Source organism: Neisseria sp. P0006.S004 (assembly GCF_051963015.1).
In the GTDB taxonomy this organism is placed as follows: Bacteria; Pseudomonadota; Gammaproteobacteria; order Burkholderiales; family Neisseriaceae; genus Neisseria.
The window spans coordinates 286,544-340,069 of sequence record NZ_JBQCUS010000001.1; the positions used below are offsets into that span (position 1 = coordinate 286,544).

Here is a 53,526-nt window from a genome sequence, read left to right on the forward strand (position 1 = left end):
TAATACATCGGGCATACCCGATACCCCGTCCGCCGTCGCGCCTATGGGCGAGAGGGTGCGGTAGTCGCGGCCTAAGAATTGGCGTAGGTCGTTTTTCTGCGCCACGGTGTTGCCGGAAAACTCGGTTTTGACTTCGATTCCCCAGTTTTTGCCTTCGGGGATGATGTCGGCGGGTTCGATGGTGCGGATGGACATCGCACCGCCGACGCCCGATTTCACGCCGCGCGTCATGGCGGGGCTTTTTTCCACCGCGATGCTGCGGAACAGGGCGGGGTCGAGGTAGTTGCGGTCGCCCACGCCGTAGTTGTTGAGCCAGACATCGACCGTTTGCTCCGTGCCGTCCAGTGTTACGGGGATACGGCCCTTGCCGGTGATGCCGCGTATGTTGGGCGTAATCGCGCCGCCGGCGGTGCGGGTATTCATGTTGTACACGCCGTTTAAGCCTTTGAGTACGTCGCCGGCGGATTGGACGCGGTAGCGTTCGAGGTATTCTTTGCCAACATAGGCGTTGGAGACGTTTTTGTAATACACATCGTCCGCGCCTTTTTGGTCGTTGGTACGTTTGCCACTGACAACAACGGTATCCAATTCTTGGTATTGTTCTGGTTGAGCTGAGGTTTCGATGACATTAGCAACGGTTAATGTACTGAATGCGCTGGCAAGGCTGAGAATGATTATTTTGGGTTTGGGAGTAAAAGCAGACATAGTTTCTCTTTGTTAAGAATTTAATATAAGAGGTTAAAATACTCTTTTATATAAAAAATATAAAATTTTTAAATATTATTAATATTTATCTAATAATTGATTATGCTTATCATTATTGAAGTAATCTAATAAATAGTCGTTTTTATCATAATTTTGTTTGGATCATATTCAGATAAATAGAGATATGAAAAGGCCGTCTGAAAACTTTCAGACGGCCTTTTGTTTCATTTGCTTTGAGAGTTAATCAAGCAAGATTATTTTTCTGCTTCTTCAAAGCCGACGACTTCGAGACCGAAGCCGGTGAGGCCGGTAAAGGATGACGGCTGGCCGAGGACGCGCAATTTTTTGACGTTGAGGCCGGCGAGGATTTGTGCGCCTATGCCGTAGCTTTTGCTGTCCCATTTGTAGGCTTGGTTTGCGCCTTTAGGCAGGGTGCGGTCGAGTAGTGTGGCGCCGTCTTCGGTACGGTGCAGGAGGATGACTACGCCGCTTTCGGCTTGTTGGATGCGCTCAAGGGCTTTGGGTAATGACCATGAATGGCGTGGGTTGGCTTGGATGAAGTCCATGACGCTGAAGGGCTCGTGGACGCGGACGAGGGTTTCTTCGTCGGCGGAAGGTGTGCCTTTGACGAGGGCGAGGTGGGTTTCGCCGGAGAGTTTGTCGACGTAAACGTGTTGTTGGAACTCGCCCCACGGGGTTTGTACGGGTGCGTTACCCATGTCTTCAAGCAGGCTTTCGGTACGGCTACGGTATTCGATGAGGTCGGTAATGGTGCCGATTTTGAGGTTGTGTTCTTCGGCAAATTTCATCAGTTCGGGCATACGCGCCATGGTGCCGTCGTCGTTGATGATTTCGCAGATGACGGCGGCGGGAATCAGACCGTTCATTTGTGCCAGATCGACGCCGGCTTCTGTGTGTCCTGCGCGGACGAGTACGCCGCCCTTTTGGGCGCGCAGTGGGAAGATGTGGCCGGGTTGGACGATGTCTTCAGGTTTGGCGGATGGGGAAACGGCAGTTTGAATGGTCAGGGCGCGGTCGGCGGCGGAAATGCCGGTGGTAATGCCGTGGGCGGCTTCGATGGAGACGGTAAAGTTGGTGCCGTATTGTGCGCCATTTTTTTGGGTCATCATGGGCAGGCCGAGTTTTTCGACCATTTCGCCGTCCATCGGCAGGCAGACCAGGCCACGTGCGTTTTTGATCATGAAGTTGATGGCTTCGGGGGTAACGAATTGGGCGGCCATCAGCAAGTCGCCTTCGTTTTCGCGGTCTTCGGCATCGGTGATGATGACCATTTTGCCGGCTTTGATGTCTGCTAGGATTTCGGGGATGGTGGAGATGTGGGACATGGTATTTCTTTCTTGGCTGATGGTGGGAGCGTGGCGGTCTTGGTGGTCTTGATCCAGCCACATGTCAGGCATATTGGCTGCCTGCTCGATTTTTCGGGCTTTTTTCTCGCCGAAAGATTTGTTTTTCAGCAGGGCGGACAGCTCGCCTTGGTTGATGGCGATGGCTTGGGCAAACTTGGTCTGCTGGCCGTTGTGGTGTTGTGTTATCCATTGCCGCAGGTTGTGGCGGCGCAGGTCGGTGGTATTCATGATGAGATGAAATTGAATTGTGTGTAATGGATTGTAGTCTTGTCTTTACCAAAAGGCAAACTTTGTTTGTTGAGATTTTTTATTACTTTTTGGTAATGAAATTTATTGTTTCAGACGGCCTGTGTATGGCTTGAAATTGACGGTTTTGGGAGAATATGGGGAATGTTTTGATGATTATTTTAACGGGGGATGTTTGAAATGAAAATGTTTGGGCGCGGATTGGTCGTGCTGGTGTTGTGTGCGTTGACGGCTGCAGGCGGCTGGTTTTATGCCCTGCATGGTCAGAACGAAGAACATCAGGTTTTGTCCCGTGAGGGGGTTTTGATGCAGATTAAGCAGATGAACCGCTTGGAAAGTACGGCATTTTATATCGATACGATTATCCGTACGGAGAAAAAAGGGGATTGGCGCAGGCTGTGGCAGGATTCGCAAAGCGGTATTTTTATTGTGCGCGGTAAGGTGTTGGCTGGTTTGGATTTGGACAAGTTAGGCGCGGACAATGTCAATATTGTGGACGACAAGGTAATTATCAGCCTGCCGGCGGTGGAAATCTTGAGCGTGGATTTGGAAAATATCGAAGTGTACGATATTCAGACCGGCTCGTTTAATTTGCTGCCTATGGATAAGTCGGTATTCAAGACGGTGCAGGAAGAAGCGAAACGACAGGTATTGCAAAGCGCGTGCAAGGCTGAGATTTTGGAACATGCCAACCGTCAGGCGCAAATGCAGTTGGAAAACCTGTTTGCATTGACACAGACAAAAGTATCGGTTTATCCGGCTGCGGTAGGGAAGTGCGGTTAAATAGATTGCTTGAAAAGATAAGGCCGTCTGAAAAATTTTCAGACGGCCTTTGTTTCATTAAGCCATTATCCGCGTCGTAAAACGGCGGTATTGATGTATTTTTGAATACCGGTGGCAATGGCTTGGGCGCATTGTTGGCGGAATGATTCGCTGCCGAGCAGCCGCTCTTCGGTAGGGTTGGAGAGGAAGGCGGTTTCCACCAAAATAGACGGAACATCCGGCGCGCGGAGGACGGCAAAGTTGGCCTCGTCAACGCGGCCTTTGTGTAATTGGTTGAGTTTGCCCAATTCGGTCAAGACGGAATGGCCGAGCTTGCGGCTGTCGCGCAGGGTTGCGGTTTGGGTCATGTCCAAAATCGTGTTGTCGACGTTGCGGTTACCGCTGGATTGTACACCGCCGATGGCGTCGGCGTTGTTTTGGGTTTGAGCAAGGAATTTTGCCGCCGAGCTGGTCGCGCCTTTGGTATTGAGCATATATACGCCGGTACCGCGAGCGGACGGGCTGGTAAAGGCATCGGCGTGGATGGATACGAATACGTCGGCATTGCGCGCACGGCCTTTGGCAACGCGTACGCCCAATGGGATAAAGATGTCTTCGTTGCGCGTCATGAATACGTTGTAACCCAAGGCTTCGAGGCGTTTTTTGGTTTCGCGTGCAATGGAGAGTACAACGTTTTTTTCTTTGAGACCGCTCGGGCCGATTGCGCCGGGGTCTTCGCCACCGTGACCGGGGTCGATCATAATCACGGGACGCCGGTTGCCACCGCTGCCGCGGTTGCTTTTAGGGGCAGGGGTATCGTATGCGATATTGGTATTCGGACGTTGTTTGGGAACATTGCCGTTGAGCAAGGCCATCATCGGGTCGTTGGCATCTGCGCCATGTGGATAGAGGTCGATAACCAAGCGGTTTCTGAAGTTGCCGACGGGGGCGAGCGCAAAGACTTGCGGATGGGTACTTTGTTTGAGGTCGATAACGATACGCACGGTGCTGGGCGTATTTTGACCGGCGCGAATGCTGCGGATAAAAGGGTCGTTAGACAGCACTTTGCTGGAAATGCCTTGCAGGACGCTGTTGATTTCCGCACCTTGAATATCCACGACCAACCGGCTAGGGTTGTCCAACATAAAATGTTGGTATTTCATCGAGTGGTTGCTCTCAAGGGTAACGCGTGTGTAGGCGTTCGCCGGCCAAATGCGGACGGCAAGGAATTGCGCAGGAGAGGCCGGTTTGGCCAATGTGGCACCAACGGGCGTGAGGGTGAGAAATAGTCCTGTGCCTTGACGGAGAATGTGTCTTCTAGTTAATTTGACCATGATTCTAAACTTTTTCGGCCTTGGTTTGTGTGGGCGGAAAAGGTGCAGGTTCTGCCCTTATCGGTGTACGTCAATGTAATGGTAATGTCTGCCGGAGGCGTGAATTCCCCACCTTGTTGCGGCCATTCGATGAGGCAGATGCTGTCGGGCGCAAACAATTCGTCCAAACCGGCATCTTCCCATTCCTCGGGCATGGTAAAGCGGTAGAGGTCGAAATGGTGGAGGGTGAATGTATCCAGCGGATAAGATTCGACAATGGTGTAAGTCGGGCTTTTGACTGCGCTCGTATGCCCCAGTCCGCGCAAAATCCCGCGTGTCAGCGTGGTTTTGCCTGCACCCAGTCCGCCTTCAAGATAGATGGTCAGCGGAGCGGAAAGCTGCTTGCTCCATTCTTCACCCAGTTGCAGGGTCGCTTCTTCATCGGGCAGAAAACGGGTGTAAAGTCCGTTTGAGTGCATGGAATAGGCCTTGTCGTTCAAAAGGCTTAATTATGATGGAATTGGCGGCGTTTGCAAACCTGATAAACGATAAAGTTAGATAAAGATAGTGTTGAGGCCGTCTGAAAACGGAATTCAGACGGCCTTTAATGTTAGAATGAAAATATCCCTCACAAAATTGCGAGACAGCTTATGCCTTTATCCATAGACGAACAATTATTGCCGCACCGCAATGCCATTGACAGCATCGATGCGGAAATCCTCCGTTTGCTCAACGAGCGCGCCAGTCATGCGCATGCTATCGGCGAATTGAAAGGGACAGGCGCGGTGTACCGTCCTGAGCGGGAAGTGGCCGTTTTGCGCCGGATTCAGGATTTGAACCGAGGCCCTTTGCCGGATGAATCGGTCACCCGGCTGTTTCGCGAGATTATGAGCGAATGTTTGGCAGTGGAGCGTCCGTTGACGATTGCCTATTTAGGCCCGAAGGGAACATTTACCCAGCAAGCCGCCATCAAACATTTCGGCCACGCCGCACATACCATGGCGTGTACCACCATCGACAACTGCTTCAAACAAGTCGAAACGCGCCAAGCCGATTATTTGGTGGCGCCGGTAGAAAATTCGACAGAAGGCTCGGTGGGGCGCACTTTGGACTTGCTGGCCGTAACTGCGTTGAAAGCCTGTGGCGAAGTGGTTGTCCGTATTCATCACAATCTGCTGCGTAAAGACAGCCACGAAATCGGCGGCATTACCAAAGTTTTCGCCCATGCCCAAGCCTTGGCGCAATGCAACGACTGGCTCGGCCGCAACCTGCCCAATGCCGAACGTATCGCCGTAGCCAGCAATGCAGAAGCAGCGCGTTTGGTTGCCGAATCAGATAGCCCGAATGTGGCCGCCATTGCTGGACGTATCGCCGCGGAAATTTATCAGTTGAGCTTTGCCGCCGAGTGTATCGAAGACGAACCGAACAACACCACGCGCTTCTTGGTGATGGGCCATCAAGAAACCGGCCGCAGCGGCAACGACAAAACTTCTTTGGTCGTCTCTGCACCCAACCGTGCCGGTGCTGTTACTTCTTTGTTGCAACCTTTCACCGAATTAGGCATTTCCATGACCAAATTTGAAAGCCGCCCAAGCAAATCGGTTTTGTGGGAATACCTGTTCTTCATCGATATCGAAGGCCACCAAAGCGATGAAAATGTCCAAAAAGCCTTGCAGCTTTTGGGCGAACGCGCTTCCTTCGTGAAAGTTGTCGGTTCTTATCCGACCGTTGTTTTGTAAGGATTATTGGGCATCAAAGGCCGTCTGAAAAGTTTTCAGACGGCCTAAATCATGTTCTCAATAGTTGCCATTTATGCAACATTATTGGAAGATTGATGTCAGTAAGTTTGCATGATTGGAAATGAACACTCTATAATCCGAACGTTTTTAATATTTTCATGCAAAGAAAGGAGCAAGCCATGACACGCAATACTTCAATCCGCTCAATCACATTCTTTGCAGCCCAAGCGTCGGTCTGACTTTCAGATAACGCTTTTCGCATTCCATGTCGCCCGCTTTGGGCTGCTTTCCCTACGATTATCGGCTAGAAACCAGGCCGTCTGAACATTTCACAGACGGTGGATATTTATTGTCATCTGTTGTCGGTTTCTATCCGTTTTAAAGAAAGCATAAACACATGGGCAATTATCCCCATCATATTCAAATTATTGCCGATTCAAATATATGGATTGAAGGCAACGCTGTCGCTCAGCTCGAAACCACCGCCCGATTACCGCATATGTTACGCGTTGCCGGAATGCCGGATTTACACGCAGGGCGCGGTTATCCGGTTGGCGCGGCATTTTTCAGCGACCGTCATTTTTATCCTGCCTTGATTGGGAACGACATCGGTTGCGGCATGGCGTTTTGGCAGACCAATTTACGCGCAGCCAAATTTAAACCGGCCAAACTCGCCAAACAGCTGGGTAATATCGATACGCCGCTAGACAAAGACGAACAGGTCGATTTATTAGGCGACACTGTCGATATGTTCCCATTTTCAGACGGCCTTGCCGTAGGTACGATTGGCGGCGGCAATCATTTTGCTGAGTTGCAAACCGTTGATACCGTTTATCACGCCGATCTGCTTCCGCCCGATTTTGATGAAAACCATCTGCAACTGTTAGTACATAGCGGTTCGCGCGGATTGGGGCAGCAGATTTTGCAACGCCATATTGCCGCCTTTGGGCATCAAGGTTTGGCAGAAGGGGGCGAAGCGGCGGCAGCCTATCTTGCCGAACACCAAACAGCCCTTGAATTTGCCAGCCTTAACCGCCGTTTGATTGCGGCCAGAATGCTCGACCGTTGGCGCGCAGAAGGGACATGTCTGCTTGATGTCCATCATAATTTTTTGGAACAAACCGAGATTGACGGCACAACCGGTTGGCTGCACCGAAAAGGCGCAACGCCTACCGATAAAGGCTTGGTCATGATACCCGGTTCGCGTGGCGATTACAGCTATCTGGTCCGACCTGCCGAAGATTGCCAAATTTCGTTGAATACATTGGCTCACGGCGCAGGTCGGAAATGGCAGCGCGGCGAATGCAAAGGCAGGCTGTCGCACAAATATACTGCTGACAGCCTGCGCCAGACCGAATTCGGCAGCGTAGTCGTCTGTCAGGATAAAGCCCTGATTTTTGAAGAAGCGCCGCAGGCTTATAAAAGCATCGACAGCGTTATTGCCGCCATGAAAAACGCCGGTTTGATTGAATTGGTCGCGCGGTTCAAGCCTGTTTTGACTTATAAAACCGGCGGCGAGTGTGGAGCGTAAAGATGAAACAGAATACACCAGCGGTTTATCTGCAAATTTCCACCGCGCAAGGGCCGGCAGAGTGCCGTATATTTGCCCGTTTCGTCTTGGTCAAATTGCTTGCCGAAGCGCAAGCAAAAGGCATTGATGCCGAACTTGTTACCGAAACTGCCGATAAGCACGGTATTTTGTCGGCAACGTTCAAGTTGGAAGGGCAAAAAGCCGAAAGCCTAGCGCAAACTTGGCAGGGGACGCTCCAATGGATATGCCCCAGCCCCGTCCGCCTGAAACATCCGCGCAAAAATTGGTATATAGGCGTTTTCCGCTTGCCCGATATGCCGCAGATGTATGAAATGCCGTCTGAAAACGGAATCGAGTTTCAAACCTGCCGTTCTGGCGGTAAAGGCGGGCAACACGTCAATAAAACCGAAAGTGCCGTCCGCGCTACCCATAGAGAAAGCGGCATTTCCGTGCGGGTCGAGAGCGAACGCAGCCAGCATGCCAATAAAAAATTGGCGGTCATGTTATTGGCACAAAAGCTGGCGGAGCATCATGCCGGACAAGCTGGAAGTTTTGCACAGGAGCAGCACGCGCAACTCTATCAAGTTGAGCGCGGCAATCCGAAGAGGACGTTTGTCGGAGCGACGTTTAAGGAGAAATAATTTATCTGCCGGATAAACAGGTATAGTGAAAAGATAAATAAAAGGCCGTCTGAAAACGTTCAGACGGCCTTTTATCGTTTTATCTAGCGTTCGCTCAACGCTTGTTTCATACGCGTGATCGGTTTGATCAGGTATTGGAAGATGGTTTTTTCGCCGGTTTTGATGTCCACCGTTGCAACCATGCCCGGAATAATCGGCATAGGTTTGCCGTTTTTGTCTTTCAGGGAGTTGTTTTCGGTTTGGACGAGAACGCGGTAATAGACTTGGTTCGGGTCGAGTTTCAAGTCGTTGGCACGGTTTTGCATGGAATTGCTGACGGTATCGGCACCAACGAGGGTAACCTTGCCTTCCAAACCGCCGTAGATGGAGTAGTCGTATGCGCTGACTTTAACCAATGCAGGTTGGCCTGCGCGGATAAAGGCGATGTCTTGCGGACGGATATAGGCTTCGACCAGCAGTTTGTCGTCAACCGGGACGATTTGCATGATGTCTTCGCCTGCGTTCACAACGCCGCCGATGGTGGTGACTTTTATGCCTTTGACGATACCGCGCATAGGGGCGCGGATTTGCGAGCGTTCAACCGGGTCGGCACGCATGGCAACATTTTCTTTGGATTGCGCCAGCTCGGATTCGGCTTGCAAAAGTTCGTTGTTGGCATCGGCTTTGTAGCGGTTGCGGCGTTCGGAGATTTGGGTGGCCAAGTCGGCAGACTCACGGCGCATTCTTAAGAGTTCGACTTCGGAAACCACGCCTTCGGCAACCATGGGGGCGGTAATGGCGATTTCGCGGTCAAGCGCGGCCTTGCTTTGGGAAAGGCCACTAACGGCATCGGTCATGGCTTGACGGCGTGCTTTGTAGGCGGCAATTTCGCGACGGCGGAGCTCAGGACCCACGCTGTCAGGGAAGGAGAGCTTGGTGCCGTAGGCCTCGGCTTTAAGGCGGGCAACAGTAGCTTCGAGGTTTTCGACTTTGGCTTCGCTTTCGCGCAAAACGGCGGAGCTGCGCGTGTCGTCGAGTTTCATCAGAATCTGATCTTTCTCGACCATATCGCCTTCTTTAACCATGATTTCGGTTACGATGCCGGGATCCAGGCTTTGGATTACTTGCTCACGGCTGCTGGGAATGATATTGCCGTTACCGCGGGTCACTTCTTCGACAGGGCTGTTGTATGCCCAGACGACGAAGACAATCAGGAAAAGGAAGAATAGGATGATGACCCAAAATTGACCGCTGTGTTTTTCTTTTTGAAGGGCGGCATTGAGGTCGTTGATGAGGTGTAGGTCTTTGGATTTGACGTTGTTTTCGCGGCTCATAATCGTGTATCTTTATTGTGTTTGGTGGATTTTAACCATTAGGGCAGGCCGTCTGAAAGGGTAAGTAGGTTTCAGACGGCCTTTTGCTTTATTGTGCTGCCGATTGAGGGGCGGCGGCAGCTTGTTGTTGCTGCTGTTTGACTGCGGCAGCTTGTTGCTGTTGTTTGACGTTGGCTGCTTTGGCCTGTTCGTTTTGCATGAGTTTTTGCAATACCAAGTCACGTGGGCCGTCCATCACGACTTTACCATTGTCCATCACAATGATGCGGTTGACGATTTGCAGCACTTGCGGACGGTGGGTCACCAAAAGCATGGTGCGGTTGCGGCCCCATTGGGCAATGGCATTGAGTGCCATGCGTTCGGTAGCCTGGTCCAGGCTGGTGGTCGGCTCATCCAGTAAGACGACTTTTGGGTTGCGCAAGGTCATGCGTGCCAGGGCGATGATTTGTTTTTGACCACCTGACAAGCCCAAACCGTCTTCACCCAAAGGCATATCCAAACCGCGCGGATGGTTGCGGATGATTTTGTCGAGGCCGAAACGGTTGAGCGCAGTCAGTAAGTCTTGGTCGGTAGAGTAGCTGCCGGTACGCGCCAAATCCATGTTTTCGCGCAATGTGCCGAGAAACAAGCGTGGCGATTGACTCAACAGCAGGACTTGATCGCGCAGGAAGTTGGGGTCAAGCTGGCGCATATCGACGCCGTCAAGGGTAACGTTGCCTTTTTCGGTATCGTACAGACCGCTGGCCAGTTTGAGCATGGTGCTTTTACCGCTGCCGATACGGCCCAAAATACCGACTTTTTCGCCCGGTTTGATGGTCAGGCGCAAATCTTCGACGGCGCTGTTGTTGTCGGCTTGATATTTGAACGATACGTTTTCAAAGGTAATGCTGCCTTGAACATTGTCCAACGTAATGTATTTGCGTTCCGGATTGCGCTCGATAGGGCGGGTAACGATGTCGTTTACGCCTTTGAGGGCAAGTTTGGCCTGCTGGAAGCGGGTGGCCAAACCGGCAATTTGTGCCAATGGCGCCAAGGCGCGGCCGGACAGAATCACGGAGGCAATCAATGCACCCATGGTGATGCGTTCCGCATGGTTGTCGGCATGAATCAAATAGGTACCGACAACGACCAAAAAGACGGTATTGAGCTGCTGCATGGCAACGGCGAAGTTGACCATGAAGTTGCTGGTGTCTTTAACCTTGATGGAAGAAGCGGAAGTTTTGGCAGTGTATTCGTCCCAGCGTTGTTGAGCCCAAGATGTGGCGTTGTTGGTTTTCAGGGTTTCGATGCCTTCGATGGCTTCAACGGCAAGGCCAGAGCGTTGCGAACCTTCTTTCATTGATTCGTTGATGTGGCGAGAGAGCGGGCGTTGTACGACAAAACCGACAATCACGACAATCGGAATGATGGTCAGGGGAACGAGTGCCAGTTTGCCGCCAACCATGGAAATCACGAAGATAAACAGCAACAGGAAAGGCAAGTCGACAATAGTCAACAAGCTGGCACTAGTCATAAACTCGCGCACGGCTTCAAATTCGCGCAGGTTGCTGGCGTATGAACCGGAGGAAGCAGGACGGTCTGCCAAACGCAATGCCATCACGCGGCGGAACAAGGCGGAGCTGATGATTAGGTCGGCTTTTTTGCCGGCAATATCGGTCAAGTGGCCGCGAATCATCTTGGCGGCAAATTCAAACAAAATCGCCAAGACCACGCCGATGCTCAATACCCACAAGGTTTCATAGGCTTGGTTGGGAATAACGCGGTCGTACACGTTCATCACATACAGGGAGCTGACGAGCGCAAGGAAGTTGATAATGATAGTGGCCAAAATGACTTGGTAGTAGTAGCTGCGGAAACGCCAAATGACTTTCCAAAACCATGCTTTGGGCAAATGGTATTCAGGTAGCTCCGAGCGCATATCGGTCGCCATTTTGGGTTTGATAAACCAACAGTAGCCCAAATACAGGCCGGAGAGCTGCTCATGGCTGAGTTCTTGTTCCAAACCGTCAACTTGGCGGATATGGTATTTGCGCTCTTGGCCGGAGCCTTCGATTTGGGTGATGACCGCTGCTTCTTCGTTGTGCAGGATAATCATGACCGGCACAGCGAGCGAGGGGATGTCTTCCAGATTGCGTTTGGATAAGGTGTTTTCAAAGCCGTGGCTGCGCAGGACTTCGACCAGTGAGTGATAGTTGACCTTGAGCTTTTTATCGCGCACGACTTCGGCGGACAAAGCGGCTTCGGATACGGGCGCACCCAAAAGGCGGGTCACTAAGACGATGTGTTCAATGATGGCTTTCATATTTTTTCGCGTAATGTTTTTGGTTTAACCGGCGGATATGGCTTTATTTTTGTGCCAAACCGACCCAAGCGGAGATTTTGGCCTGGGTATTTAAATAGTCGAGCGCCGCATCGCGGAAATCGTTGCGGGCGGCAACATAATCCTGCTCGATGGAGGATAACTCGCTGTATGCACTCAAAACGTCGGTCAGCGTACGTCGGGCGATTTTAAACTGCAATTCGTACACTTTGATGACTTCTTTTTGGGCGGCGATGTGTTGCGCCGTCAGCGCAGTACGCTGTTCGCTTTCTTGCATATCGATGGCGGAAGTTTGAACGCGTTCGTTCATGTCGCGCAGGATTTGTTCGGACTTAGCCTCTGCGGCAATCAATGATTTGGCATTGCGCTCTACATTGTGTCTTGCGGCAATATCCAGCACATTCCATGCAACGTTTAAATAAAGCTGTCTGGTGTTACGCGTCGCACTGCCTTCCAAATTGAGGGCAGGCAGGCGTTCGGCTTTGGAAGCGTCCAAATCGGCACGGACGCTGTCGCGCTCGGCTAATTGCGCCTGATAGGACGGATTGTTGTTGCGGTTGGGGTTGTTGAAGCGTTCGCTGATGGATTTCGCTGTGTCGTTTTTAAACGGATCTTCCAAATCGTTGGCAGTCAGTTGGCGCGAGGTATAGCGGGACAGTCGGCTCAGCGCCAAATCCATGGTGCGGCGTTGTTGGGCAATGATGTTTGCCACTTGCAGTTGGCGCGCGCGCGCTTCAATCAGCTCGGAACGGCGGCCGGCATCATATTTGACGATGGTATCCAAGTCTTTTAAGAGGTTGTTGTGGCGCGCCAAAGTCTGCTCGTTGAGGATCAGGGTTTCTTTTGCACGCAATGCGCTCAGATAGAGGCGGCCGATATCGCTGCCCAGCTGCTCTTGGCTTTCGGTGTATTTGTGTTGATAGTATTCTTCGCGGCTGCGGTCGCGGCGGACAGCGGCTTCAATCGCACCCCATGAGTAAATGTTCACACTGCCGCGCACGCCGATACCGTCATCCATGTCGTTGCTGTTGTATTTATTGTGTTGCGCCAGCACTTTCGTGCCGGTCAGGGTAACGACAGGATAATGGCGCGCACGCGTGGCTTTGGTTGTACTTTGCGCTGCTTCTTGAGTGGCTTTGGCTTCACGCACAATCGGGTCGCTGATTAAAGCGTCCCTGAGGATGTCTTGCAGGCTGTATGCAGAGGCCGTCTGAAACGGCAGCAGACAGCAGGCGACGGCAACGGCCGATGACAAGAAATGGGGCTTTGTGGGGGAAGAATAAATATGCGACATGATTTTTAACCAAATGATTTATATATTATCGTTGTCTGTATCGGGTATCGCCTGAGGCATGACCGGGCGAATTTTGAACGAGAACACATACATTTACAAAGCATAAAGCATTTTTTCCAGCTTTTCACAATATTCTGATGAAAGGTCGAGATACATGCCTTAAAGTATATTATTGCAAAGCGCGACTATCGTATCTAATGATTTTAATGTAAAAAATCTATCAAAAAGGCCGTCTGAAAGGATTTCAGACGGCCTTTTTCAACCTTAATCCTTACGTTGCAATACGGCGGCGAAGAAACCGTCGGTTTGGTGTTCTCCGGAGTTGAGGCGCAGGTATTTGCCGGTATCCAAATCGACCTTCAGACTTTGCAGCAGTTCGGCGCAGTTGACGAGTTCAAACTCGGGATGTTCGGACAGGAAACGTTCGACTTGCAGCTCGTTTTCTTCCGGTAACACGCTGCAGGTGGCGTAAACCAAACGGCCTTGCGGTTTCACCAGTTTGGAGGCGGCATCGAGGATACTGTGTTGCTGTTTCAAAAGGTTGGCCACGGTCTCGGCGGATTGGCGGTATTTTAGGTCGGGATTGCGGCGTAAAGTACCCAAACCGGAGCAGGGCGCGTCCACCAACACACGGTCGGCTTTGCCTGCCAGTCGGGCAATACGGGTATCGTGTTCGCTGCTGATTCGTTCGGGGTGGATGTTGGTCAGTCCGGCGCGGGTCATGCGCGGTTTGAGGTTGGCAAGGCGTTTTTCGGCGATGTCGAAGGCGTAGATTCTGCCTTTGTTGGCCATTTGCGCGCCGACAGCCAAGGTTTTACCGCCGGCGCCGGCACAGAAATCGACAATGATTTCGCCGCGTTTTGCGCCCACCAATAAGGCAAGCAGCTGGCTGCCTTCGTCTTGGACTTCCAGCGTGCCGTCTAAAAACAGTTCGTGTTTGTTAAGCGCGATTTTGTTTTTCAGGCGGATGCCCCAAGGCGAATAAGGCGTGGCCTCTGCATCGGCACTTTCGGCTTGCAACAATGGCAGCACTTTATTGCGTTTGCCTTTCAAAGTATTGACGCGGATGTCGAGCGGGGCAGGTTGGTTGATGCTGCGGCCGAAAGCGAGGATTTCTTCTTCGCTCCAATGCCGTTGCAGTTGTTCCACCAGCCATTGCGGCAATTCTGCGGCGGTATTCAGGCCGTCTGAAAACTCGGTTTTACGGGCTTTCAAATTGCCGAGAAACTCTGTTTCTTCTTCATCAAGCAGGTCTTTGATTTGGCTGATGTTGGTGCTTCTGCCGAGAACCAGTGCGGCGAGTGCGGCTTTGCGCGGCTGCGCGTGAGGGCGGCGCAGGGCGGTACTGATTTTTTGATAGTGGCGCAGCGCGGCAAAGGCGGTTTCGGCGATTTCGTGGCGGTCTTGGCGGCCGAGCTTTTTGTGTTCGCGGAAATAGGCGGAGAGGACGGCATCGGAAGGCTGTTTGAAAGTCAGCATTTCAGCCAAAACTTTGGCGGTATGGTCGAGTTGTGCGGCGTTCATAATGTAATGGGTTCTCTTAAAGTTGGTAAATGGTTTCAGACTGCCTTCATGATGCGTTCGATTTCGTGCCAAAAACCATCCGGCCGTAATTCCAAAACGGCAATCAAGCCTTGGTCGATGCGGCGGATTTCGGTTTCGTTTAATGCTTCGGTTTCGGCAACACGCGCAGGCGTGAGATAGGCCATACGGTCGAGCAGGTGGTAGCGGACTTCTTGGCATTCAAACCCGTATTCCGCCCAATCTTGAATATAGACGCCGCGCCAACCGTATGGATTAAGCGGCGGCTCAAAAGCATGGAAACCTTGTGGAAAAAATCCGATGCCACGCACGATGGAAGTAGGGAGAGGGTTCTCCGGCAGGCCTTGTGCGGCTAAGGTCGCTTTGCCTTGCAGCGTATGCAGCAACTGGGATTGCTGCACCAGTTTGGCAGCTTTGTCCGTCAGCGTGTCTTTAGGATTAAGGCCGCGCAGGTTTTGCACTTGGTCTCCGCCGTAGTATTTACACGCCAGCTCGATATGGTAGGGCTGTTGGTTGAGGGAAACGACAAAATCCGCGGCACCTAAAGTTTGGCCGTCTGAAAAAACGGGCAGGTTGTATGCGTGCAGTTTGGCGTGCGGCGCGTTGGCAAACCAGAAAGCCAGCAGTTCTTCGGCATAAATGCCGAGACGGTGGCCGAACGGGGCGCGTTGGGCAAGGTAATCCGTCAGCGGAGCGGGATCGGCGTCCAATGCCAACAGGTAGCGGAAACCGTGTTCCCCCAATAGTTCGCGCACGCTCAATTCGCAACCGCTTTGCCATAAAGGCGGCGCAGTCAGCAGCGAGGCGAGATCGCGGACGGGTTGGCTGGTGAGTTTCCACCATAATGCGTCTAGGGCGTAATTCATGCTTATCCGAATATTCAGTCATGCCGTCTGAAAAAGCTTGTAATGTTTTCAGACGGCCTTAATCAGTCTTTTTTATGGATACGGTGGCTGACGGTATTGAAAAAACCGCGCAGGATATCGATGTCTTCGGTTTGCGTGTTGGCGCGTCCGAACAGGCTCTGCATACGGCGCATCAGGCGTTCGCCGTTGCGGCGGTTGAAAAAGCCGATGTCGTTCATCACGCTTTCCATGTGGGCGACCATGCCTTTGATTTGTTCGTGGGTCGCGGCGTGGTCTTCCTGTTGCAGGTGGGTCATGGGCGAATCGGTTTGGCTGAAGATTTCGTAGCACACGACCTGCACGGCTTGGGCAAGGTTGAGCGAGAAATAGTCGGGATTGCCGTTGATGGTCATCAGTCGGTTGCAGGCTTGGACTTCTTCGATGTTCAAGCCGAAAGTTTCGTTGCCGAAAACCAGCGCCACTTTCTCGCCTCGGTTGGCGGCCTGCAGTAATTCGGGTACCAAGTCGCGCGGCGTTTGCAGCGGGGCGGTGATTTCTCGGCGGCGGCTGGTCAGGGCGCAGGCGATGGTGGTGTCGGCAAGGGCTTCGTCCAAAGAGGCGGCAATGGTGGCATTTTCCAAAACGTCTGCCGCGCCGGAAGCGAGGATGAAGCTTTCTTCCGGTAATTTAAACGATTGCGGATGCTCCGGATCGAACACGGGCGGATTTTCCGTCATCGGCGTTGCCATCAGATTTGGGGCGACGATGGTCAATTTGTGCAGGCCCATTGTTTTCATGGCGCGCGCGGCGGAGCCGATATTGGCGGGATGGCTGGTGCGCGTGAGGATGATGCGGATGTTGTCCAGATAAGCGGGCAGGGCGGGTTTTTCGGAAGTCATGTTTTGTTTTCTGTTTGTACGGGAATCAGGTATAATGCGCCATCTTTTTGTTTTCAGACGGCCTTTTTCCATGCCGTCTGAAATGTTCTTTAACAGCATCGGAAACGATTAACAGCCTCTTGTGTGCCTTGTTCGGCGCATTAGGGCGTATTTTACCTGAATTAGGAAGAAAACCATGAATCCGTTTTTAAATACCGCTTTCAAAGCCGCCCGTAAAGCAGGGCAAATGATGATTCGCGCCGCCGGCAATCTGGATGCCGTCAAAGTAGACAGCAAAGCATTCAACGACTTCGTTTCCGATGTTGACCGCAGCTCCGAAATGATTTTGGTGGAAGCGCTTAAAGAAGCCTATCCGCATCACAAAATCACTTGCGAAGAAGGCGGCTCCCACGGTAAAGCTACCGCCGAGTACGAATGGATTATCGATCCGCTCGACGGCACAACCAACTTCCTCCACGGCCATCCTCAATACGCTATCTCTATGGCACTCCTACACAAAGGCGTGTTGCAAGAAGCTTTGGTGTACGCACCTGAGCGCAACGATGTATACATGGCATCCCGCGGCAAAGGCGCGTTGCTCAACGACCGCCGCATCCGCGTTTCCAACCGCATCGAATTGAATCGCTGTCTGATCGGTACCGGCTTCCCTGTTGTCGATCAAAGCATGATGGACAAGTATTTGGCGATTTTGAAAGATTTCTTGGCCAAAACCGCCGGCGGCCGTCGTGAAGGCGCGGCTTCTTTGGATTTGTGTGCCGTTGCGGCCGGCCGTTTGGACGGTTTCTTCGAGTTCAACCTCAAACCTTGGGATATTGCCGCCGGTGCATTGATTGTCCAAGAAGCAGGCGGCATCGTTACCGATATGTCCGGTAATGAAGGCTGGTTGGAAAGCGGCGACATCGTTGCGGCTAATCCTAAGGTATTGGCGCAAATGCTGAAAATTATTTCTGATCACCAATAAGCGTTTGTAGGGAACGGTCTGTATTTATCGTGGCAGGCCGGATTCTCAACAATCGGTAAAAGGCCGTCTGAAACCTGAAATAGGGTTTCAGACGGCCTTTTGTTTTGTTATTAACGGATTCGGATAAAAGCTGAAATAAGGCTTTTAAAGAAAGCATTTTTAATTTTGTCTGTATTTTCTATTGCTTCGCAGTTATGATGTAGATACCTTTGGCTGAAATAATGCCGTATGCAATCATAAAAATAGAAAGCAGAGGAGAATAATGAAACGAGATTTTGAAGCAGTAAAACGCATTGTCATTAAGATTGGAACCAGTTCTTTGGTGTTGCCAAACGGCAAAATCAATTTGGCAAAAATCGACCAACTGGCCTTTGTCATTTCCAGCTTGGTCAGTAAGGGCAAAGAAATTGTGCTGGTGTCTTCCGGCGCGATGGGCTTCGGGCTGAATGTCCTTAACATGGAAAAACGTCCGGCGGAAATGGCGCAGCAGCAGGCTGTTTCCAGCGTCGGCCAAGTGGCCATGATGAGCCTTTATTCGCAGATTTTTTCCCATTATCGGATGACGGTATCGCAAATCCTGCTGACGCGTGATGTGGTTGAATATCCGGAAAGTTTGGCAAACGTTACCAATGCTTTTGAATCCCTGCTTTCCATCGGCGTCATCCCTATTGTCAATGAGAACGACGCGGTCAGCGTGGACGAGATGGACCATGCGACCAAGTTTGGCGACAACGACCGTTTGTCGGCAGTCGTGGCGAAAATCGTTAAAGCAGATTTGCTGATTATGTTGTCTGATATCGACGGTTTATTTGATAAAAATCCGGCCGTTCACGTCGATGCCAAGCTGCGCAGCCATGTTGCCGATATTACCGAAGAAATTATTGCTTCTGCCGGCGGCTCGGGCAGTAAGTTTGGTACGGGCGGCATGCTCAGTAAGATTAAGAGCGCGCAGATGATGTTTGAACATCATGGGCAGATGGTGTTGATGAACAGCGCCAATCCGCGCGATATTCTTCAGGTTTTAGATGGCGCGCCTATCGGAACGTGGTTTGCACAAGAGAAATAGGGAGGTTTGATGAGCTATATCGAACAGTTGGGCAAGAATACCCAAAAAGCCAGTAAAACGTTAATTAGTTTGGGAAGCGTGGAAAAAAACAATCTGCTGCGTCAGGTTGCGGCGGCTTTGGTTGAACGGGCTGAGATGATTTTGGCGGAAAATGCCCGCGATTTGTCCGCTGCAAAAGAAAACGGCATTTCGGACATTATGCTCGACAGGTTGCGCTTGAATCACGAACGTATCAAGGGCATTGCGGAAGGCGTTGAGCAGGTTGCCGATTTGCAGGACCCGATTGGGCAGGTTGTCCGCGGTTATACCAATCTGGACGGCTTGAAGATTGTTCAAAAACGCGTGCCTTTGGGCGTGGTTGCCATGATTTTTGAAAGCCGCCCGAATGTTTCGGTCGATGCGTTTTCTCTGGCCTTTAAAACCGGCAATGCCATTATTTTGCGCGGCGGTCGCGATGCCATCCATTCCAATACCGCATTGATTGCCGTCATCAGGCAGACTTTGGTACAAGCGGGAATGGATGCCGATGTGGTGCAGCTGGTTGAGGATACCAGTCATGCCGCTGCCGAGGAATTGATGCAGGCAGTCGATTATATTGATGTGCTGATTCCGCGCGGCGGCGCGCGCTTGATTCAGACGGTGAAAGAGAAATCGAAAGTTCCCGTCATTGAAACCGGAGTCGGTAATTGCCATATTTATGTAGATGACAGTGCCGATTTGGAGATGGCGGTCGATATCGTCGTGAATGCCAAAACGCAGCGCCCAAGCGTGTGTAATGCCGCTGAATCTTTGGTTGTTCATGAAAAGATAGCGGAGGCGTTTTTGCCCAAACTGGAAGAAGCCGTTGCCAAAGTGCATCCGGTCGAATTTAGAGCCGATCAGGAAGCACTGCGTATGTTTAAAAATGCTGTTTTGGCAACCGAGGAAGATTACAGTACCGAGTTTCTTGACTATATTATGTCGGTCAAGACAGTGAAATCGGTGGAAGAAGCCGTCGATTGGATTAACGGCCATACGACGCATCACTCGGAAGCGATTGTGACCCAAAGCATTGCCCATGCTGAGTTTTTCCAAGAAAGCATTGATGCGGCGGCGGTTTATGTCAATGCGTCCACTCGGTTCACCGACGGCTTTGTTTTCGGATTGGGCGCGGAAATCGGGATTTCCACCCAAAAAATGCACGCCCGCGGCCCGATGGGTTTGGAAGCGCTGACTTCGACCAAGTTCTACATCAACGGCAACGGTCAGATCCGACGTTGATAAACGCCCCTCAACTTCATCAATTTGCGTATAATGGCGGGAAATTTGATTTTCCCCGAACAACCGATTTAGTAAAAAGGAACACACCATGTCCTCTATCCACGATCAAATCAAAGAAGTCGTTACCACACACCGCGTCGTATTGTTCATGAAAGGCACGAAGCAATTCCCGCAATGTGGCTTCTCTTCCCGTGCTGTACAAATCCTGAATGCGGCAGGTTGCACCGACTATGTAACCGTCAACGTATTGGAAAACGATGCCGTACGCCAAGGCATTAAAGAATACAGCGATTGGCCGACTATTCCTCAACTGTACGTTAACGGCGAATTTGTCGGCGGCTCCGACATTTTGATGGAAATGTACGAAGCCGGCGAACTGCAAGAATTGCTGAAAGCTTAATTATCCACAATATTCCATAATGTAAAATTGTTGACAAAGGCCGTCTGAAACCCTGATTCAGACGGCCTTTCGCATGAATACGCACTTTGCGCGCCATGTGAAAAAAAGTATAATCCCCCTCCATCAACGCAATTCGGAAAATCAACATGAACGTTACCGTTATCAACCACCCTTTAGTCCGCCACAAACTCACGCTGATGCGTGAAGCGGATTGCAGCACTTACAAATTCCGCACGCTTACCACCGAGTTGGCACGTCTGATGGCATACGAAGCCAGCCGTGACTTTGAAATTGAAAAATACATTATTGACGGCTGGTGCGGTTCTATTGAAGGCGACCGCATCAAAGGCAAAACGCTGACTGTCGTCCCGATTTTGCGTGCCGGTTTGGGTATGCTCGACGGCGTACTCGACCTGATTCCGACTGCCAAAATCAGCGTTGTCGGCTTGCAGCGCGATGAAGAAACTTTGAAACCGGTTTCTTATTTTGAAAAATTTGTCGATAGCATGGACGAACGTCCCGCGCTGATTATCGACCCAATGTTGGCGACCGGCGGCTCTATGGTTGCCACCATCGACCTTTTGAAAGCCAAAGGTTGCCGTAACATCAAAGCATTGGTATTAGTTGCCGCTCCGGAAGGTGTGAAAGCCGTCAATGACGCGCATCCTGATGTAACCATCTACACTGCCGCGCTCGACAGCCACTTGAATGAACACGGCTACATCATCCCCGGTTTGGGCGATGCCGGCGATAAGATTTTCGGTACACGTTAATTGAAATGTTTAAGGCCGTCTGAAAAGTGTCAAACATCAATTTTCAGACGGCCTTGTTATATGGTTTGTTTTAAAATCCACATCAGAAAGGACAATCATGAGCTTCCAAGACAATCTGGCCGCTATGCCTGCCATCGATCATTTGAGCGGCTTGGATATTCTCGATAAAGAGGGCAATGTGGTTCATCACATTCCCAATGTACCCGGCAAACAAGGCTCGCTCAAACTTTACCATGCTTTGGCGCAAGAGTTTGACGGTAAACTTGACGCAGCAGCGGCAGAACGCGGCTTGGCATGGTTTGCAGAACATGTTGCCGATGCCGAAGCCAATCCAGGCAAACATCCGAATATTGATTTACTGTTTAAAGTGAAGGCTGAAAATATCAGCCTGACTTTGAAACCATTGGTTGCTTAATGAATACAAAAAAGGCCGTCTGAAAACAATTTTCAGACGGCCTTTTTATATGCTTAAAACCTTAAGCGATAGAAGCTTCAACGAATGCAGTCAGTTGACCTTTAGCCAATGCGCCGACTTTGGTTGCAACGTTTTCGCCGTTTTTGAACACCATCAGGGTAGGGATGCCGCGAACGCCGAATTTGGCAGGAGTGGCTTCATTGTCGTCGATGTTGATTTTAACAACTTTCAGACGGCCTTGGAATTCGGAGGCGATGTCGTCCAAGATTGGGGCAATCATTTTGCAAGGGCCGCACCATGGTGCCCAGAAGTCCAGCAATACAGGTACATCGGATTTCAAAACGTCTTGTTCGAAGCTGGCATCGCTGGAGTGGATAATCAATTCGCTGCTCATGTTTGTTTCCTTTTGAATGGGGATCGATAAATATGTTGTTCAGAATAGTGGCAGACAGGGAAAATTTCAAGTGCCGCCACCCGGTAATAGTTTTTTTGAAATGCGCCTATCGCAATCTTTAAAGATTCAGACGGCCTCTTGAACCATGTGGCCGGAGTGGGCAATCAAATGGCGCGTATAGTCGCTGCTTGGATTGGCAAACACATTTTCGCATTCGCCTTCTTCAACGATTTTGCCGTCTTTCAACACCATCACGCGATGGGAAATGGCGCGGATCACGGCGAGGTCGTGGCTGATGATGATGAAGGCGAGGCCGTATTCTTTTTGCAGGCCGCTGAGCAATTCAAGGATTTGTTGTTGCCATTGGACATCAAGCGCGCTGGTTGGTTCGTCCAATACGAGGATTTTCGGGCGGACAATGATGGCGCGGGCGATGGCAAGGCGTTGGCGCTGGCCGCCGGAGAATGCGTGCGGATAGCGTTCGAGTGCGTCTTCGGGCAAGCCGACTTGTTTGAGGACTTCTTGAACACGGCGGCGCATTTCTTCGCGCGGCATACTGGGCTCGTGAACGCGCAAGGCTTCGGAAACGGTATCAAAGACGTTCATGCGCGGATTGAATGCGCCGAACGGGTCTTGGAACACCATTTGGATTTCGCGGCGCAATTCGTGTCGCCATGGCTCGCCGTTGATGTCCAGGCTGCCTTCGGAGTCGATAAGGTGCATAACGGCTTTGGCCAGCGTGGTTTTGCCGCAGCCACTTTCGCCGATGATGCCCAATGTTTCCCCTGATTTGAGATCGAAAGAAACGGGGTTGAGAATGGTTTTGTCGCGTTTTTTAAACCAGCCGTCTGATTCTTTGATGGAAAAGGCGATTTGTTCGGCCTTGAGTACGGTGGCTGGGTTTGCAGGTAAAGGAGCCACTTTGCGCATTGTGCCGGCGTTGAGCAACATTTTGGTGTATTCGTGTTGCGGATTGGCGAAGACTTCGTTTGCTTTGCCGGTTTCGAGGATGCGGCCGTTACGCATAACGGCGACATCATCGGCAAAACGGCGCACGAGGTTTAAGTCGTGCGTAATGTAGAGCATGGTCATGCCGTGTTCTTCCTGCAGGCGTGAGAGCAGATCGAGGATTTGGGCTTGGACGGCAACGTCCAAAGCGGTGGTCGGTTCGTCGGCAATCAGGAGCTTGGGCTGGGCTGATACGGCCATGGCAATCATGGCGCGTTGGCGTTGGCCGCCGGAAAGTTGGAAAGGGTATGCCTGGGCTTTTTGCTCGGGCTGGTGGATGCCGGTTTCGTCCAAGAGTTCGATAGCGCGCGCCCATGCCTGTTTTTTATCCAAACCCAAATGCAGGGACAGGACTTCGGCGATTTGTTCGCCGACGCGCATGACGGGGTTGAGGGCGGTCATGGGTTCTTGAAACACCATGCCGATTTCGCGGCCGCGCAGTTTTTGCAGGGCGCGTTCGGGCTGGGTCAGCAGATCGGTTCCGCAATATTTCAGACGGCCTTCAAAGGTAACCATCGGATTCAGGCGCATGATGCCTTGCGACAATACGGTTTTGCCGCTGCCACTCTCGCCGACCAATGCCAGCTTGCGGCCGGGTTGCAAGGTCAGGTTGATATCGTGCAGGACTTGCTTGCTCGGAAAGGAGCCGTTTAGGTTTTCGATTTCGAGTATCGGTGTCGTCATGGTCGTGGCCGTCTGAAAAGTTTGTTGATGACAGGTTTTCAGACGGCCTGCATGAATCAAGGGGCCGTCTGAAACAGCGGTTTAGTCTTGAAACTGTTCTTTGAGTTTGCGTTTTAACACTTTGCCGGTGGCATTGCGCGGCAGCTCGTCTTGGAAGATGATTTGTTTGGGGATTTTAAAGTTTGCCAGCAGGCCGCGCAGGTGGCTGCGGACTTCGGCTTCTTCCAGTTTCATGCCTTCTTTGAGTTGGATAAAGGCAATGATTTCTTCATCGGCGTATTGGTCTTTCACACCGATGACAGCGGCGGCTTCCACGGCATCGAGTTTGTAAATGGCTTCTTCGATTTCGCGCGGATAGACGTTTTGGCCTTTGGAGATAATCAGGTCTTTTTTGCGGTCGACGATGAAGATGAAGCCGTCTTCGTCTATGGTGACAAAGTCGCCGGTTTTCAGCCAACCGTTGACGATGGTTTCATCTGTGGCGTCAGGCATATTGAGGTAGCCCTGCATGACTGAGCCGCCTTTGATGATGAGTTCGCCCACTTCGCCGCGCGGCACTTCGATTAATTCGTCATCGACGGCTTTCACGGTCAAGCCGGGCAGGGCGACGCCGACGCTGGCGGTTTTTTGGCGCTCAGGCGTATTGACGGCCACAACGGGCGAGCATTCGCTCAAGCCGTAGCCTTCCAGCAATTTGGCGCGCGGGAATTTGGCTTTGAAGTCGTCAATGGTTTGTCCGGCCAGAGGCGCGCCGCCGCTGATAAACAGGCGGACGCGGTTGAACCATCTGAAATACCAAGGGATTTTGGCTTTGCTCATGGCAGTGTAAATAGCCGGTACGCCGAGGAAAATGGTAGCGCGTTTGAGCAAAACCTGTTTCAACACGTTGGAGAATGGGAATACGGATTTGACCAAAATAATCGAGCAGGCTTGAGATATCGGCAGCAAAACCATGGCGGTCAGCGTAAAGCTGTGGAACATAGGCAAGAAGACGACGAAGCGGTCTTTTTGCGAAATTTGGAAAATTTGTTCGATACCTGAAAGGTTGGAAAACAGGTTGCTGTAACTGATTAATGCACCTTTTGGGTGGCCGGTTGTGCCGGAGGTGTAGATAATGTGCGCCAAATCGTTGATGGACGGCTGACGGCTCAGATTCGGCTTGCCGGGGAATGTACGCGCGGCATCGAAATAGCTGTCATCGCCACTGGCGGCGTTGGTTTCACCAATCCAGATGATTTTATTGACTTTGGTTTTGGTTTTGATGTTTTTGAGTTCTTTGGCCAACGGCGCGGATGCGAACATAAAGCGTGCGCCGCAGTCATTGAGGATGTAGGAAAATTCTTCGCTTTTCAAAAAGACGTTGAGTGGGACGGCTACCGCGCCGATAGAGGTAATAGCGAAATAGGCGGCAATAAATTCGGGAGAGTTGGAAACGACAAGGGCGACTCTGTCGCCATATTGTACGCCTTGGTGTTGCAGATAGGCGGCGACGGTTTCTACTTCGCGTTTGAGGGAGGAATAGTTGATTTTTTCTTTGTCGTTGAAAATGACTGTGCCTTTACCGTTTTTTTGGCAGGCTGCAGTCAGCATAGCGTAAAAATTAGGGTGGGTGTGCATTTCGGAGTTTGTGTCCATATTGTGTCGATTGATGTACGGTTTCGATGAACCGTTTATTTCGAAGGATAGGTTTTACATCCTATCGGTAAAATAAGCAAGAGGCCGTCTGAAAATACTTTCAGACGGCCTTGAGCTTTGCTGGGCTTAGGAAAGCAATATTTTGAATTTAAACTTATTTATTGTGTTGATGGGAATATTCCCATTCTTCAAAGTCTGCCGTTCGGAAGATAGTGCAAGCCGATTGCGTTTCTGTCTCAAGCCATTTCGAGTTTACCGCTGTGTTTGAGGCAGAATCCGGATAACGGGTAGGCAGAGCCAATGTTAGAGACTTTGAGACCTAGCCGTTGTTCAGACGGCCATCGGGTACTTTCTTAAACAGGCGATAGAAATTGTCGCTGGTGTTTTGTGCCAATGTTTCCAAGCTCTCGCCGCGCAGATTGGCTAAGAACTCGGCTGTATAGCGGACGTAGGAAGGCTCGTTTTGTTTGCCGCGTTTGGGAACCGGCGCGAGGAAGGGCGCATCGGTTTCTACCAAGATTCTATCGGCAGGGACGTATTTGGCGGCTTCCTGTATTAGCGGCGCGTTTTTAAACGTCACAATGCCGGAGAAGGAGATGTATAACCCTAAATCCAAAGCGGCTTTGGCAAAGGCGACGTCTTCAGAGAAGCAATGAATCACGCCGGAATTAGTGTGGCATTCTTTCAAAATTCGCAACGTGTCTTCGGCCGCATCGCGCGTGTGGACGATAACGGGCAGGCCGCTTTCGTTGGCTGCTTGGATATGGTCGGCAAAGCGTTGATGTTGCCATGACAAATCGCCTTTGCACCAGTAATAGTCCAAACCGGTTTCGCCGATACCGACGATTTTGGGATGTTTGGCTGCCTCTACCATTTCGGCAATGGTAAATTCTTCTGCTTCTTGGCTGTCGGGATGTATGCCGATGGTGCAGTAGATGTGGTCGTTTGCCTGAGCAATGTCGAAGACTTCGGCAAAACTTTGTTTGCTGACGCTGATGGCAAGCGCCTGTTTGACGCTTTGCGCTTCCATATTGGCAAAGACTTCGGGCAGGCGGTCTTTTAAGCCGTTAAAATTGAGATGGCAGTGTGAATCGATTAAATACATGGTGTTACAGGGTAAAAGTAGTGCGGTCGCTGCGCAGGCGCGGGCCAAGCTCGGCTTCGATCAGGTTTTTTGCCTGCAGGCAGCTTTCGTGTTCGGAGAATGCAAGGCCTACGCCTTTGGGACGGTGGGCTGAAGTGCGCGCCGGATTGATCCAAACGACTTTTGTTGGCAGGAAGCGTTTGGGATAGTCGGCGATTTCGACGGCCAAGAGGATGTCTTCGCCTAGTGAGAATACGTCATCGGTCGGTACGAACAGGCCGCCGTGTTCTAAAAACGGCATATAGCAGTTGTACAACAGGTTGGGGTCTTTGAGTTGCAAAGCCAACATCTTCGCCGGAATGTCTTTTTTATTCATCATTGATTACCTGTTAGGGTTTGTTTTGCCAAAAATCTAAATATTCGATAAGCAGATACTCAAGCTGCATTTTAACACTCAAGGTATGGTATCCGTAAGGGTTGAGCGCGTTCAGACGGCCCAATAGGGCAAACAGCTTGCGTGAATCGGTTTTAGAGGCCCTCTGAAGCAGGGCTTGGGCATGGTGCGGATAATAAAGTGGCGCCATGCTTTGTTGTGCCAAGCCGACATCTATCAGCCATTTTTGCAGCCAGTCGATGAAAATGGCCAGCGGTTGTTTTTGTTTGTCGAACGCGGCGGCGTAGTCGAGTATGGCCAACAGGCGCGGGGCAGCCAGCAGCGTCAGCAATTCTTCGCGCAATGCGTCCAATTCGGGAGTCGGTGTGAATAAAGGCGCGCCGCTGTGGAATGCCAACAAGGCTTCGGCATTTTCCACGCCCTGTTGGCGCAGGTATGCCGCAGCCTGCTCATGGGTAGGCGAGGGCAGCACCATCTGGCGGCAACGGCTTTTGATGGTGGGCAGGAGTTTGTCGCGCGCGTGGGTAACGAGTAGGAAAACAACGTGTTGCGGCGGCTCTTCCAAAGCTTTTAACAAACCGTTTGCCGCCTGTGTATTCATGCTTTCGGCCGGATGTACCAATACCACGCGCAGGCCGCCGCGGACAGCGGTCAGGTAAATGTTTTCCACAATATCGCGCACGGCATCGATTTTGATTTGCAGGAGTTTGCGTCCTATTGCCTCGCCTTCGGGCATTTCCGGCGTGAGTTCGTAAAAGTCGGGATGGGTGTTTTGGCTGAACAAATGGCACGAAGCGCATTCGCCGCATGGCTCATGGCCGGATTTGGGCGATTCGCACAGCAATGCCTGCGCGACAAAGCGGGCAAACTCGGTTTTACCGGTATTTTCTTTGCCGGTAAACAGCCAAGCGTTAGGTCGGTTTTGCCAATGGGCGGCGAGCTGTTGCCATTGGGTTTCATGCCATGGATAAATCATATCGTTTGGGAACTATTAGGTAGGTGGTTATTATACTCTCAGGCCGTCTGAAAAAGGTTTCAGACGGCCTTTAATAAACTGCCTAAAAATTAATCAAATATCGTTTTTCTTTGAAATATCAATGAATAAGCTGATTTATTCACAGCCTTTGCACACGCTTGTTTGGGGAAAATGTGCATTTTGTTTGGGAGTAAAGTTGTGCTTAAAATTTAGGCAGATGTGTTTTTTAATTTTAAATCAGACAGTAATCTGATTTATGCACAAGCTGTCCACGCGATTGAACAGTGAAAATGTGCATGGTGGGGATATATTTCAGACGGTCTTATTTGCTGATTTTCAATAAAGCGGTCAAATCCCCGATAAATTTTGGTTCCCGTTTGATGAGGTAAACAATCAACGGAAGATTACCCACGGCAACAATCAAATACAGCAGCGTGATGCTGTTGAATAACATCAGCAAAACCGCGCTCAAAATGGCAGCCGACACCATAAACACGCCGTTGATGATGTTGTTGGCAGCAACAGCATGGGCGCGGAAGGTTTCGCTGCTGGCAGTTTGCAGCCAAGTGTAGAGCGGTACGGAGAAGAAACCGCCGAAAAAGCCGATGGCCGACATCACGAGCATAATCGGATACGCCTTTGCTTGCGATAAAAACCAAATAATGCCGTTTAATTCGGTAAAGCGTTGGCCTTGGGTCAGCCACACCAGCAATAATCCACAGACCGTCAGCCCCAGAGTGCCGATGGTAACCAAGCCCAAAATCAGGCGCTCATGGCTGAGTTTGGCGCATAACACCGAGCCGATGGCGATACCGATGGAGAACAGCGCCAACATCAAGTTGAACACATTATCGTTGCCGCCCAAATGGATTTGCGTGAACGTCGGTAGTTGGGTGGTATAAACCGAGCCGATAAACCAAAACCATGAAATACCGATGATGGACGTGAATACGGGACGATTGGCCGCCGCTTCACGAATCAGTGAATTCGTGCCTTTGATGATGTTCCATTCGATTTTTGTGTCCGGCATTTTAGCGGGTACAGACGGCATAAACAGGCTGGTCATCGTGCCGCCGATAGCGACCAATAACACCAAACCGCCAACAATATACGGCGGAACACCTGCGACTGCGGTACCCAAAATCTGGCCGAGCAAAATGGCGATAAACGTACCTGATTCAATCAGGCTGTTGCCCATAATCAGCTCTTTGTCGTTGAGGTAATCGGGCAGAATGGCGTATTTCAGCGGGCCGAACAAGGTCGATTGCGTGCCCATGCAAAACAGGCAGATTAAAAGCAAAGGCGCGGATTGGATGTAGAAGCCATACGCCGCCACTGCCATGATGATGATTTCCAACAGCTTGATCCAGCGTGCCAAAACTGCTTTATCGAATTTGTTGCTCAGCTGTCCTGACAGCGCGGAAAACAGGAAGTAGGGCAGGATAAACAGCATTGCGCCCAAGTTCAGCATTTGGCTGGGTGGCAGAAAGTCGTTTTTACCCAAACCGTAAAAACTGATCATCACGAATAATGCGGTTTTGAACATATTATCGTTCAACGCGCCCAAAAACTGCGTCCCAAAGAGCGGCGCAAAACGGCGGGTTGTGTGGAAATTCAGATTGTCTTTTTTAAGGCTCATTGTTTGGATTCTTTGTCTTCGTCTTTTTCGATCAGTTTTTCAGTGGAGTCGTCGTCCATCAAAATGCGGTGCGCAGGTCCTTCAAGGTCGTCAAACTGTCCGTTTTTACCCGACCACCAGAAAAACCAGCCGATGATAAAGGCCAAAATAATGCTGATGGGGACAAGGATAAACATACTTTCCATTACATCGCTCCGGTCAAATCGGTCAGGATAAAGGTTTTACCGTTGATGGTCAGGTATTCGTTGCGCAACGCACCGATATTTTTATCGTCAAAAAACAATTCGATACGGTCTTTAACCACGCGCCAGTATTGTGGGATATCGGTTTGCTCAAAAGGCGACAATACCGCTGCTTCGGCTGCGTCTTCGCTTTGCAGCTTGATTGCGAAGCGTCCGCTTTGCGGCGGATTTTGCGATTCATCATCTGCCAACATAATAAAAAATCCGGCGTGTTCGCCGTCTTGAGTGTGGATACTGAAATAATGCATATCGGGAAATCTTCAAAACCGCCGTCATTTTTTCAGACGGCCTAAAATAAAATTCCGTCCATTTTACATCAAATATTAAGTCAAGCAGCCGATTACATTTTTTGTTAGAATACGACGTTTACTTTGTTAATCTGTTCAGACCGCTACCCACTACGTCCCACAAGGGGTGCAACATAGCCGGAGCCGCAGTAAGGTCCCGACAAAAATGCCGTCTGAAACCTCAAGGAGCATAAAAATGTCACAAAAATTAATCTTGGTTTTGAACTGCGGTAGCTCTTCCCTCAAAGGTGCCGTATTGGATAACGACAGCGGCGAAGTATTGCTGAGCTGCCTGGCAGAAAAGCTCAATCTGCCTGATGCCTACATTACCTTCAAATTCAACGGCGAAAAACACAAAGTTGACCTGTCTGCCAAGCCCGACCACACCGGCGCAGTTGAAGCCCTGATGGAAGAACTCAAAGCCCACGGCCTCGACAGCCGCATCGGCGCCATCGGTCACCGCGTCGTCAGCGGCGGCGAACTGTACAGCGAATCCATCCTCGTTGACGACGAAGTTATCGCCGGCATCGAAAAATGTATTCCGCTCGCTCCGCTGCACAACCCTGCGCACCTCTTGGGTCTGCGTGCCGCACAAAGCATTTTCAAAGGTTTGCCTAACGTTGTCGTATTCGACACCGCCTTCCACCAAACCATGCCGGAACATGCCTACACCTACGCTGTTCCACATGAATTGTATGAAAAATACGGCTTGCGTCGCTACGGCGCGCACGGTACCAGCTACCGCTACGTTTCTGATGAAACCGCCCGTTTCCTCGGTAAAGACAAAAAAGACCTGCGCATGGTCATTGCCCACTTGGGTAACGGCGCATCTATCGCAGCAGTTGCCAACGGCGAATGTAAAGATACCAGCATGGGCCTGACTCCGCTGGAAGGTTTGGTAATGGGTACACGCAGCGGCGATATCGACCCTTCAGTTTTCAGTTTCTTGGCTGAAAACGCCAACATGACCATTTCCCAAATTACCGAAATGCTGAACAAAAAATCAGGTCTGCTCGGTATTTCAGGTTTGTCCAATGACTGCCGTACCATCGAAGAAGAAGCTGCAAAAGGTCATCCAGGCGCCAAACTGGCTTTGGAAATGTTCATCTACCGCTTGGCTAAATACATCGGCAGCATGACAGTCGCGGCAGGCGGTTTGGACGCATTGGTCTTCACCGGCGGTATCGGTGAAAACTCCGACATCATCCGCGAACGCGTATTGGGCTACTTGGGCTTCCTCGGTCTGTACATCGACCAAGAAGCCAACCTGAAAGCCCGTTTCGGTAATGCTGGTGTGATTACCACTGCCGACAGCAAAGCTGTTGCCGTTGTGATTCCTACCAACGAAGAATTGATGATTGCACACGATACTGCCCGTCTGAGCGGCCTGTAATCCGTCATTATTGAAAACCTGCCCGCAAGGGCAGGTTTTTTGTTGTGTATAGATGAAGAAAATTTTGAGAATATATTGAAAAAAGCCGGCAAACATTGTGTTTGTCGGCTTTTTAATCAGTGCAATATTAAGAATACTGATAGATAGGTTTAGAACTTATAACTGATGGTAAACAGCAAAGTCCTGCCGCGCGCATAGTTATTCAAGACGGAGCGTGTCGTGCCGCCATATTTGCCATTGCATAAACCGTTGGCATCACATTCGACTTCTTCGTCATCTAAACCGCCTTTTCTTTCAAATACGCTGAAATAGCGCTGAGTCGCGGCATCGTTTGCGGCATCCAAAGGATCGATATAGCGTTTATTGAACGCATTTTGAATGTCGAAACGAAGGATAAGGTTTTTCTTTGGTTCATAATTGGCATAGAAATCAAAAATCAGCGGCTGTCTGTTGATGCTTTCTGTTTTTTTGATCACCCTTCTGCCCATTTGGTGTGAAGAGTAGGTATTGGCACCGGTTGTCCCGTCAACAAATTCTTCCTCAGTCGTTGCCCGTGTACTTTTGCCGTAATAGCGCATAATGCCGCCGATGGTCAATTTGTTGCCCAACCAACGTGAGCCCAATTCAAACCGACCGTAATCTCGGGGTAAGCGGGAAATTTTGCTTAAGCCGTAGCCTTGTTTGATTTGGTCTTCTTTAGAAGAGTTGCGGGGCGATTCGCTGGCATCGCTATAATTGGTCGGCTGGTTGGTTTTTTGATATGCGTAAGACAGGGTTGTAAAAAAGCGGCCGAAATCATAGTTCATCTCGACTTCCAAACCATTTTTATGGACAGGTTTGGCATAGTTTCGATGCTGGATAGAGTATTGCAGGCCGGTACTGGTTACCCAGCTGGGTGCTTTATCCAAATCCCACCATTTGCCATAAACATTGTGAATATAGTTGTTGATCCTGCTGCGATAGGCGACCAGTTTGAAACCCAATACATCATCCGGCTTGAAAATCCCTTTTTTGAAGGTATTGAAGCCTATTTGGTAAGTATTGGCCTGTTCCGGCTTAAGGGCGGTATTGACGCCCGAGTCGCCGATTTGTGAAAAATACATTTCTTGAATATTCGGCATTCTATGCGTACGCGAATAGCTGATAAACGGCATAAAGTAGTCGTTGACATTGATGTTTAATGCCACCGAATGGTTTACCGCATGCTTTTTACCGGATTTGGTATAAACCGGTTCGTAAAGGTCGCAGCTTGGCGTGCAATGCTGTTTATAAATTTCAGAATCTTCTCCAAATGCTTTTTTAAAGTCTTCTTGGGTATTGAAGTAGTCGGTATATTCGCCCTTGTAGCGGTAGTTGACTATATTGGCACTGTAATTCAATTGATAAATGCCTTTTTTCAAGGAAGTATCAAAATAGAACGTATTGAATTTTTGCTGGCCTGAAGGTTGCAATATGGTTGATTTCTGAGGAAATATTCCTTTGTCGCCTTTGAAGCGGCCTAAAAAGCTGTACAGGCCGGCATCTTGATCCGGGCCGTCGTAAAACAGGCTCAGCTCTTCCGGAAAGCGGTTTTTACTGTATTGGTTTTTAAAGAAATTGAAACCCACAGTAGCTTTTAAATCTGTTTTTTGGGGAAGTTTGAAAGAAAAGCTGTTGTTGATATCCAAAAGATTGGCTGTGTTTTTGGTTTCCAAATAATCAAGCAGTCCCCATCCTGAAAAACGTGAGTTTTTCGGATATTTTTGTTTTCCCAGATTATGGGCGGCCAATACGTTTAAATCGACATAATCGCCAATGTTTAAGTTGTAATTGGCTTGATAGTTGCGGTTTTCTACTTTGCGGCTGCCGATACGGTTGTTCATGGTACGAAGCTGAAGATCCAGCTTGTTGTTATCGTTTTCGTATTCCACTTTGACCAAATGGCTATTTGAGCGTTGTTGCAGGCTGGTTGGGTCGATTGGGGTCAGATCCCATTGCGGTGCCAAATTCTCTTTCCAGCTTCTTTCCAAGTCATCGACATAATCTCTTTGTAAAACTTCAGGATCGTTATATTTTTTGGAGAAAGGGTAGTCCCAATAGCTTTTACCGACCGCATTGCGTTTGGAAAAGTCACGAACCCAGAGATTTTGTTCGTGGTCGAATTTCAATAGGTTGCTCTCAAAATATTCTTGTTTTTTACGGTCCAAATATTCCTCGCCAAAATTGCCGATACGCTGACCGCCGCCGCCCACTTTATAGTTTTGCTCGACATTACGGTGGCTGTAACCATATAACGCACCAACGCGCGCACCGCTGTCAAACCATTTTTGTACAGCTCCGGTTGCCATAAAATTGCTTTTGGTGCTGTTTGTGCCGGTCAATCCTTTGGTCAAGAGGCCGAAGGTATTGTTTCCGTGTACCACATCGTCTACCCGTAAAGTACGGAAATTGGCTGTACCGGATAAGGTATTGATGCCGTTGGCACCTGTGAAACTGCCTTTGGTTACATCGACACCGGCAATAAAATTGGGATCCAGTGCCGTACCGAATTGGGAGGAGCTGCCGCTGCGTCCGGCATCGGCAGAAGTGGAATAGAAGGTTTGGGTTACGCCGTCAACCATCGTATTGACGCGTCCCAAACCGCTATCGCCACGGATATTGACCGCCAATACCCCCGATCCCTTGTCTTGTTGGGTGAAAACGCCGGGCATGCTCCGAACGATGGTATCGATGTTTTCGCTGGATTGATAAACGCGTTCACGCGAACTTTTGGCTTGGCCTTCGGTAAAAACTTTTTTCTCTTTGGCAATGTGTTTGCCTTTGACTTGAATTTCATCAAGCTCTTGAGTTGAAACCTCGTCTTCTGCGTGTGCGATACTGGTTATAGCCAGTAAAGATAATGTTAGTAGATTTAATTTGAAATTCGGATTCATGATAGTTACCTCAGAAACGAAGTTGCTACTATATAACATGTTATTAAACTTTACAAACATTTTGATAATGGTTTTTATTTATTAAAAAATAAAGTAAAATTTTGTTTCATAAGATAATCCAACCGCATATGATTAATCTGGCTGAAAAGATAAAGCAGGTCTGAATTTGAATTTGGTTGGTTGAGAAGAAGGGAGATTTAATTGAATTTAAACAGCCGGAAGAAGAAAATTTGATTGCGATATGTGAATTGAGCCGTCGGTTTCAAATGAAATCGGTAAAAAACATGAAATGCAAAATATAAAGTCAATATAGAAAGATTTGAAGTCAGTTGAAGAAAAGGCCGTCTGAAAATGATATTTCAGACGGCCTTTATTGTTTTTTAAGCCTTATTCCGGACCGCGGAATGTATCGTGGCAAGATTTGCAGCTTGCACCGGTTTCGCCGTAAGCGGCTTTGATTTCTTCCAATTTGCCGGTTTGTGCGGCGGCGTTGAGTTTCTCAACTGCAGCGGCAAATTTTTCTTCTTCGGCTTTGAAGGTTGCCGTGTCTGTCCAGATGGCAGGCAGGGCGCGGCCGTTGCCTTGAGGATCGGATTCAAACAGGGTGAACGGTTTTTTGCTGTTTTCGGCGAAGGTTGCGGCGGCTTGTTTGAATTTTTCTACGTCGTAAGGCTCTTCGTCTTTGACCATTTTGCCCATGCGGGTAAACTCGGGCATCATGGATTTGAACGCGGCCGTACGGTCTTCGGAAATCGGGCCTTTAGGCTGGGAAGGCGCGCCGCTGCCGCCGCAGGCGGAAAGGGTAAGCGCCACTGCTGCCAAGGCAACAGGGAGAAAACGGGTTTTCATATGGAGTGTGTCCTATTGTAATGATATGATTATCGTTAGATTTAAAATCAGTCGGCCAAACACTCAGGCCGTCTGATAAGGCGTTATCATACCTTAAACCCAAGTCTGAAACGAGTATAGAAAGGAAACGATATGGCAATTTTGATTACCGGGGCATCGGCAGGATTCGGCGCGGCAATGTGCCGCACCTTTGTTGCAGCAGGCTACCATGTCATCGGCGCGGCAAGGCGTGAAGACAAATTGCAGCAGTTGGCAGAGGAATTGGGCGAGCAGTTTTACCCTTTGGAAATGGATGTTTCGCGCACTGAGTCGATTCAAAACGCTTTGAACAGCCTGCCCGAGCATTTATCCGAAATTGATTGCCTGATTAACAACGCCGGTTTGGCTTTAGGTTTGGATTCTGCCGATAAAGCCGATTTTGGCGATTGGGAAACCATGATTCAAACCAATATCATCGGCCTGACTTTTCTGACTCGCCAGATTTTGCCGCAGATGGTAGCGCGCAAACAGGGCTATATCATCAATTTGGGTTCGATTGCCGGCAGTTATGCTTATTCAGGCAGTAATGTCTATGGCGCGACCAAGGCTTTTGTGCGCCAATTCAGCATGAACCTGCGCGCCGAATTGGCAGATAAAAATATCCGCATTACCAATATCGAACCGGGTTTGTGCGGCGATACCGAGTTTTCCAATGTCCGTTTCAAAGGCGACGATCAGCGTGCGGCCGAGGTTTATGAGAATGTCGAGTTTATCCAGCCGCAAGATATTGCCGATACCGCTTTATGGCTCTATCAGCGTCCGGCGCGGATGAACGTCAATTCCATCGAAATCATGCCGGTTGCCCAGACCTTTGCAGGTATGAAAGTTTACCGCGATGAGCCTGCTCCGGTGAAGGCAGAAACGTTTGAAAAACAAAGCATGTCTTTGTTTGGAAAAATTAAATCTTGGTTTAAGTAATCGGCATCAGGCCGTCTGAACGTTTCAGACGGCCTCTTTGTTATCTGAAATTGAACAAACACGTTATAATGTAATTTTTTATTAACAAGGCCGTCTGAAAGGCTGTTTCAGTTATGAACGCAATCAAACAAAAAATCTTAGAACAAGCGCAGCGCGATGGCGTGCAGGTAACGGCATTGCGCGAGCAAGTGCTTGATATTGTTTTGAAACAAAGCGGCGTGATTAAAGCCTACAACGTTCTGTCGCAGATGCAGCAGCAAAGCGAGGGCGTGGTTGCGCCGCCGACGGCCTACCGCGCCCTTGATTTTTGGGCGGAGCAGGGCGTTTTGCACAAAGTGGCGGCGGTCAACGGCTATATTCTGTGCAGCCACGCGCAGCACGAGTGCAACGACCATTGCCATGACCACGAAGAAGCCGAAGCGCATCACAGCGCGTTTATTTTGGTTTGTACCGAATGCGGTACGGCGGATGAGCAGACCTTGAGCCAAGAATGGGCGGCATTGCGTTCAGGCGTGGCCGAAACCGGTTTCTCATTAAAAGAAGAACATGTTGTTTTAACAGGAATTTGTAAAAAATGTCAGAAGTAAAAAAGACTAAAGTCCACCTGATTTCAGGCTTCCTCGGAACAGGCAAAACCACCGCCCTTAAAAGTCTGATGGCACAAAAAGACCCGAATGAAAAATGGGTCATCATTGTCAACGAATTTGGCGAAATCGGCATTGACGGCGCCGTCTTGAGCGACAACGGCATTCCCGTAGCTGAAATCGCCGGCGGCTGTTTGTGCTGTACTGCCGGCGCACAAATGGGTACGACCGTACAAAAGATGCTGCGCGATGCCCAACCCGACCGCTTGATGATTGAAGCCAGCGGCCTGGCGCACGCCGCCAGCGTTATCGACGAACTGAAAGCCAAACCGCTCGACAGTATGTTAGAAATCGGTGCAGTCTTTACCGTTGTCGATCCGCGTCAATTCATCAATCCCGATTACGCTCAACAAGCCTTGTATAAAGACCAAATCGGCATTTGCGACGTATTGGTTGCCAGCAAAACCGACTTGTGCACGCCGGAGCAACTGGCCGAATTTCATGATAAAGCGGCCAAGCTGTTCCCGCCCAAAGCCAAAGTGGTTGAAGTTCAAAATGCACAACTTGACATCCAATGGCTTGATATTCCCGTTGTCGAAAAATCGCGCTACCGCCTAAAAGCCTTGCCGGACAACACCATGGGCTTCCAGTCTCAAGGTTTCACTTTCCCTTCCGGACGTGATTTCGACGGCGAAAAGCTGACCGATTTCTTCAACGACCTGCCTAAATTTACAGACGGCCTCGTGCGTGCCAAAGGCGTGTTCCAAGTCCTCGGTACATGGGTATGGCTGAACTGGGTGGACGGTCAATGGGGCGCAAACCAAGTTTCATGGCGCCGTGATTCCCGCTTTGAGCTGATTGCCAAATCGTTTGATGCGGATTTGATTGAGAAGAAATTGCAGGAGGCGTTGGAGAAGTAAATCATCGGCCAAACGCTTATTAATCCGTTACTATATGCCGTTTGAAGTCAGCGGTTTCAGACGGCCTTCAAATCAAAAAAATAGAGGAACACTTAACCATGTGGCGTTATATCTTTCAACGTTTGCTCCTTTTGATTCCCACGTTGTTGGGGATTTTGGCGATTACCTTCGCCGTGATTCAGTTTGTTCCCGGCGGTCCGGTGGAGCAGATGGTTCAGCAGCTGACACAGGGTGCGGTTGGTGGTGAGACGGCGGGGCGGAGTATTCCCGGAACTCTGGCCAAAAACGGCAACCGTATCAGTGCGGAGGATTTGGCCGCGCTGAATGCTTTATACGGTTTCGACAAGCCGCCTTTGACGCGTTTTGCCGATATGGTATGGAAATTCGCCCGTTTCGATTTGGGCGAGAGTTTTTTCCACCATCAAACCGTATTTGAGTTGGTAAAAGAGAAAATGCCGGTATCGATGAGTTTGGGTTTGTGGACATTCTTCCTAACTTATTTGATATGTATTCCGTTAGGTATTGCCAAGGCGGTCAGGGATGGCAGCCGGTTTGATACGGTTACGGGCATGATCATTTTGGTCGGCTATACCGTACCGCCGTTTGTATTGGGTTTGGTGTTGCTGGTGTTGTTTGGCGGCGGTAGCTTTTTTGCCTGGTTCCCACAGGGTGGCTTGGTTGGTGATGATTTTGATACGCTCTCTTGGGCAGGTAAAGTCAAAGATTATTTGTGGCATATGGCCTTGCCGATTACCGCTTCGGTAGCAGGTAACTTGGCGGTGATGACCGTATTGACGAAAAACGTGTTTCTTGAAGAAATCCGCCGTCAATATGTTTATACCGCGCGAGCCAAGGGATTGCCTGAGAAACAGATTTTGTGGAAGCATATTTTCCGCAACGCCATGATTCCTCTGATTACCGGTTTCCCGGCCGCATTTATCGGCGCATTCTTTACCGGCAGCCTGTTGATTGAAACGCTGTTCTCGCTGGACGGGTTGGGTTTGTTGTCTTACGAGGCAGTGATGAAACGCGATTATCCTGTCGTAATGGGTACGCTGTATGTGTTCACGCTGATGGGGTTGTTGGCTAAACTGGTGTCGGATATTTCTTATTCATGGGTCGATCCGCGTATTCACTTTGGCGGACAGAAATAAGGCCGTCTGAAAATATCTTCAATCCATTATTAAAGAATGTTTCGAACCATGAAAAAGAAAAAATCTACTTCAAACCCTACTTGGCAAGCCTTTAAGCAGCATAAGCGCGGTTGGTTGGCTTTGCGGATTTTGGCCGTTTTGTTTGTCGTCACTTTGCTTGCGCCTTTGTGGAGCAACGACAAACCTTTGTGGATACGCTATCAGGGCGAGTATTTCTTCCCCTTGGTAAACGAATACAACGAAACCGCATTTGGCGGCGATTTCGATACGCCTGCGGATTATTTGGATCCGCTTATCCGCCACAACATCACTTCAGACGGCAATTTTGCCCTTTACCTGCCCAATCCTTACGATGCCGATACCTTAAACGATTTCGATACGGCCCCCGATCCTGCCAAGCCGTCCGAACGGCATATCTTGGGAACGGACGACCGCGGCCGCGACCTGTTGGCGCGCTTGGTTTACGGTTTCCGCGATTCACTGCTGTTTGCCTTGGTGTTGACTGTGGTGACTACCGTAATCGGCGTGGTTGCAGGCGCGGTGCAGGGTTATTTCGGCGGCAAAACTGACCTTCTGATGCAGCGTTTTATCGAGGTTTGGGGCGGTATGCCGGAGCTGTACCTCTTGATTATCCTGTCTTCGTTCTTTAATCCGGGACTGCTGATTTTGCTGGTGTTACTGTCGCTTTTCGGCTGGATGGGCTTGTCCGACTATGTCCGTGCCGAGTTTTTAAAAAACCGTCAGACCGATTACGTTTTGGCGGCGCGCGCGATGGGCGTGAGCAACCGTGAAATCATGTGGCGCCATATCCTGCCCAACAGCTTGACGCCGGTATTGGCCTTCCTGCCTTTCCGTATTTCCGGTGCCGTACTTGCCCTGACTAGCTTGGACTTCTTGGGCTTGGGCGTACCTGCCTCACAGGCGAGCTTGGGCGAGTTGCTGGCGCAAGGCAAAGACAACTTGGACGCGTGGTGGATCGGCCTGTCTGCCGTTGCTACGCTGACAGTGATGCTGCTTTTGCTGGTCATGATCGGCGAAGGTTTGCGTCAGGCATTTGACGTACGCGCACGCAGTTAATTGCTTTTCTAAAGCGTGAAGAGGGTGGGTGGAAAAGCCTGTCCTGCATTCTCAGGGCCGTCTGAAAAGTTTCAGACGGCCTCATCCATTCGTTTGAATCATTAAAAACCATGAATCAAGAAATCACATTTCTTACTCTTTTTCTGCTCGGCTTTTTTGGCGGAACGCATTGCGTCGGCATGTGCGGCGGATTGAGCAGCGCATTCGCTTTGCAGCTGCCGCCACATTTAAACCGAATCGGGCTGATTGTATTGTTGAACTTGGGGCGCATCAGCAGCTATGTCGTCATCGGCCTTCTGGTCGGCTTGGTCGGGCAGGTCGGCATTTCCTTGGACGATACGCGCGCGGTTCAAAACGGTTTGTATATTGCCGCCAATGTTTTGCTGCTTTTGCTCGGTCTGTATCTTGCCGGTATTTCGACTGCCGCAACCAAAATCGAAGGCATCGGCAAACCGATATGGAAACGCCTGAATCCTTTGTTAAACAAATTGCTGCCGATTAAATCAGTGCCTGCCTGTTTCGGCGTGGGCGTGCTTTGGGGCTGGCTGCCTTGCGGTTTGGTGTACAGCGCGTCTTTGTATGCTTTGGGCAGCGGCAATGTCTTGCACGGCGGGCTGTATATGCTGGCGTTTGCATTGGGTACGTTGCCGAACCTGCTCGCGATGGGTATATTTGCAGCGCAGTTGAAAACCTTTCTGCAAAAACGCATGGTTCGTTTGTTTGCCGGACTGTTGGTGGCAGGATGGGCGATATGGCGCTTGGCTGTATTTGCAATGGGGCAAATCGGGTAAGGTAAAAAGGTTTTATCTAGTTTGTTGTTTTGCAATCAAAAAGGCCGTCTGAAAGATTTTCAGACGGCCTTTTCATAAGAAAGATTTAATGTATCAAATTCCAAGCCATCTTGGCGGCAATCATCAGCAACATGATGCCGAAGGCGATTTTGAGTTTTCGGGCGGGCAGCTTGTGCGCCGTTTTTACGCCGAGCGGAGCAAAGAGGATGGTGGCAACGCTCAATATGAACACGGCCGGAAGATAGATAAAGCCTGCCGCGCCTTCAGGCAGGTTGGCAATATGCAAACCGTTGGCAAAATAGCCGATGGTGCCGGCAATCGCAATCGGCCATGAAAGACCTGAAGATGTGCCGATGGCGCGGTGCGCCGGAAAGTTGCAATACAGTAGGAATGGAACGGATAAAGAACCACCGCCGATACCGACCCAGCTTGAAGCCGCACCAAAAAGCGTGCCCATGGCTGTCAGGCCGGGGAGGGCAGGCAGGGTGCGTGAAGGTTTGGGTTTGGAATCGCGTAGGGTTTTAAGTGCGATAAAGGCAAGAAATGCAATAAAGAAAACCTGCAAAGCCAGCGTCGGCATATATTTTGCTGTTGCCGCGCCGAGGAGTACGCCAAGTATCATGCCCGGCGTCATTCGGCGGACGGTCGCCCAATCGATGGCGTGCTTTTTATGTTGGGCAAACATACTGGAGAAGGTGGTAAACACCATGACGGCAAAGGAAGTGCCGATAGCAAGATGCTGGGCATAGGGGTGGCTGCCTATGCCTTGCAGTTGCAACGCCCATAAGACAACGGGGACAATCAGCGTGCCGCCACCTACGCCGAACAGTCCGGCAATAAAGCCCGCCGCGCTGCCGACGGCGAGCAGGGCAAAGATGATGTCCCAAGACCACATTTCAGACGGCCTTGTCGTGTTTGTGTGATTTATGGCGTTTTCTAAACCAACGGATGACTGCCATCACATAACCGGACAGGCTGTAACCGAGGAAAAACAGGAAGAGGACGAGCGAAGGTTCCCAATTGATCAAAAGCAGAATCAATACGGCCAACACCATGCCCATAAACGGCACTTGGCGGCGGATGTTGATTTCTTTGAAGCTCCAAAACGGAATCTGCACAATCATGGAAATGCCGGCAAACAGGGTGATACCCAATGCCCACCAATGCACGTTGGGGAAGCGTTCGACGCTGTGGTTGACCCAAATCAGGCCGACAATCAACGCAGCGGCGGTCGGGCTGGGCACGCCGATAAACCAACGTTTATCAACTTTGCCGATAAGCGTGTTGAACAGCGCCAAACGCAGGGCGGCGCAGGCGCAGTAGATAAAGGCGACGGAATAACCGATTTTGCCAAACTGCCAAAGTTGCCATTTGTAGGCAATCAGGGCAGGCGCGACGCCGAAACTGACCATATCGGCGAGGCTGTCGAGCTGTTCGCCGAACGCGCTTTGGCTGTTGGTCAGCCGCGCTACGCGTCCGTCCATACCGTCGAGCAGCATGGAAAGGAAAACTGCAATCGCCGCTGTTTCATAACGTCCGTGCATAGACTGGGTAATGGCGAAGAAGGCGCAAAACAGTGCGGCGATGGTAAAGGAATTGGGCAGCAGGTAAATGCTGTTTTTGCGGATGGAGTTGCGTGGTGGAATCGGATTTTCTGTATTTTGTGAGTTGTCCATAATGTTTCCGTATATGCTGCGTGTGCAGATGAGGCATTATACCGCATTGGCAGGTTAAGGATTTTTAAAAGGCAGACATAGTTTCACTTCAATCGCATAAAGTTTCAGACTGCCTTTATTCCATCAGTCAAACAACTCGCCCTGCGCCTGCTCTTTGGTCACGCGTACGTCGGTTTCACCGTCGGCAAAAGTGATGTGCAGTTTCTGCCCTTGTTTCAACGTATCGGCATTGCGGATGACTTGTCCGCGTGTGTTTTTGACGACCGAAAAGCCGCGCTCCAGAATATGCTGCGGCGATACGGCTTCGAGCAATGCGGCTTGGGCGGTCAGGCTTTGACGGCGGTGGGTAAGCAGCTGGCGGAAGGAATGCGACAGGGCCGTCTGAAAACGGTCAATATTGTTTTTGTAAACGGAAACATCAGGACGGCAATGTTTCAGAGTTTGGGTTTGGCGTTCAAAACGGGCGGTGTGGGCGCGGAGGTTTTGCGTCATCGAGTAAGACAGCATTTGCGCCAGCTTGCTGATTGAAGCGCGCTGCTCGTCAAGTTTTTGGCGCGGATGACGGATTTGCCGCGCCAGCCAGTCGAGTTTTTGGCTGGCATCGAAATAGCGTTGCTCTAAAACGGTTTTCAGACGGCCTTGCGCTTGGGCGAGGCGGTGTAACGATTCTTGGCGGTTGGGGCTGACCAGTTCTGCCGTGCCGGTCGGGGTCGGAGCGCGCACGTCGGCGACAAAATCGGCGAGCGTGAAATCGGTTTCGTGGCCTACACCGCTGACGACCGGAATCACGCAGGCTTCGATGGCGCGTACGACCGGCTCTTCATTAAACGCCCACAAGTCTTCAATGCTGCCGCCGCCGCGACAGACAATCAGTACGTCACACTCGGCGCGTTGCGATGCGGTTTTAATCGCTTGGGCAATTTGCAACTCGCTGCCCGTGCCTTGAACGGGCGTTGGATAAACGATAACGGGAATTTCGGGCGCGCGGCGGTTTAAGGTGGTCACGACATCGCGCAAAGCCGCCGCCGCCAGGCTGGTGACGATGCCGATACATTGCGGACGGGTGGGTAACGGTTTTTTGCGTTCTGCTGAAAACGCGCCTTCCGCCTGCAATTGCGCTTTCAATCGCTCATAGGCTTCGTAAAGCTGCCCCAAACCTTTGAGCCGCACCTCATTCACGGTAATTTGAAATTCGCCCCGCGCTTCATAAATGCTGATTTTCCCGGATACTTCGATATGGTCGCCTTCTTTCAAAGGCTTCGCCAAGCGCATGGCCGCACCCTTAAACATCGCGCAACGCACCTGCGCGCGGCTGTCTTTGAGTGAGAAGTAATAATGTCCGCTGGCGGCACGGGTCAGGTTGGATACTTCACCGGCAATCCATAAGCCTGCGAGATGGTCTTCCAGCAAGGCTTTGGCGAGGGCGTTGAGCTCGGATACGGAAATGGAGGAGGGCGCGAAAAGTTCGGACATTGCGAAACAGGAAAAATTTGGGAAAGCTGAATTATAAGGGTTTTAGAGCGATTCGTTGTATTCGTTTTTATGAAACTTGCGCCCTTTGTTTTAATATTATCAAAGGCGCATGTTCAGACGGCCTTGCCTAGGCGGGCTTGTGTTATATTATCGTTTGATTTTCGCTTCAAAAGCCGCGTGTATGCCCAAACTCCACCAAATTATCGAGCGCCATTGGCAATCCCCTAATCCGTTTTTGTCTTTGCTGTTAAAACCATTGTCCAAGCTGTTTGCCAAAATTGCGGCGAAACGGCGCGATGATTTTGTTTCAGGCCGTCTGAAAAGCGAAAAATTGCCTGTGCCAGTGGTGGTGGTCGGTAATATCCATGCAGGCGGAACAGGGAAAACGCCGATAGTCGCCGCGCTGGTGTTGGGTTTGCGGGAAAAGGGCGTTAAGGTCGGCATCATCAGCCGAGGTTACGGGCGCAAGAGTAAGGCGGTTCATGTATTGAAGACAGCCAGCAGCGCGGCAGATGCAGGCGATGAGCCTTTATTGCTGTTTCGCCAAACCGGCGCGCCGACGGCGGTAGGCAGCAGCCGTGCAGAAGCAGGCAGGGCATTGCTTGCGGCGCATCCGGAGCTTGAATTGATTGTGGCCGACGACGGCTTGCAACATTATGCCTTGCAGCGCGATATGGAAATTGCCGTATTCCCGGCGGCGGATACGGGGCGGACGGATTTGGATTTACTACCCAACGGCAGCTTGCGCGAACCTTTGCCTCGGTTGACTTCCGTTGATGCGGTCGTCGTCAGTGGCGGAAAAGCAGATGCGGCGTTTAGGCCGTCTGAAAATATGTTTGCCAGCCATATTGAAACAGGTCGGATTTACCGTTTGAACAGGCCGTCTGAAAAATTGGATTTGGCAGGTTTGGGAAATCAAACCGTCGCCGCCGTCGCCGGTATCGCCAAGCCGGAGCGTTTTTTCGATTCGCTGCGGAATATGGGCATTACTTTGAACCAAACCGTCGCACTGCCTGACCATGCCGACATCGCAGTAGCAGACTTGCCCAATGCGGACACGGTCATTATTACGGAGAAAGATGCGGTCAAGTTTTCAGACGGCCACGGCCTGAATCATGTGTGGGTCTTGCCTGTTTATGCGATAATTGAGCCGAACTTGGCGGCGTTTGTATCCGCGAATGTTTCAATCTAAATGCTTATAGGTGTTTCACAGATGTTTTAAAGATGATCTTCAAACTACGCGATAGGAGTAAATCATGAAGTTAAAATATTTGTTGGTCGCTTGCGCAGCTTTATTTGTATCCACCCAAAGCTTAGCTGCTAAACCAAGTGATGAATCTGCAATGAAATGGTTGGAGATTCAAGGGATAAGCAATAATTATAGCGAGAAAGTGCAACGTTCTTTGGAGATGGTGAATAAAGAGGATAATGAGCGCTTGTTAGCGATGACGCCCAAAGCTCAAAAAGCGCAGATGAAGGCGATCATCAGTCGTTATATGAAAAATATGCAAGACGATTTGAGCCGCCCTGAGTTGAAAAAACAATGGTTGGATGAAGAAAAGCGTGCCGTACAGAAAGTATTTACACAAGAAGAAGTCGATGTAACCAACCGTTTTTTCTCTTCAGCTCAGGGAAAAAATATTTTGAAAAAGATAAGAAGTTTACAACAGCATGGTGGAAATCTTGAGGATATGTTGAGCCAATCGGATATAGAAAAGATGGCTGAAGCATTTGGGCATGGTGCCGGTAAGTCTGCGCTCGAAAAAGTCAAGCATTTCGATAAGCTGAGTGATGAGATTATCCACAAAACCATGAGTCAAAATTACCTCAATGCAAGCGATAAATATACGCCTGCTTTTGAGGAGCAAACACATGGTATTTTATGCAAAGGCAACAAACATTTGCCGAAGTGTGCCAAATAATTTTCCGACTATCTGAAAATATTTATTTTTTGTTGAAAGGTAGCAAAAGATGAAACTGAAAACCTTATTATTGCCCTTCGCCGCGCTGGTATTGTGTGCCAATGCGTTTGCCGCGCCGCCCAGTGATGCATCGCTGGAAAAATGGTTAAATACGCAACATTACGAGCAAGATATTGAGTTAATTCTGAATGAGATTTTTCAAGAGGGATTTAAACCGCTTTCCGATACCTTGGTGGCTGAAGTCTCTAAAGAGAAGAAGGAAGAAGTGGAAAAAGCGGTTGTTCGTTATCGGGACATTGTTGTAAAGGAGGCCTTCACGCCTGAGTTGAAACAGACCATCCGCAGCCGATTGTTGAAAAGTGCCAAAGCTTCACTTACCCAAAAAGAAGTCAATGCTATGATTGTCAATCCATCCGGAAAGGCTGCTGAGTCTTTCCTGGATAAGAATATGGGCGGTCTGGAAGAATTGTTGCCGAAAAAATTACAGGAAGCTGCGGATCGGCATAAGCCTGAGTTTATCAAAGAATGGAGGCGGATTGCTTGCGGTGGCAAAAATCCCGAGCCGGTTTGTGCAAAATCTGATTCAAGCAACAAGCGATAACTTCGAACTGTCTGAATCATTTCAGACAACCTTGATATAACTACCGAAAGTAACCCCATGGAAAAAAAATTCTTAGACATCCTCGTTTGTCCTGTGACTAAAGGCAAACTCGAATACCATCAAGACAAACAGGAATTGTGGAGCCGTCAGGCGAAGCTGGCTTATCCGATTAAAGACGGCATTCCCTATATGTTAGAAAACGAAGCACGAGCGTTGAGCGAAGAGGAACTGAAAGCATGACCGAATTTGTCGTATTGATTCCGGCACGGTTGGATTCTTCACGTCTGCCGGGCAAGGCTTTGGCCGATATTCACGGTAAACCGATGGTTGTACGCGTCGCCGAACAGGCGGCAAAAAGCGAGGCTGCGAGTGTTGTTGTTGCCACCGATCATCCCGATATTCAGACGGCCTGTCAGGCGCACGGTGTCGAAGTGGTCATGACTTCCAATCAACACGAAAGCGGTACAACGCGCCTTGCCGAAGCGGCCAATACGCTGAAACTGCCGCAACATCTGATTGTCGTGAACGTACAAGGCGATGAGCCTTTAATCGACCCAGAGCTCATCAACCGTACGGCTGAAGTTTTGGTTGAAAACAATGTGCAAATGGCGACCGCCGCCCATGAATTGCACGATTTTGACGAGTTTATGAATCCCAATGTCGTCAAAGTCATCCTTGATAAAAACCGCAACGCCATCTATTTCAGCCGCGCCCCGATTCCTTATCCGCGCGACGCCATGCGCGCCGAAAAACGCGAATTACCTTCTGAAACAGCCGTTTTGCGCCATATCGGCATTTATGCCTATCGTGCAGGCTTCCTGCAACGCTATTCGGAAATGGATGTTTCTCCTTTGGAAACCATCGAATCGCTGGAACAGTTGCGCGTCCTGTGGCACGGTTATCCGATTGCTGTTGAAATCACCCAAGAAGCGCCTGCTGCCGGTGTGGATACGCAGGAAGATTTGGACAGAGTACGTGTTGCGTTTAAATCTTAAGGTCGTCTGAAAGGAAAAGATATGAATGATTTCCGCCATTTGAGCCGTGAAGAACAAAAATTGCTTGCCGATGTGGCGAAGCTGGTAAGAGAAGACGAACAAGAATTCAACTATGATATGTTGAAAATAGAAGCGCCGGAGCAGGCCAGCGGCGAGTTTTGGTTCCGTATGGCAGAAATGCTCAGCACTCTGCCGCCCAACCAGTCGTTGGACTTGCGTATGAACGGCGGGCGCTTGACTGTTGCCGTATCGATTTTGTCGGTATTGCTGCAAGACAATCCCGATATTCCGCAGCTTTGGGCGCAAAAAATCATTGCGCTCAACTATTTGGCTCATGGTCATCAAACCCGTGCAATCGGTTTGGCGCAGCAACCCGACAAAGCGGCCGAAGCCAATGAGGAAGAATATTTGGCGAAAGCCTTATCGCAAAACTTGCTTTCCACTTTGAAAGACGCGATAGAGCGATTCCCTGAAGACGCATGGTTTATCAGAATGCGCGACGATGCATGGAAGCATTTCGGCCCGAAAGAGGCCGTCTGAAGTTTTGAACGATAAACACAAGCCGTGTAAAATTATCTGAATATTAAATCCGTCAACCAAAAGGACTCATCATGAAAGTATTATTGTTGGGCGCACCAGGCGCCGGCAAAGGCACACAGGCTCAATTCATCACTGCTGCATTCGGCATTCCTCAAATCTCTACCGGCGATATGCTCCGCGCCGCCATCAAAGCAGGCACTCCGCTGGGTTTGGAAGCAAAAAAAATCATTGATGAGGGCGGTTTGGTACGCGACGACATCATTATCGGCATGGTTAAAGAGCGCATTGCCCAAGACGACTGCAAAAACGGTTTCCTGTTTGACGGTTTCCCACGTACATTGGCACAAGCCGAAGCCATGGTTGAAGCCGGTGTGGATTTGGATGCCGTGGTTGAAATCGATGTACCTGACAGCGTGATTGTCGACCGCATGAGCGGCCGTCGTGTGCATTTGGCTTCCGGCCGTACCTACCACGTTACCTACAATCCACCTAAAGTCGAAGGCAAAGACGACGTAACCGGCGAAGATTTGATTCAACGCGACGATGACAAAGAAGAAACCGTGAAAAAACGCCTTGCCGTTTACCACGAGCAAACCGAAGTTTTGGTTGATTTTTACAGCAAACTGGAAGGCGAACACGCGCCGAAATACATCAAAGTCGACGGCACCCAAGCAGTAGAAGCTGTAAAAGCCGAAGTACTGAAAGGTTTGGGCAAATAAGTTTTGCCGAAGTAAAATCATGAGGCCGTCTGAAAAAATATTTTCAGACGGCCTTTTGTGTACAAAAGCTGTTAAAATCGAAGCTATAACCGTTTATCCGCAGGCATCTTATGAATCCCTTGATCTCCGACTTCCAAACTCAGCAACAACGTACTCCCGTTATCGTCGCCCTTGATTTTGCCAACGAAAAAGATACGCTCGGATTTGTCCGCAATCTTGACCCGACATTGTGTCAAATCAAAATCGGTAAAGAGCTGTTTACCGCAACCGGCCGTAATTTGGCAGAAAGCTTAATCAATCAAGGTTTCAAACTTTTCCTCGATTTGAAATACCACGATATTCCCCACACAGTTGCTCAGGCCTGTAAAGTTGCCGCCGATATGGGCGTTTGGATGGTCGATATGCACGCCTCCGGTGGCCGCCGTATGATGGAAGCCGCAGCAGAAGCCGTTGCCGGATATCAAACCAAGCCGCTCTTGATCGGTGTAACCGTGTTGACCAGTATGGAACAAAGCGACTTGGCAGAAATCGGTTTGAACATCGCCCCTGAAGAACAAGTCATCCGCTTGGCAAAACTGACGCAAAGTTCAGGTTTGGACGGCGTGGTCTGTTCCGCCCAAGAAGCCGCGCCATTGCGCCGCGAATTGGGACAGGATTTTGTCTTGGTGACACCGGGCATCCGCTTGGACGTTGCCAGCAATAATGACGACCAACGCCGTATTATGACACCGGCCGAAGCCTTGGCCGCTGGTTCAACCTATTTGGTCATGGGTCGTCCGGTAACCAAAGCTGCCGATCCGGTAGCCGTATTGCGTGAAGTCAATCGGGTGGCAAACGCTTAAGGCCGTCTGAAGTATGAAGGCGATTGTAATTGGTGCGACAGGCGCAACAGGAAAATCCTTGTTGCCTCTGCTTGCAGCCAGTTCAGAGGTTGAGTCTATCGACTGTTTTGGTCGCAGACATCCTGATTTTATCCATCAAAAGCTAAATAGCCATCAGATTGATTTTTCTAAACCTGATGATTGGTGTGAAAAAGTGCAGGGCGATGTATTGTTTGCCTGCTTGGGAACTACCCTGAAAGCAGCAGGAAGTAAAGAAGCGCAATGGGCAATTGATTATGAGGCAAATCTTGAATTTGCCAAAGCCGCACGAGAAAACGGCGTCGATGCTTTGGTTTTGATTTCCACTTCCGGTGCAAATTCTGCTTCGCGCCTGTTTTATCAACGGATGAAGGGCGAATTGGAACAAGCAATTATCGCTTTGAATTTTCCGCACCTTATTATTTTCCGCCCGCCCTTATTGATTCGTCCGAATAGCGACCGATTGGGTGAGAAAATAGCCAAACGGATTTTGCATGGATTCAACCGTATCGGCCTGATGAAAAACCAACGTCCGCTTGCTGTCGAAAAATTGGCACAAGCCATGCTGAAAGCGGCGTTGTTGCCATCTCATAAACAAGCGTCGTACTCGAAAAACCATATGCAGGTATATGAGCCTCAAGATATTTTTAGGCTGTTAGATCAATAATCTGATAACAAGCCTTACACAGAGATTTTAATGGAGCCAGTATGGTAACCAAGTTCCAACAAGAAACCCTCAAATCCCGTTTTGCACAAGCCAAAGTCCTTGTTGTCGGCGATGTGATGCTCGACCGTTATTGGTTTGGTGATGTGTCCCGTATTTCTCCTGAAGCCCCCGTGCCGGTGGCGAAAATCGGACGTATCGACCAACGCGCGGGTGGAGCGGCAAACGTTGCGCGCAATATCGCCTCATTGGGCGGCAAAGCAGGGCTGTTGTCCGTGACCGGCGATGACGAAGCTGCAGATGCGCTGGACGCATTGATGGTGCAAGACGGTGTTTCTTCCTATCTGATGCGCGACAAGCAAATTGCGACTACTGTCAAATTGCGCGTTGTTGCCCGCAACCAGCAGCTTATCCGACTTGATTTTGAAGAATTGCCTCATCGTGAAGTGTTGGAACAAATCAAGCATCAATATCGTGAAGTGTTGCCTGAATACGATGCCATTATTTTTTCAGATTACGGAAAGGGCGGTTTGTCGCATATTTCCGATATGATTGATTGGGCGAAACAGGCCGGTAAACCCGTTTTAATCGACCCGAAAGGCGATGATTATGAAAAATATGCCGGCGCTACGCTGATTACGCCGAATCGCGCAGAATTGAAAGAAGTGGTGGGAAGCTGGAAAAACGAAAACGATTTGACCGAAAAAGCCCAAAATCTACGCCGTCATCTTGATTTGAATGCGATTTTGCTGACCCGAAGTGAAGAGGGCATGACCTTGTTCAATGAGGGCGAGCCGATTTATCAGCCTACACGGGCTCAAGAAGTCTATGATGTATCCGGTGCGGGCGATACCGTTATTGCCGGAGTGGGCTTGGGTTTGGCCGCTGGTTATACCATGCCCGAAGCCATGCACCTTGCCAATACTGCGGCAGGTGTTGTTGTAGCGAAACTTGGTACGGCGGTTTGCTCGTTTGCCGAATTGACCAAGGCATTGGAAGAGCAATAATTGCTGTTTTAGACGGCCTTAAAATCTAAATGCCGTCTGAAAATAGAGTTGGAAAATAATCCAGACAGAAAAGTTTTTATTTTCAGACGGCATGATTTCTTCAAGGCCGTCTGAAAAATCAAAATAAAGGAAATTCATTATGACCATTATCGTAACAGGCGCGGCCGGATTTATCGGCAGCAACATCGTCAAAGCACTTAACCAGCGCGGTATTACCGACATTGTTGCCGTCGACAATCTGAGCAAAGGCGAAAAATTTAAAAACCTTGCCGAGTGTGAAATTGCCCATTATCTCGATAAACACGAATTTATCCGCCAAGTGCGCGGTCATCTTTTGCCTTACGACGATATCGAAGCCGTTTTCCATCAAGGTGCATGTTCCGATACCATGAATCATGACGGCCTTTACATGATGGACAACAACTACCAATACACGCTCGATCTCTTAGACTGGTGTCAGGATGAACGTATCCCGTTCCTTTATGCTTCCAGCGCTGCCGTATATGGCAAGGGCGAAATCTTCCGAGAAGAGCGCGAACTGGAAAAACCGCTCAATGTATATGGCTACTCTAAATTCTTGTTTGACCAAGTATTGCGTCGTCGTATGAAAGAAGGCCTGACCGCCCAAGTCGTCGGCTTCCGCTACTTCAACGTTTACGGACAACAGGAACAACACAAAGGCCGCATGGCATCAGTTGCCTTCCATCATTTTCACCAATACCGCGAGCATGGCTATGTCAACCTGTTCGGCGCCAATGACGGCTACGGCAATGGAGAGCAAACACGTGATTTTGTCAGCGTAGAAGATGTTGCCAAAGTTAACCTTTACTTCTTCGATCATCCCGAGCTTTCAGGCATCTTTAATCTTGGTACAGGCCGTAGCCAACAGTTTAACGATCTTGCCGCTGCCACCGTCAACGCCTGCCGTGCGGCCGAAGGCAAGCCTGAAATGAGTTTGAAAGAGCTGGTTGAAGAAGAACTTATCCGTTATATCCCATTCCCAGATGCACTCAAAGGCAAATATCAGAGCTTTACTCAAGCGGACATTACCAAGCTGCGCGAAGCCGGGTATAAAGAAGAATTCTTGGATGTAAAACAAGGCGTCAGCCGTTACGTTAAATGGATGCTGGAGAACTTGGTTTAATAAATAGTACAGTAATGTTGTCTGAGAATAAAACCGACTTACCTGTTTGGGTAAGTCGGTTTTATTTTACTAGGATAGTATAAAAATTTGGTTGTATTCTTAAATAAGAATAATTTAGTGGTTTAAATGAATCTCTTGTCCTAGATAGAATAGTGGGTATTTATAACTACAAAGCTGTTAATGGGCTATCTTTACTATCATGAGGAACCATATCTATAATCCTTTAAAAGGTACGTAGAGGCTTTCGCAACAACGGATCAGATAGAAGAAAGAGTAGTTGCTATTTAAGATACACCTCTATTTTGTGGCTATGTTCTTTCAGAAGCTGTTTGGAATAAACTTTTTCATTCTTTGAATCTCGAACTTCCCTCCAAAGGATAGCAGCAACGGTTAACTTGTTAGCATACTGATGGCTACATTCATCCGTACAAAAGTCTTTTAAAAATTGATTCCACTGACAAGCCGAATGATCATACTTGGCGTAATCTGACTCTCCATAATAAATTTTAATCATATCTTGAATCGTGAATTTTAGATCATGATTCCTTTTTACTTTTCGCCAAGCGGTTGCCATATCCGCATTAAATTTAAACGGACTAACCCCTGTTACTGCAGCAAAATATTCTCTAAACTTCTGGTTAAAAGAAAACCCACAGTTCAGGAGCGGAGTCTCTAAAGTGATTACTTCGGATTGAGTTTTGAGACCTTTCCTCAAAGATTTCTCTATTTTATTTCCCTGAAAATATTGTTCAATAATAAAAGTCAATTCTTTCTTCGTACCTCGATACTCTAAACCAAGAGACTTACAAATTTGGGAAAGTTCCTCTCGATACCAATAGTATTGGTTAAATTCTTCAAATGATTTGATTTCTTTAAAACTAGGTCTGTTTTCTACCAAACCATCACCTCCACCCTTCATATCTATAACAGTAACGTCAATCTGCATGTCACGTCAACGTATGATCATACACCTATATATACGATTATTTTATTACAACCGTTTCTTCCCATCGTCTAAGCACCTCTATTAGGCGTGGATACTAGACAAAAAAATAACCGCTTAAAAGCGGTAAATGGTGCCCGGAGCCGGAATCGAACCGGCACGGCCGGTTTAGGGCCGACGGATTTTAAGTCCGTTGTGTCTACCTATTTCACCACCCGGGCGTAGACAATAAATTGAGAGATTGGAGGCGGGGGCGCGGATTTGAACCGGCCTGTATAAGGGTTGCACCCCTTATAGCATAAACACTCTGCCACCCCGCCATGAAATGGATGGAGGCGAGAGTCGGAATCGAACCGGCGTAGACGGATTTGCAATCCGCTGCATAACCACTTTGCTATCTCGCCAAAACTACGTTTGAGTATTTGTAGTATTGAAACTGGAGCGGGAAACGAGTCTCGAACTCGCGACCTCAACCTTGGCAAGGTTGCGCTCTACCAACTGAGCTATTCCCGCGTATTCGGATGCATGATTTAATGGAGCGGGAAACGAGTCTCGAACTCGCGACCTCAACCTTGGCAAGGTTGCGCTCTACCAACTGAGCTATTCCCGC

General features: G+C 49.7%; 53 protein-coding genes and 5 tRNA genes (1 of these 58 running past the window's edge). 28 read left to right on the forward strand and 30 right to left on the reverse strand.

Annotated features, from left to right (window positions below):
- Nucleotides 1-705, reverse strand: the beginning of a protein-coding gene (gene tdfG / locus ACTHR2_RS01295; RefSeq protein WP_263341407.1) for a TonB-dependent receptor TdfG. 2,943 nt of this gene lie to the left of the window's left edge; the window shows 705 of its 3,648 coding nt (coding positions 1-705); the start codon lies at nt 703-705; the stop codon falls past the left edge of the window.
- 254 nt (nt 706-959) lie between these two features.
- Nucleotides 960-2,300, reverse strand: a complete 1,341-nt coding sequence (gene ribBA, locus ACTHR2_RS01300) for a bifunctional 3,4-dihydroxy-2-butanone-4-phosphate synthase/GTP cyclohydrolase II (RefSeq protein WP_070585768.1) — start codon at nt 2,298-2,300, stop codon at nt 960-962.
- Between the two features lie 189 nt (nt 2,301-2,489).
- On the opposite strand from ribBA, the gene ACTHR2_RS01305 reads away from it, so the two are divergent.
- A complete protein-coding gene (locus tag ACTHR2_RS01305; RefSeq protein WP_440375253.1) occupies nt 2,490-3,101 on the forward strand; it encodes a DUF4230 domain-containing protein in 612 nt (203 codons plus the stop codon).
- Between the two features lie 65 nt (nt 3,102-3,166).
- Here ACTHR2_RS01305 and ACTHR2_RS01310 read toward each other — a convergent pair whose 3' ends face one another.
- Together ACTHR2_RS01310 and tsaE are read right to left on the reverse strand one after the other, a co-directional pair.
- Nucleotides 3,167-4,414: an N-acetylmuramoyl-L-alanine amidase gene (locus ACTHR2_RS01310; protein ID WP_263341411.1), complete on the reverse strand. Its 1,248-nt coding sequence runs from the start codon at nt 4,412-4,414 to the stop codon at nt 3,167-3,169.
- Nucleotides 4,402-4,872, reverse strand: a complete 471-nt coding sequence (gene tsaE, locus ACTHR2_RS01315; RefSeq protein WP_263341413.1) for a tRNA (adenosine(37)-N6)-threonylcarbamoyltransferase complex ATPase subunit type 1 TsaE — start codon at nt 4,870-4,872, stop codon at nt 4,402-4,404. The genes ACTHR2_RS01310 and tsaE overlap by 13 nt, the downstream gene beginning before the upstream one ends.
- A gap of 171 nt (nt 4,873-5,043) precedes the next feature.
- Here tsaE and pheA point away from each other — a divergent pair, with 171 nt between their 5' ends.
- The 3 genes from pheA (at nt 5,044) to prfH (ending at nt 8,304) form a co-directional block, all read left to right on the forward strand.
- Entirely contained in the window at nt 5,044-6,132 is a 1,089-nt protein-coding gene (gene pheA, locus ACTHR2_RS01320; protein WP_070712296.1) for a prephenate dehydratase, read from the forward strand.
- A gap of 397 nt (nt 6,133-6,529) precedes the next feature.
- Nucleotides 6,530-7,663, forward strand: coding sequence for an RNA ligase RtcB family protein (locus ACTHR2_RS01325; protein WP_440375254.1), 1,134 nt, complete (start codon nt 6,530-6,532; stop codon nt 7,661-7,663).
- A gap of 2 nt (nt 7,664-7,665) precedes the next feature.
- The gene (gene prfH, locus ACTHR2_RS01330) at nt 7,666-8,304 is read left to right on the forward strand and encodes a peptide chain release factor H (protein WP_440375255.1); all 639 of its coding nucleotides are present in this window, start codon (nt 7,666-7,668) and stop codon (nt 8,302-8,304) included.
- 83 nt (nt 8,305-8,387) lie between these two features.
- On the opposite strand, the gene ACTHR2_RS01335 is transcribed toward prfH, so the two are convergent.
- The 6 genes from ACTHR2_RS01335 to ACTHR2_RS01360 form a co-directional block, all read right to left on the reverse strand.
- Nucleotides 8,388-9,617 (reverse strand): HlyD family type I secretion periplasmic adaptor subunit, encoded by a 1,230-nt coding sequence (locus tag ACTHR2_RS01335; RefSeq protein WP_004519515.1) that lies wholly within the window; start codon nt 9,615-9,617, stop codon nt 8,388-8,390.
- Between the two features lie 88 nt (nt 9,618-9,705).
- Nucleotides 9,706-11,919 (reverse strand): type I secretion system permease/ATPase, encoded by a 2,214-nt coding sequence (locus ACTHR2_RS01340; protein WP_440375256.1) that lies wholly within the window; start codon nt 11,917-11,919, stop codon nt 9,706-9,708.
- 43 nt (nt 11,920-11,962) lie between these two features.
- Complete coding sequence (locus ACTHR2_RS01345) at nt 11,963-13,192, reverse strand: TolC family protein (protein ID WP_070608081.1); 1,230 nt, start codon at nt 13,190-13,192, stop codon at nt 11,963-11,965.
- 303 nt (nt 13,193-13,495) lie between these two features.
- Nucleotides 13,496-14,755, reverse strand: coding sequence for an RsmB/NOP family class I SAM-dependent RNA methyltransferase (locus tag ACTHR2_RS01350; protein WP_440375257.1), 1,260 nt, complete (start codon nt 14,753-14,755; stop codon nt 13,496-13,498).
- A 35-nt stretch (nt 14,756-14,790) separates the two neighbouring features.
- A complete protein-coding gene (locus tag ACTHR2_RS01355; RefSeq protein ID WP_440375258.1) occupies nt 14,791-15,639 on the reverse strand; it encodes a DUF1853 family protein in 849 nt (282 codons plus the stop codon).
- A 62-nt stretch (nt 15,640-15,701) separates the two neighbouring features.
- A complete protein-coding gene (locus ACTHR2_RS01360) occupies nt 15,702-16,517 on the reverse strand; it encodes an RNA methyltransferase (RefSeq protein ID WP_440375259.1) in 816 nt (271 codons plus the stop codon).
- 175 nt (nt 16,518-16,692) lie between these two features.
- On the opposite strand from ACTHR2_RS01360, the gene ACTHR2_RS01365 reads away from it, so the two are divergent.
- From ACTHR2_RS01365 to ACTHR2_RS01390, 6 genes are all read left to right on the forward strand, one after another.
- Nucleotides 16,693-17,478, forward strand: a complete 786-nt coding sequence (locus ACTHR2_RS01365; RefSeq protein WP_049344131.1) for an inositol monophosphatase family protein — start codon at nt 16,693-16,695, stop codon at nt 17,476-17,478.
- A 262-nt stretch (nt 17,479-17,740) separates the two neighbouring features.
- Entirely contained in the window at nt 17,741-18,544 is an 804-nt protein-coding gene (gene proB / locus ACTHR2_RS01370; protein ID WP_263341433.1) for a glutamate 5-kinase, read from the forward strand.
- 9 nt (nt 18,545-18,553) lie between these two features.
- A complete protein-coding gene (locus tag ACTHR2_RS01375) occupies nt 18,554-19,804 on the forward strand; it encodes a glutamate-5-semialdehyde dehydrogenase (protein ID WP_263341435.1) in 1,251 nt (416 codons plus the stop codon).
- Nucleotides 19,805-19,892: 88 nt separating this feature from the next.
- Nucleotides 19,893-20,204 (forward strand): Grx4 family monothiol glutaredoxin, encoded by a 312-nt coding sequence (grxD, locus tag ACTHR2_RS01380; RefSeq protein WP_003681608.1) that lies wholly within the window; start codon nt 19,893-19,895, stop codon nt 20,202-20,204.
- Between the two features lie 146 nt (nt 20,205-20,350).
- Nucleotides 20,351-20,977, forward strand: a complete 627-nt coding sequence (gene upp, locus ACTHR2_RS01385) for a uracil phosphoribosyltransferase (RefSeq protein WP_004519527.1) — start codon at nt 20,351-20,353, stop codon at nt 20,975-20,977.
- Nucleotides 20,978-21,074: 97 nt separating this feature from the next.
- Nucleotides 21,075-21,392: a DUF2322 family protein gene (locus ACTHR2_RS01390; protein ID WP_263341439.1), complete on the forward strand. Its 318-nt coding sequence runs from the start codon at nt 21,075-21,077 to the stop codon at nt 21,390-21,392.
- A 61-nt stretch (nt 21,393-21,453) separates the two neighbouring features.
- Here the strand turns inward: ACTHR2_RS01390 and trxA are convergent, their stop codons facing one another.
- From trxA to ACTHR2_RS01435, 9 genes are all read right to left on the reverse strand, one after another.
- A complete protein-coding gene (trxA, locus tag ACTHR2_RS01395; protein WP_263341441.1) occupies nt 21,454-21,786 on the reverse strand; it encodes a thioredoxin TrxA in 333 nt (110 codons plus the stop codon).
- Between the two features lie 126 nt (nt 21,787-21,912).
- Nucleotides 21,913-23,478: an ABC transporter ATP-binding protein gene (locus ACTHR2_RS01400; protein ID WP_263341442.1), complete on the reverse strand. Its 1,566-nt coding sequence runs from the start codon at nt 23,476-23,478 to the stop codon at nt 21,913-21,915.
- 81 nt (nt 23,479-23,559) lie between these two features.
- Entirely contained in the window at nt 23,560-25,113 is a 1,554-nt protein-coding gene (locus ACTHR2_RS01405) for a fatty acid--CoA ligase (RefSeq protein WP_263341444.1), read from the reverse strand.
- Between the two features lie 319 nt (nt 25,114-25,432).
- Entirely contained in the window at nt 25,433-26,218 is a 786-nt protein-coding gene (locus ACTHR2_RS01410) for a TatD family hydrolase (RefSeq protein ID WP_263341446.1), read from the reverse strand.
- Nucleotides 26,219-26,222: 4 nt separating this feature from the next.
- Nucleotides 26,223-26,576, reverse strand: a complete 354-nt coding sequence (locus ACTHR2_RS01415) for a PilZ domain-containing protein (RefSeq protein WP_003682949.1) — start codon at nt 26,574-26,576, stop codon at nt 26,223-26,225.
- A 10-nt stretch (nt 26,577-26,586) separates the two neighbouring features.
- Nucleotides 26,587-27,567, reverse strand: coding sequence for a DNA polymerase III subunit delta' (locus ACTHR2_RS01420; protein WP_440375260.1), 981 nt, complete (start codon nt 27,565-27,567; stop codon nt 26,587-26,589).
- Between the two features lie 322 nt (nt 27,568-27,889).
- A complete protein-coding gene (locus tag ACTHR2_RS01425) occupies nt 27,890-29,206 on the reverse strand; it encodes an MFS transporter (protein ID WP_440375261.1) in 1,317 nt (438 codons plus the stop codon).
- Nucleotides 29,203-29,391 carry a cbb3-type cytochrome oxidase assembly protein CcoS gene (ccoS, locus tag ACTHR2_RS01430; RefSeq protein WP_003681462.1) on the reverse strand — a complete coding sequence of 63 codons (189 nt, stop codon included), beginning with the start codon at nt 29,389-29,391 and terminating at the stop codon, nt 29,203-29,205. Before ccoS ends, ACTHR2_RS01425 begins: the two co-directional genes overlap by 4 nt.
- The gene (locus ACTHR2_RS01435; protein WP_254323827.1) at nt 29,391-29,696 is read right to left on the reverse strand and encodes an HLGFF motif protein; all 306 of its coding nucleotides are present in this window, start codon (nt 29,694-29,696) and stop codon (nt 29,391-29,393) included. The genes ccoS and ACTHR2_RS01435 overlap by 1 nt, the downstream gene beginning before the upstream one ends.
- 235 nt (nt 29,697-29,931) lie before the next feature.
- On the opposite strand from ACTHR2_RS01435, the gene ACTHR2_RS01440 reads away from it, so the two are divergent.
- Nucleotides 29,932-31,128: an acetate kinase gene (locus ACTHR2_RS01440; RefSeq protein WP_440375262.1), complete on the forward strand. Its 1,197-nt coding sequence runs from the start codon at nt 29,932-29,934 to the stop codon at nt 31,126-31,128.
- A gap of 149 nt (nt 31,129-31,277) precedes the next feature.
- On the opposite strand, the gene ACTHR2_RS01445 is transcribed toward ACTHR2_RS01440, so the two are convergent.
- Together ACTHR2_RS01445 and ACTHR2_RS01450 are read right to left on the reverse strand one after the other, a co-directional pair.
- Complete coding sequence (locus ACTHR2_RS01445) at nt 31,278-34,040, reverse strand: TonB-dependent receptor domain-containing protein (RefSeq protein ID WP_440375263.1); 2,763 nt, start codon at nt 34,038-34,040, stop codon at nt 31,278-31,280.
- Between the two features lie 387 nt (nt 34,041-34,427).
- A complete protein-coding gene (locus ACTHR2_RS01450) occupies nt 34,428-34,889 on the reverse strand; it encodes a c-type cytochrome (RefSeq protein ID WP_263341459.1) in 462 nt (153 codons plus the stop codon).
- Nucleotides 34,890-35,021: 132 nt separating this feature from the next.
- On the opposite strand from ACTHR2_RS01450, the gene ACTHR2_RS01455 reads away from it, so the two are divergent.
- The 6 genes from ACTHR2_RS01455 (at nt 35,022) to ACTHR2_RS01480 (ending at nt 40,372) form a co-directional block, all read left to right on the forward strand.
- The gene (locus tag ACTHR2_RS01455) at nt 35,022-35,846 is read left to right on the forward strand and encodes an SDR family oxidoreductase (protein WP_263341461.1); all 825 of its coding nucleotides are present in this window, start codon (nt 35,022-35,024) and stop codon (nt 35,844-35,846) included.
- A 113-nt stretch (nt 35,847-35,959) separates the two neighbouring features.
- Nucleotides 35,960-36,433 carry a Fur family transcriptional regulator gene (locus tag ACTHR2_RS01460; RefSeq protein WP_263341463.1) on the forward strand — a complete coding sequence of 158 codons (474 nt, stop codon included), beginning with the start codon at nt 35,960-35,962 and terminating at the stop codon, nt 36,431-36,433.
- The gene (locus ACTHR2_RS01465) at nt 36,421-37,350 is read left to right on the forward strand and encodes a CobW family GTP-binding protein (RefSeq protein ID WP_070461484.1); all 930 of its coding nucleotides are present in this window, start codon (nt 36,421-36,423) and stop codon (nt 37,348-37,350) included. Before ACTHR2_RS01460 ends, ACTHR2_RS01465 begins: the two co-directional genes overlap by 13 nt.
- A gap of 98 nt (nt 37,351-37,448) precedes the next feature.
- Nucleotides 37,449-38,504, forward strand: a complete 1,056-nt coding sequence (locus ACTHR2_RS01470; RefSeq protein ID WP_440375264.1) for an ABC transporter permease subunit — start codon at nt 37,449-37,451, stop codon at nt 38,502-38,504.
- A 36-nt stretch (nt 38,505-38,540) separates the two neighbouring features.
- Nucleotides 38,541-39,581, forward strand: coding sequence for an ABC transporter permease (locus ACTHR2_RS01475; protein WP_063076440.1), 1,041 nt, complete (start codon nt 38,541-38,543; stop codon nt 39,579-39,581).
- 110 nt (nt 39,582-39,691) lie between these two features.
- Nucleotides 39,692-40,372, forward strand: a complete 681-nt coding sequence (locus ACTHR2_RS01480; RefSeq protein WP_263341469.1) for a sulfite exporter TauE/SafE family protein — start codon at nt 39,692-39,694, stop codon at nt 40,370-40,372.
- Nucleotides 40,373-40,457: 85 nt separating this feature from the next.
- Here ACTHR2_RS01480 and ACTHR2_RS01485 read toward each other — a convergent pair whose 3' ends face one another.
- The 3 genes from ACTHR2_RS01485 to xseA form a co-directional block, all read right to left on the reverse strand.
- Complete coding sequence (locus ACTHR2_RS01485; RefSeq protein ID WP_440375265.1) at nt 40,458-41,267, reverse strand: sulfite exporter TauE/SafE family protein; 810 nt, start codon at nt 41,265-41,267, stop codon at nt 40,458-40,460.
- A 1-nt stretch (nt 41,268) separates the two neighbouring features.
- A complete protein-coding gene (gene pssA / locus ACTHR2_RS01490; RefSeq protein ID WP_263341478.1) occupies nt 41,269-42,048 on the reverse strand; it encodes a CDP-diacylglycerol--serine O-phosphatidyltransferase in 780 nt (259 codons plus the stop codon).
- A 123-nt stretch (nt 42,049-42,171) separates the two neighbouring features.
- Nucleotides 42,172-43,521: an exodeoxyribonuclease VII large subunit gene (xseA, locus tag ACTHR2_RS01495; protein WP_440375266.1), complete on the reverse strand. Its 1,350-nt coding sequence runs from the start codon at nt 43,519-43,521 to the stop codon at nt 42,172-42,174.
- 181 nt (nt 43,522-43,702) lie between these two features.
- Between xseA and lpxK the strand changes: the two genes are divergently transcribed.
- The 11 genes from lpxK to rfaD all read left to right on the forward strand — a co-directional run bounded on the left by lpxK (nt 43,703) and on the right by rfaD (nt 51,973).
- Nucleotides 43,703-44,713 (forward strand): tetraacyldisaccharide 4'-kinase, encoded by a 1,011-nt coding sequence (gene lpxK / locus ACTHR2_RS01500; protein WP_263341487.1) that lies wholly within the window; start codon nt 43,703-43,705, stop codon nt 44,711-44,713.
- A gap of 64 nt (nt 44,714-44,777) precedes the next feature.
- On the forward strand, nt 44,778-45,443 hold the full coding sequence (locus ACTHR2_RS01505) for a hypothetical protein (RefSeq protein WP_263341489.1): 666 nt from the start codon (nt 44,778-44,780) through the stop codon (nt 45,441-45,443).
- Nucleotides 45,444-45,492: 49 nt separating this feature from the next.
- Nucleotides 45,493-46,044: a hypothetical protein gene (locus ACTHR2_RS01510; RefSeq protein WP_263341491.1), complete on the forward strand. Its 552-nt coding sequence runs from the start codon at nt 45,493-45,495 to the stop codon at nt 46,042-46,044.
- 57 nt (nt 46,045-46,101) lie between these two features.
- The gene (locus ACTHR2_RS01515; protein WP_003746098.1) at nt 46,102-46,284 is read left to right on the forward strand and encodes a Trm112 family protein; all 183 of its coding nucleotides are present in this window, start codon (nt 46,102-46,104) and stop codon (nt 46,282-46,284) included.
- Nucleotides 46,281-47,039, forward strand: coding sequence for a 3-deoxy-manno-octulosonate cytidylyltransferase (gene kdsB, locus ACTHR2_RS01520; RefSeq protein ID WP_440375267.1), 759 nt, complete (start codon nt 46,281-46,283; stop codon nt 47,037-47,039). Before ACTHR2_RS01515 ends, kdsB begins: the two co-directional genes overlap by 4 nt.
- A gap of 21 nt (nt 47,040-47,060) precedes the next feature.
- Nucleotides 47,061-47,579, forward strand: coding sequence for a 3-deoxy-manno-octulosonate cytidylyltransferase (locus ACTHR2_RS01525; RefSeq protein WP_263341496.1), 519 nt, complete (start codon nt 47,061-47,063; stop codon nt 47,577-47,579).
- A 71-nt stretch (nt 47,580-47,650) separates the two neighbouring features.
- Nucleotides 47,651-48,298, forward strand: a complete 648-nt coding sequence (gene adk / locus ACTHR2_RS01530) for an adenylate kinase (RefSeq protein ID WP_003746105.1) — start codon at nt 47,651-47,653, stop codon at nt 48,296-48,298.
- Nucleotides 48,299-48,408: 110 nt separating this feature from the next.
- Entirely contained in the window at nt 48,409-49,140 is a 732-nt protein-coding gene (gene pyrF, locus ACTHR2_RS01535; RefSeq protein ID WP_263341499.1) for an orotidine-5'-phosphate decarboxylase, read from the forward strand.
- Between the two features lie 13 nt (nt 49,141-49,153).
- Entirely contained in the window at nt 49,154-49,825 is a 672-nt protein-coding gene (locus ACTHR2_RS01540) for an NAD(P)H-binding protein (RefSeq protein ID WP_263341501.1), read from the forward strand.
- A 41-nt stretch (nt 49,826-49,866) separates the two neighbouring features.
- Nucleotides 49,867-50,829 carry a D-glycero-beta-D-manno-heptose-7-phosphate kinase gene (rfaE1, locus tag ACTHR2_RS01545; protein ID WP_263341503.1) on the forward strand — a complete coding sequence of 321 codons (963 nt, stop codon included), beginning with the start codon at nt 49,867-49,869 and terminating at the stop codon, nt 50,827-50,829.
- A 139-nt stretch (nt 50,830-50,968) separates the two neighbouring features.
- Complete coding sequence (gene rfaD / locus ACTHR2_RS01550) at nt 50,969-51,973, forward strand: ADP-glyceromanno-heptose 6-epimerase (protein ID WP_263341505.1); 1,005 nt, start codon at nt 50,969-50,971, stop codon at nt 51,971-51,973.
- Between the two features lie 280 nt (nt 51,974-52,253).
- On the opposite strand, the gene ACTHR2_RS01555 is transcribed toward rfaD, so the two are convergent.
- The 6 genes from ACTHR2_RS01555 to ACTHR2_RS01580 all read right to left on the reverse strand — a co-directional run bounded on the left by ACTHR2_RS01555 (nt 52,254) and on the right by ACTHR2_RS01580 (nt 53,526).
- Nucleotides 52,254-52,919, reverse strand: coding sequence for an SAP domain-containing protein (locus ACTHR2_RS01555; protein ID WP_263341507.1), 666 nt, complete (start codon nt 52,917-52,919; stop codon nt 52,254-52,256).
- Nucleotides 52,920-53,047: 128 nt separating this feature from the next.
- Nucleotides 53,048-53,137: transfer RNA gene (locus ACTHR2_RS01560), tRNA-Leu, on the reverse strand.
- Nucleotides 53,138-53,158: 21 nt separating this feature from the next.
- Nucleotides 53,159-53,236 (reverse strand) — tRNA-Cys (locus tag ACTHR2_RS01565).
- Nucleotides 53,237-53,246: 10 nt separating this feature from the next.
- Nucleotides 53,247-53,320 (reverse strand) — tRNA-Cys (locus ACTHR2_RS01570).
- A gap of 33 nt (nt 53,321-53,353) precedes the next feature.
- Nucleotides 53,354-53,429, reverse strand: a tRNA-Gly gene (locus tag ACTHR2_RS01575).
- Nucleotides 53,430-53,450: 21 nt separating this feature from the next.
- Nucleotides 53,451-53,526, reverse strand: a tRNA-Gly gene (locus ACTHR2_RS01580).

Excerpts from the sequence above, each read along its gene's own strand:
- ribBA (WP_070585768.1), bottom strand. The coding sequence starts at position 2,300 with ATGAATACCACCGACCTGCGCCGCCACAACCTGCGGCAATGGATAACA.
- ACTHR2_RS01305 (WP_440375253.1), top strand. The coding sequence starts at position 2,490 with ATGTTTGAAATGAAAATGTTTGGGCGCGGATTGGTCGTGCTGGTGTTG.
- ACTHR2_RS01310 (WP_263341411.1), bottom strand. The coding sequence starts at position 4,414 with ATGGTCAAATTAACTAGAAGACACATTCTCCGTCAAGGCACAGGACTA.
- tsaE (WP_263341413.1), bottom strand. The coding sequence starts at position 4,872 with ATGCACTCAAACGGACTTTACACCCGTTTTCTGCCCGATGAAGAAGCG.
- pheA (WP_070712296.1), top strand. The coding sequence starts at position 5,044 with ATGCCTTTATCCATAGACGAACAATTATTGCCGCACCGCAATGCCATT.
- ACTHR2_RS01325 (WP_440375254.1), top strand. The coding sequence starts at position 6,530 with ATGGGCAATTATCCCCATCATATTCAAATTATTGCCGATTCAAATATA.
- prfH (WP_440375255.1), top strand. The coding sequence starts at position 7,666 with ATGAAACAGAATACACCAGCGGTTTATCTGCAAATTTCCACCGCGCAA.
- ACTHR2_RS01335 (WP_004519515.1), bottom strand. The coding sequence starts at position 9,617 with ATGAGCCGCGAAAACAACGTCAAATCCAAAGACCTACACCTCATCAAC.
- ACTHR2_RS01340 (WP_440375256.1), bottom strand. The coding sequence starts at position 11,919 with ATGAAAGCCATCATTGAACACATCGTCTTAGTGACCCGCCTTTTGGGT.
- ACTHR2_RS01350 (WP_440375257.1), bottom strand. The coding sequence starts at position 14,755 with ATGAACGCCGCACAACTCGACCATACCGCCAAAGTTTTGGCTGAAATG.
- ACTHR2_RS01355 (WP_440375258.1), bottom strand. The coding sequence starts at position 15,639 with ATGAATTACGCCCTAGACGCATTATGGTGGAAACTCACCAGCCAACCC.
- ACTHR2_RS01360 (WP_440375259.1), bottom strand. The coding sequence starts at position 16,517 with ATGACTTCCGAAAAACCCGCCCTGCCCGCTTATCTGGACAACATCCGC.
- ACTHR2_RS01365 (WP_049344131.1), top strand. The coding sequence starts at position 16,693 with ATGAATCCGTTTTTAAATACCGCTTTCAAAGCCGCCCGTAAAGCAGGG.
- proB (WP_263341433.1), top strand. The coding sequence starts at position 17,741 with ATGAAACGAGATTTTGAAGCAGTAAAACGCATTGTCATTAAGATTGGA.
- ACTHR2_RS01375 (WP_263341435.1), top strand. The coding sequence starts at position 18,554 with ATGAGCTATATCGAACAGTTGGGCAAGAATACCCAAAAAGCCAGTAAA.
- grxD (WP_003681608.1), top strand. The coding sequence starts at position 19,893 with ATGTCCTCTATCCACGATCAAATCAAAGAAGTCGTTACCACACACCGC.
- upp (WP_004519527.1), top strand. The coding sequence starts at position 20,351 with ATGAACGTTACCGTTATCAACCACCCTTTAGTCCGCCACAAACTCACG.
- ACTHR2_RS01390 (WP_263341439.1), top strand. The coding sequence starts at position 21,075 with ATGAGCTTCCAAGACAATCTGGCCGCTATGCCTGCCATCGATCATTTG.
- trxA (WP_263341441.1), bottom strand. The coding sequence starts at position 21,786 with ATGAGCAGCGAATTGATTATCCACTCCAGCGATGCCAGCTTCGAACAA.
- ACTHR2_RS01400 (WP_263341442.1), bottom strand. The coding sequence starts at position 23,478 with ATGACGACACCGATACTCGAAATCGAAAACCTAAACGGCTCCTTTCCG.
- ACTHR2_RS01405 (WP_263341444.1), bottom strand. The coding sequence starts at position 25,113 with ATGGACACAAACTCCGAAATGCACACCCACCCTAATTTTTACGCTATG.
- ACTHR2_RS01410 (WP_263341446.1), bottom strand. The coding sequence starts at position 26,218 with ATGTATTTAATCGATTCACACTGCCATCTCAATTTTAACGGCTTAAAA.
- ACTHR2_RS01415 (WP_003682949.1), bottom strand. The coding sequence starts at position 26,576 with ATGATGAATAAAAAAGACATTCCGGCGAAGATGTTGGCTTTGCAACTC.
- ACTHR2_RS01420 (WP_440375260.1), bottom strand. The coding sequence starts at position 27,567 with ATGATTTATCCATGGCATGAAACCCAATGGCAACAGCTCGCCGCCCAT.
- ACTHR2_RS01425 (WP_440375261.1), bottom strand. The coding sequence starts at position 29,206 with ATGAGCCTTAAAAAAGACAATCTGAATTTCCACACAACCCGCCGTTTT.
- ccoS (WP_003681462.1), bottom strand. The coding sequence starts at position 29,391 with ATGGAAAGTATGTTTATCCTTGTCCCCATCAGCATTATTTTGGCCTTT.
- ACTHR2_RS01435 (WP_254323827.1), bottom strand. The coding sequence starts at position 29,696 with ATGCATTATTTCAGTATCCACACTCAAGACGGCGAACACGCCGGATTT.
- ACTHR2_RS01440 (WP_440375262.1), top strand. The coding sequence starts at position 29,932 with ATGTCACAAAAATTAATCTTGGTTTTGAACTGCGGTAGCTCTTCCCTC.
- ACTHR2_RS01445 (WP_440375263.1), bottom strand. The coding sequence starts at position 34,040 with ATGAATCCGAATTTCAAATTAAATCTACTAACATTATCTTTACTGGCT.
- ACTHR2_RS01450 (WP_263341459.1), bottom strand. The coding sequence starts at position 34,889 with ATGAAAACCCGTTTTCTCCCTGTTGCCTTGGCAGCAGTGGCGCTTACC.
- ACTHR2_RS01455 (WP_263341461.1), top strand. The coding sequence starts at position 35,022 with ATGGCAATTTTGATTACCGGGGCATCGGCAGGATTCGGCGCGGCAATG.
- ACTHR2_RS01460 (WP_263341463.1), top strand. The coding sequence starts at position 35,960 with ATGAACGCAATCAAACAAAAAATCTTAGAACAAGCGCAGCGCGATGGC.
- ACTHR2_RS01465 (WP_070461484.1), top strand. The coding sequence starts at position 36,421 with ATGTCAGAAGTAAAAAAGACTAAAGTCCACCTGATTTCAGGCTTCCTC.
- ACTHR2_RS01470 (WP_440375264.1), top strand. The coding sequence starts at position 37,449 with ATGTGGCGTTATATCTTTCAACGTTTGCTCCTTTTGATTCCCACGTTG.
- ACTHR2_RS01475 (WP_063076440.1), top strand. The coding sequence starts at position 38,541 with ATGTTTCGAACCATGAAAAAGAAAAAATCTACTTCAAACCCTACTTGG.
- ACTHR2_RS01480 (WP_263341469.1), top strand. The coding sequence starts at position 39,692 with ATGAATCAAGAAATCACATTTCTTACTCTTTTTCTGCTCGGCTTTTTT.
- ACTHR2_RS01485 (WP_440375265.1), bottom strand. The coding sequence starts at position 41,267 with ATGTGGTCTTGGGACATCATCTTTGCCCTGCTCGCCGTCGGCAGCGCG.
- pssA (WP_263341478.1), bottom strand. The coding sequence starts at position 42,048 with ATGGACAACTCACAAAATACAGAAAATCCGATTCCACCACGCAACTCC.
- xseA (WP_440375266.1), bottom strand. The coding sequence starts at position 43,521 with ATGTCCGAACTTTTCGCGCCCTCCTCCATTTCCGTATCCGAGCTCAAC.
- lpxK (WP_263341487.1), top strand. The coding sequence starts at position 43,703 with ATGCCCAAACTCCACCAAATTATCGAGCGCCATTGGCAATCCCCTAAT.
- ACTHR2_RS01505 (WP_263341489.1), top strand. The coding sequence starts at position 44,778 with ATGAAGTTAAAATATTTGTTGGTCGCTTGCGCAGCTTTATTTGTATCC.
- ACTHR2_RS01510 (WP_263341491.1), top strand. The coding sequence starts at position 45,493 with ATGAAACTGAAAACCTTATTATTGCCCTTCGCCGCGCTGGTATTGTGT.
- ACTHR2_RS01515 (WP_003746098.1), top strand. The coding sequence starts at position 46,102 with ATGGAAAAAAAATTCTTAGACATCCTCGTTTGTCCTGTGACTAAAGGC.
- kdsB (WP_440375267.1), top strand. The coding sequence starts at position 46,281 with ATGACCGAATTTGTCGTATTGATTCCGGCACGGTTGGATTCTTCACGT.
- ACTHR2_RS01525 (WP_263341496.1), top strand. The coding sequence starts at position 47,061 with ATGAATGATTTCCGCCATTTGAGCCGTGAAGAACAAAAATTGCTTGCC.
- adk (WP_003746105.1), top strand. The coding sequence starts at position 47,651 with ATGAAAGTATTATTGTTGGGCGCACCAGGCGCCGGCAAAGGCACACAG.
- pyrF (WP_263341499.1), top strand. The coding sequence starts at position 48,409 with ATGAATCCCTTGATCTCCGACTTCCAAACTCAGCAACAACGTACTCCC.
- ACTHR2_RS01540 (WP_263341501.1), top strand. The coding sequence starts at position 49,154 with ATGAAGGCGATTGTAATTGGTGCGACAGGCGCAACAGGAAAATCCTTG.
- rfaE1 (WP_263341503.1), top strand. The coding sequence starts at position 49,867 with ATGGTAACCAAGTTCCAACAAGAAACCCTCAAATCCCGTTTTGCACAA.
- rfaD (WP_263341505.1), top strand. The coding sequence starts at position 50,969 with ATGACCATTATCGTAACAGGCGCGGCCGGATTTATCGGCAGCAACATC.
- ACTHR2_RS01555 (WP_263341507.1), bottom strand. The coding sequence starts at position 52,919 with ATGCAGATTGACGTTACTGTTATAGATATGAAGGGTGGAGGTGATGGT.